General features: G+C 31.8%; 45 protein-coding genes, 1 tRNA gene, 1 pseudogene and 2 other annotated features (2 of these 49 cut by a window edge). Of the genes and pseudogenes, 12 read left to right on the plus strand and 35 right to left on the minus strand.

The window, feature by feature from the left end; all coding sequences use genetic code 11:
* The 4 genes from DYE58_RS01750 to DYE58_RS01765 all read right to left on the minus strand — a co-directional run.
* On the minus strand, positions 1 to 408 hold the beginning of the coding sequence (locus DYE58_RS01750; protein WP_004822090.1) for a hypothetical protein. The gene continues 759 nt to the left of window position 1, outside the view; 408 of the gene's 1,167 nt are visible here — the first part of the coding sequence; it begins with the start codon at positions 406 to 408; the stop codon falls past the left edge of the window.
* A gap of 74 nt (positions 409 to 482) precedes the next feature.
* Positions 483 to 711, minus strand: a binding site (T-box leader).
* Between the two features lie 71 nt (positions 712 to 782).
* Positions 783 to 1,967: a YkvI family membrane protein gene (locus DYE58_RS01755; protein ID WP_115311957.1), complete on the minus strand. Its 1,185-nt coding sequence runs from the start codon at positions 1,965 to 1,967 to the stop codon at positions 783 to 785.
* Between the two features lie 63 nt (positions 1,968 to 2,030).
* Positions 2,031 to 2,261 (minus strand) — a binding site (T-box leader).
* A 337-nt stretch (positions 2,262 to 2,598) separates the two neighbouring features.
* A complete protein-coding gene (gene dusB / locus DYE58_RS01760) occupies positions 2,599 to 3,540 on the minus strand; it encodes a tRNA dihydrouridine synthase DusB (RefSeq protein WP_004822086.1) in 942 nt (313 codons plus the stop codon).
* A complete protein-coding gene (locus DYE58_RS01765) occupies positions 3,530 to 4,321 on the minus strand; it encodes a type III pantothenate kinase (protein ID WP_004822084.1) in 792 nt (263 codons plus the stop codon). The genes dusB and DYE58_RS01765 overlap by 11 nt, the downstream gene beginning before the upstream one ends.
* A gap of 198 nt (positions 4,322 to 4,519) precedes the next feature.
* Between DYE58_RS01765 and DYE58_RS01770 the strand changes: the two genes are divergently transcribed.
* Positions 4,520 to 5,062 carry a biotin transporter BioY gene (locus DYE58_RS01770; protein WP_004822083.1) on the plus strand — a complete coding sequence of 181 codons (543 nt, stop codon included), beginning with the start codon at positions 4,520 to 4,522 and terminating at the stop codon, positions 5,060 to 5,062.
* A gap of 58 nt (positions 5,063 to 5,120) precedes the next feature.
* Here the strand turns inward: DYE58_RS01770 and DYE58_RS01775 are convergent, their stop codons facing one another.
* Positions 5,121 to 6,422 carry a sodium-dependent transporter gene (locus DYE58_RS01775; RefSeq protein ID WP_115311958.1) on the minus strand — a complete coding sequence of 434 codons (1,302 nt, stop codon included), beginning with the start codon at positions 6,420 to 6,422 and terminating at the stop codon, positions 5,121 to 5,123.
* 205 nt (positions 6,423 to 6,627) lie between these two features.
* Here DYE58_RS01775 and DYE58_RS01780 point away from each other — a divergent pair.
* Positions 6,628 to 6,703 (plus strand) — tRNA-Thr (locus tag DYE58_RS01780).
* A 215-nt stretch (positions 6,704 to 6,918) separates the two neighbouring features.
* Here the strand turns inward: DYE58_RS01780 and DYE58_RS01785 are convergent.
* The 6 genes from DYE58_RS01785 to citX form a co-directional block, all read right to left on the minus strand.
* The gene (locus DYE58_RS01785) at positions 6,919 to 8,205 is read right to left on the minus strand and encodes a 2-hydroxycarboxylate transporter family protein (protein ID WP_115311959.1); all 1,287 of its coding nucleotides are present in this window, start codon (positions 8,203 to 8,205) and stop codon (positions 6,919 to 6,921) included.
* Between the two features lie 18 nt (positions 8,206 to 8,223).
* On the minus strand, positions 8,224 to 8,904 hold the full coding sequence (locus tag DYE58_RS01790; protein ID WP_004822075.1) for a GntR family transcriptional regulator: 681 nt from the start codon (positions 8,902 to 8,904) through the stop codon (positions 8,224 to 8,226).
* A 71-nt stretch (positions 8,905 to 8,975) separates the two neighbouring features.
* A complete protein-coding gene (citF, locus tag DYE58_RS01795) occupies positions 8,976 to 10,523 on the minus strand; it encodes a citrate lyase subunit alpha (RefSeq protein WP_004822074.1) in 1,548 nt (515 codons plus the stop codon).
* Positions 10,520 to 11,413 (minus strand): aldolase/citrate lyase family protein, encoded by an 894-nt coding sequence (locus DYE58_RS01800; protein ID WP_004822071.1) that lies wholly within the window; start codon positions 11,411 to 11,413, stop codon positions 10,520 to 10,522. The genes citF and DYE58_RS01800 overlap by 4 nt, the downstream gene beginning before the upstream one ends.
* Positions 11,410 to 11,703 carry a citrate lyase acyl carrier protein gene (citD, locus tag DYE58_RS01805; protein WP_004822070.1) on the minus strand — a complete coding sequence of 98 codons (294 nt, stop codon included), beginning with the start codon at positions 11,701 to 11,703 and terminating at the stop codon, positions 11,410 to 11,412. Before citD ends, DYE58_RS01800 begins: the two co-directional genes overlap by 4 nt.
* 259 nt (positions 11,704 to 11,962) lie before the next feature.
* Positions 11,963 to 12,505, minus strand: a complete 543-nt coding sequence (gene citX / locus DYE58_RS01810; RefSeq protein WP_115311960.1) for a citrate lyase holo-[acyl-carrier protein] synthase — start codon at positions 12,503 to 12,505, stop codon at positions 11,963 to 11,965.
* Between the two features lie 59 nt (positions 12,506 to 12,564).
* Here citX and DYE58_RS01815 point away from each other — a divergent pair, with 59 nt between their 5' ends.
* Positions 12,565 to 13,344, plus strand: coding sequence for a triphosphoribosyl-dephospho-CoA synthase (locus DYE58_RS01815; protein WP_115311961.1), 780 nt, complete (start codon positions 12,565 to 12,567; stop codon positions 13,342 to 13,344).
* Positions 13,325 to 14,383 carry a [citrate (pro-3S)-lyase] ligase gene (citC, locus tag DYE58_RS01820; RefSeq protein ID WP_050794634.1) on the plus strand — a complete coding sequence of 353 codons (1,059 nt, stop codon included), beginning with the start codon at positions 13,325 to 13,327 and terminating at the stop codon, positions 14,381 to 14,383. The genes DYE58_RS01815 and citC overlap by 20 nt, the downstream gene beginning before the upstream one ends.
* Before the next feature lie 49 nt (positions 14,384 to 14,432).
* Here citC and hutH (DYE58_RS01825) read toward each other — a convergent pair whose 3' ends face one another.
* Positions 14,433 to 15,971, minus strand: a complete 1,539-nt coding sequence (gene hutH, locus DYE58_RS01825) for a histidine ammonia-lyase (protein ID WP_004822064.1) — start codon at positions 15,969 to 15,971, stop codon at positions 14,433 to 14,435.
* A gap of 105 nt (positions 15,972 to 16,076) precedes the next feature.
* Complete coding sequence (locus tag DYE58_RS01830; protein ID WP_004822062.1) at positions 16,077 to 17,396, minus strand: Na+/H+ antiporter family protein; 1,320 nt, start codon at positions 17,394 to 17,396, stop codon at positions 16,077 to 16,079.
* Between the two features lie 703 nt (positions 17,397 to 18,099).
* Here DYE58_RS01830 and DYE58_RS01835 point away from each other — a divergent pair.
* A complete protein-coding gene (locus DYE58_RS01835) occupies positions 18,100 to 21,108 on the plus strand; it encodes a BTAD domain-containing putative transcriptional regulator (RefSeq protein ID WP_115311962.1) in 3,009 nt (1,002 codons plus the stop codon).
* Positions 21,109 to 21,227: 119 nt separating this feature from the next.
* Entirely contained in the window at positions 21,228 to 21,410 is a 183-nt protein-coding gene (locus tag DYE58_RS01840; RefSeq protein ID WP_115311963.1) for a hypothetical protein, read from the plus strand.
* 63 nt (positions 21,411 to 21,473) lie between these two features.
* On the opposite strand, the gene glmL (DYE58_RS01845) is transcribed toward DYE58_RS01840, so the two are convergent.
* The 16 genes from glmL (DYE58_RS01845) to hutI (DYE58_RS01920) form a co-directional block, all read right to left on the minus strand.
* Complete coding sequence (glmL, locus tag DYE58_RS01845) at positions 21,474 to 22,820, minus strand: methylaspartate mutase accessory protein GlmL (protein WP_004822054.1); 1,347 nt, start codon at positions 22,818 to 22,820, stop codon at positions 21,474 to 21,476.
* Between the two features lie 62 nt (positions 22,821 to 22,882).
* Entirely contained in the window at positions 22,883 to 23,509 is a 627-nt protein-coding gene (locus tag DYE58_RS01850; protein WP_004822053.1) for a cyclodeaminase/cyclohydrolase family protein, read from the minus strand.
* A gap of 9 nt (positions 23,510 to 23,518) precedes the next feature.
* Positions 23,519 to 25,195 (minus strand): formate--tetrahydrofolate ligase, encoded by a 1,677-nt coding sequence (locus DYE58_RS01855; protein ID WP_004822051.1) that lies wholly within the window; start codon positions 25,193 to 25,195, stop codon positions 23,519 to 23,521.
* 7 nt (positions 25,196 to 25,202) lie between these two features.
* On the minus strand, positions 25,203 to 26,096 hold the full coding sequence (gene ftcD / locus DYE58_RS01860) for a glutamate formimidoyltransferase (RefSeq protein WP_004822050.1): 894 nt from the start codon (positions 26,094 to 26,096) through the stop codon (positions 25,203 to 25,205).
* 100 nt (positions 26,097 to 26,196) lie between these two features.
* Entirely contained in the window at positions 26,197 to 27,078 is an 882-nt protein-coding gene (ftcD, locus tag DYE58_RS01865; protein ID WP_004822048.1) for a glutamate formimidoyltransferase, read from the minus strand.
* Positions 27,079 to 27,089: 11 nt separating this feature from the next.
* Entirely contained in the window at positions 27,090 to 28,625 is a 1,536-nt protein-coding gene (hutH, locus tag DYE58_RS01870; protein WP_004822046.1) for a histidine ammonia-lyase, read from the minus strand.
* A 55-nt stretch (positions 28,626 to 28,680) separates the two neighbouring features.
* Positions 28,681 to 29,235, minus strand: coding sequence for a cyclodeaminase/cyclohydrolase family protein (locus DYE58_RS01875; RefSeq protein WP_004822045.1), 555 nt, complete (start codon positions 29,233 to 29,235; stop codon positions 28,681 to 28,683).
* Positions 29,236 to 29,247: 12 nt separating this feature from the next.
* A complete protein-coding gene (gene hutI, locus DYE58_RS01880; protein WP_004822043.1) occupies positions 29,248 to 30,465 on the minus strand; it encodes an imidazolonepropionase in 1,218 nt (405 codons plus the stop codon).
* A 10-nt stretch (positions 30,466 to 30,475) separates the two neighbouring features.
* Positions 30,476 to 31,777 carry an SLC13 family permease gene (locus tag DYE58_RS01885; protein ID WP_004822041.1) on the minus strand — a complete coding sequence of 434 codons (1,302 nt, stop codon included), beginning with the start codon at positions 31,775 to 31,777 and terminating at the stop codon, positions 30,476 to 30,478.
* Positions 31,778 to 31,918: 141 nt separating this feature from the next.
* Complete coding sequence (locus tag DYE58_RS01890; RefSeq protein ID WP_004822039.1) at positions 31,919 to 33,211, minus strand: YjiH family protein; 1,293 nt, start codon at positions 33,209 to 33,211, stop codon at positions 31,919 to 31,921.
* A 77-nt stretch (positions 33,212 to 33,288) separates the two neighbouring features.
* Positions 33,289 to 35,043 carry a urocanate hydratase gene (locus tag DYE58_RS01895; protein ID WP_040552804.1) on the minus strand — a complete coding sequence of 585 codons (1,755 nt, stop codon included), beginning with the start codon at positions 35,041 to 35,043 and terminating at the stop codon, positions 33,289 to 33,291.
* A 219-nt stretch (positions 35,044 to 35,262) separates the two neighbouring features.
* The gene (glmL, locus tag DYE58_RS01900; RefSeq protein WP_245946032.1) at positions 35,263 to 36,624 is read right to left on the minus strand and encodes a methylaspartate mutase accessory protein GlmL; all 1,362 of its coding nucleotides are present in this window, start codon (positions 36,622 to 36,624) and stop codon (positions 35,263 to 35,265) included.
* A gap of 10 nt (positions 36,625 to 36,634) precedes the next feature.
* Positions 36,635 to 39,676, minus strand: a complete 3,042-nt coding sequence (locus DYE58_RS01905) for an AAA family ATPase (RefSeq protein WP_115311965.1) — start codon at positions 39,674 to 39,676, stop codon at positions 36,635 to 36,637.
* 14 nt (positions 39,677 to 39,690) lie between these two features.
* Positions 39,691 to 40,629: a hypothetical protein gene (locus DYE58_RS01910; protein WP_115311966.1), complete on the minus strand. Its 939-nt coding sequence runs from the start codon at positions 40,627 to 40,629 to the stop codon at positions 39,691 to 39,693.
* A 224-nt stretch (positions 40,630 to 40,853) separates the two neighbouring features.
* Positions 40,854 to 42,077 carry an IS110 family RNA-guided transposase gene (locus DYE58_RS01915; protein ID WP_004823452.1) on the minus strand — a complete coding sequence of 408 codons (1,224 nt, stop codon included), beginning with the start codon at positions 42,075 to 42,077 and terminating at the stop codon, positions 40,854 to 40,856.
* A gap of 287 nt (positions 42,078 to 42,364) precedes the next feature.
* The gene (gene hutI, locus DYE58_RS01920; RefSeq protein ID WP_004822027.1) at positions 42,365 to 43,630 is read right to left on the minus strand and encodes an imidazolonepropionase; all 1,266 of its coding nucleotides are present in this window, start codon (positions 43,628 to 43,630) and stop codon (positions 42,365 to 42,367) included.
* A gap of 205 nt (positions 43,631 to 43,835) precedes the next feature.
* Between hutI (DYE58_RS01920) and DYE58_RS01925 the strand changes: the two genes are divergently transcribed.
* Positions 43,836 to 45,860 (plus strand): urocanate hydratase, encoded by a 2,025-nt coding sequence (locus tag DYE58_RS01925; RefSeq protein WP_004822024.1) that lies wholly within the window; start codon positions 43,836 to 43,838, stop codon positions 45,858 to 45,860.
* A 156-nt stretch (positions 45,861 to 46,016) separates the two neighbouring features.
* On the opposite strand, the gene DYE58_RS01930 is transcribed toward DYE58_RS01925, so the two are convergent.
* The 5 genes and pseudogenes from DYE58_RS01930 to DYE58_RS01950 all read right to left on the minus strand — a co-directional run bounded on the left by DYE58_RS01930 (position 46,017) and on the right by DYE58_RS01950 (position 51,610).
* Positions 46,017 to 46,964: a hypothetical protein gene (locus DYE58_RS01930; protein ID WP_115311967.1), complete on the minus strand. Its 948-nt coding sequence runs from the start codon at positions 46,962 to 46,964 to the stop codon at positions 46,017 to 46,019.
* A 7-nt stretch (positions 46,965 to 46,971) separates the two neighbouring features.
* Positions 46,972 to 47,931, minus strand: a complete 960-nt coding sequence (locus DYE58_RS01935) for a hypothetical protein (RefSeq protein ID WP_004822017.1) — start codon at positions 47,929 to 47,931, stop codon at positions 46,972 to 46,974.
* A 520-nt stretch (positions 47,932 to 48,451) separates the two neighbouring features.
* Positions 48,452 to 48,961 (minus strand): annotated as a pseudogene (locus DYE58_RS01940) (IS30 family transposase); the annotation flags it as partial.
* A 357-nt stretch (positions 48,962 to 49,318) separates the two neighbouring features.
* A complete protein-coding gene (locus DYE58_RS01945; RefSeq protein WP_004822012.1) occupies positions 49,319 to 50,197 on the minus strand; it encodes a DMT family transporter in 879 nt (292 codons plus the stop codon).
* Between the two features lie 3 nt (positions 50,198 to 50,200).
* Positions 50,201 to 51,610 (minus strand): YfcC family protein, encoded by a 1,410-nt coding sequence (locus DYE58_RS01950; protein WP_004822011.1) that lies wholly within the window; start codon positions 51,608 to 51,610, stop codon positions 50,201 to 50,203.
* Between the two features lie 88 nt (positions 51,611 to 51,698).
* Here DYE58_RS01950 and DYE58_RS01955 point away from each other — a divergent pair, with 88 nt between their 5' ends.
* The 4 genes from DYE58_RS01955 to DYE58_RS01970 all read left to right on the plus strand — a co-directional run bounded on the left by DYE58_RS01955 (position 51,699) and on the right by DYE58_RS01970 (position 55,852).
* Positions 51,699 to 52,352 carry a TetR/AcrR family transcriptional regulator gene (locus tag DYE58_RS01955; protein WP_004822009.1) on the plus strand — a complete coding sequence of 218 codons (654 nt, stop codon included), beginning with the start codon at positions 51,699 to 51,701 and terminating at the stop codon, positions 52,350 to 52,352.
* A 2-nt stretch (positions 52,353 to 52,354) separates the two neighbouring features.
* Positions 52,355 to 53,776 carry a beta-Ala-His dipeptidase gene (pepD, locus tag DYE58_RS01960; protein WP_004822008.1) on the plus strand — a complete coding sequence of 474 codons (1,422 nt, stop codon included), beginning with the start codon at positions 52,355 to 52,357 and terminating at the stop codon, positions 53,774 to 53,776.
* A gap of 282 nt (positions 53,777 to 54,058) precedes the next feature.
* A complete protein-coding gene (gene mgtE / locus DYE58_RS01965) occupies positions 54,059 to 55,387 on the plus strand; it encodes a magnesium transporter (protein WP_004822005.1) in 1,329 nt (442 codons plus the stop codon).
* Positions 55,388 to 55,429: 42 nt separating this feature from the next.
* Positions 55,430 to 55,852 carry a hypothetical protein gene (locus DYE58_RS01970; protein WP_004822003.1) on the plus strand — a complete coding sequence of 141 codons (423 nt, stop codon included), beginning with the start codon at positions 55,430 to 55,432 and terminating at the stop codon, positions 55,850 to 55,852.
* Positions 55,853 to 55,899: 47 nt separating this feature from the next.
* On the opposite strand, the gene DYE58_RS01975 is transcribed toward DYE58_RS01970, so the two are convergent.
* A complete protein-coding gene (locus DYE58_RS01975) occupies positions 55,900 to 57,495 on the minus strand; it encodes an ABC-F family ATP-binding cassette domain-containing protein (protein ID WP_004822001.1) in 1,596 nt (531 codons plus the stop codon).
* Positions 57,496 to 57,575: 80 nt separating this feature from the next.
* Between DYE58_RS01975 and DYE58_RS01980 the strand changes: the two genes are divergently transcribed.
* Positions 57,576 to 57,671 carry the 5' portion of a YcdB/YcdC domain-containing protein gene (locus tag DYE58_RS01980; RefSeq protein WP_115311969.1) on the plus strand. It continues 1,857 nt past the right edge of the window, so only the first 96 of its 1,953 coding nucleotides appear in the window; it begins with the start codon at positions 57,576 to 57,578; the stop codon falls past the right edge of the window.

Here is a 57,671-nt window from a genome sequence, read left to right on the forward strand (position 1 = left end):
CATCCCAACTACTACAACATAAAACTGATAATTTATGGCAAAGTACTCTTGAAGAGCACTTGCTGCTCCTGATATTGCTGCTGCGATTGCCATTACTACCATGATGTAGAAAAATATTTCAAAAAATACTGACAATTTATCAAACGGATGAAGCAATGTTTTGAAAAGTTCTTTATATGAGCTAATCCCTCTTTGATTAAACATTATCATCGCTTCTCTCATTGTTGCCGTCAACAAAAATATTGCCAATATTGCGCTTATAATTCCCGGCCAACCCAAACTTATAAAAAATGTATTTGCTTGATTTCCTGTGGCGAAACCGCCACCTGCGTGTGCTGAGAATAAAACCATCCCAACTGAAATTGCTGTAAAAATTGACTTGCTACTTGCTTTCATACTTTTTTCCATTTTCTTTTCCTCCAAAATTTTACTTTTCAGCTATTTTGGCAATAAGAAAGCCTCCCGTCTCCATTGCCTATAACAAAAGAGACGAAAGGCTGAAAGCTTCCGCGGTACCACTCTTCTTCATCTTTATGATGCACTTTGATCCAATAATGAATAGCTCTGTAACGGGAGCTCCCGTCTATCTCTACTTAATTTCAAGACAGCCATTTAATGACTAGTTCAACAGATCTCCCCATGTACTTTGCACCAACCAGTACCTCTCTAAGTAGTTTGATTCCATCTACTGCTTCATTTCGTTACGTTTTATAGAACTATAGCAGAGACAAAATTATTTTTCAAGTACTTTCAGCAATTTTTTTATCAAATTTATTCAGTTTTCAAATTTCATTTACAGGTTCAGCATTTGCAAAATTTTTATATTCTCGCTCGCTTAAATATTTTTTATTCTTATATGCTCCAACAGTTAGTAGTGGAACCACTATTAATACTATTGCCACATATCCACAGTAACCATATCCGTATTTGATTATATTAGTTAAACCAGCCATTGATATAAGCATTGAAACCGCCAATATAAATACTGCTACCAAAAATCTACGAACCTTTACATCGCTTACACGTTTTAAAACAGATGCGCTTTCAAATCTTGCAACAAATCCAAAGGTTATAGAAACTGCAGAAGATACTAAACAAAGTATTAATGATATAGCGTAAAATACCGTCATCCATTCATATCCCATCGCCTTTGTAGCTGTAAGTGTCGGAAGTGTAGTTCCACCATCAACCACTGTGTAATATGATTTCCAAGATAATAACATTGCAACTGATAATCCCAATGCTAAAGCATTTATAACTGCCGATAACTTCATTGAATTTGAAACTTCATTTTTATTTTTTAGAACTCCTCCACAAGCTACCATAGCTGGAATTTGAACACATTGGAATCCTGCGTATATAAACCCATTCATAAAAGCTTTAGGTAAATTATCAAAACCGCTATTTGCAAAGTCAAGTCTCAATACATTTAAAATTCCATCCCCCTTAAAACTTCCCACTGCATATATAACAAGTGATGTCACTAAAATGACCAACCCCATATAACTTTCAACCACTCTTACTACGCTCGCTCCAAATATCACCAACACAAGAGTCAATGCGCTTACTGCAACCACTCCCGACGCATAGCTAAACCCAAAATATTCTTTAATGGCGCTTGCAGCTCCTGATATGGTAGTTGCAACTACCATAACTACCATGATGTAATAAAATACTTCAAAAGCTATCTCCAATTTATCAAATGGATGATACAACGTTTCAAAAAGTTCTTTATACGACTTCAAACCTCTACTGTTATACATTGTCATTGCCTCTTTTAACATTGCCGTTAATAACAGCATTGCCACTACAGCACTCACAATTCCTGTCCAACCAAGTCCTACAAAATAAGTATTAGCTTGATTTCCGGTTGCAAATCCTCCACCTGCATGAGCTGAAAAAAGTACAAGTGCTATTGAAACAACACCATACATCCCACCATCTTTTCCAAACAATCTTTTCAACATCTTATTACCTCCAATATTTTATACAGGCAATAAAAAAAGCCCTTCGCCTCTATTGCCTTTAACAAAAGAGACGAAAGACTATATAATCCTCCGCGGTACCACTCTTCTTCATCTTTATGATGCACTCTGATCCAATAATGAATAGCTCTGTAACGGGAGCTCCCGATAATACTTACTCAATTCAGCATTACAGCTCAGTGGTGATTTTCAATAATTCTTTTCTGATACTTCGCACCAACCAGTATCTCTCTGATAGAAATTTAATCATTTACTTTTCCACTTCAAAACTTAGTAATGATATGTTACTCCCTAAAAAAATTTTTTGCAAGTAAAATTTTCAAAAAATAAAAATTTTTTTGTTCAACCTAAATTGCAATATCAAATTAAACTTTTGACTAATTTAAATTTATTTCTCTTTAATTATTAAAATATCCGGTAAAAATTTTTTACAAATTATAATTTTTAAATTTATAGTTTCACTATTATATTTAATATGCAAATCATTACCATGTATATTACAAAAGCTCAAAGTCAAATAAAATTACTTATTCTAGTCAAATAACTCAAAATAATTTTAAAATATAAAAAGGCAGAGATAAACTCTACCTTTAATAAAAATCTAATTAAATTTTTAAATAAACTTTTCTTCAAACCTAAGTAATTCTTCATCTATAAGTTTGTAAGAATTTAATCTGTTTATATTGTCTCGTGCTTCTTTTGAACCAGGCATACCTTTAAAATAACCCACAAACTGTTTTCTCATTTCAAGCACGCCCAATCTTTCATTTTTGTATTCAACTGCAAGTCTTAAATGCTCTCTCGCCTTTTCAATTCTATCCACAAAGCTTGGCTCAAAATATTCTTCGCCTCTTGATTTAGTAGCTATCTCTTCAAAAATAAACGGATTTCCTATAGCTGCTCTACCTATCGACACACCATTCACTCCATAGCTCATAACTTTTTCCAAAGCATTTTGATAAGAATCTACATCCCCATTACCTATCACAGGAATTTTAACAAGTTTTGCAATCTCTGATATATATTCCCAATCAGAAACTCCCGTGTAGTATTCTTCACGAGTTCTTCCATGAACAGTTATTCTCTTGGCCCCTGCTGCTTCTATCTCCTTCGCCGCTTCCATAGAATTAGTTTCTCTTATTCCCTTTCTAATCTTCACACTGACTGGAAGGTCTGTAGCATTCACAACTGCCCTTGTTACTTCATATACTAAATTGGGTTGATCTAATAGCGCAGAGCCAGAATTATTTTTCACAATTTTAGGCGCAGGACATCCCATATTTATATCTATCCCTATAAAATCAAATTTAGATACAATTTCAGCCGCCTTAGCCATAAAATATGGTTCATCTCCAAAAAGTTGTACCACAACATTTTTTTCATTTGGAGAAGTCTTTAATAAATCATTTGTCTTTCTGTCGCCATACACTATTCCCTTGCAGGACACCATTTCAGTCACAACTTCACTTGCTCCCATTCTCGAGCAAATTTCTCTAAAAGCTATGTCTGTATACCCTGCAAGAGGTGCAAGTGATGCAAATATTTTAGTTTCCAAAAATCTTATCCCTATTCATATCATATATCATTCTGAGCCCATCAAGAGTTAAGTATTTATCAATTATTATGTCATACTTTGACTCATGAGTTAAAAGAGATGAAAATCCACCTGTTGAAATTATTTTTGTACTCTTTTCTTCAAAGCCCACTTCATCTATTATCCTTTCTATTATTCCATCAATCAAAACATTATATCCATGATATAATCCTGATTGCATTGATGAAACAGTATTGGTTTGAACTACTTTATCAATCTTTTTAATTTCTATTCTCGGTAATTTTGAAGTTCTTTCAAAAAGTGCTTCGGCAGCAATTCCAATCCCCGGGAAAATAAGCCCCCCTCTATATGTTCTGTCCTTGTCTACTACGCAAAATGTCATAGCTGTGCCTATGTCTATTATTATGCAAGGTCCTCCATATACTTCGAGTGCAGCTACTGCATTTACAATTCTATCAGCTCCTACAGCACTTGGGTTATCATATTCTACTTTTAAATCGTAATCTAAATCTCCATTGACCACTATCGGCCTTTTACCAAAATACTTTATAATCATTGATGGTAAAGTGTGCATAAGATTCGGAACAACTGAAGATATTATTACATTTTCTATTTCATTCAACCCTATTCCTGCATTTGATAGAGTATTTTGAAATATCATTCCATATTCATCAGAAGACCTCGTCTTCACTGTTGCTATTCTAAAATTTTGTATTAATTCTTCACCTTGATATATACCATAAACTATAGAAGTATTTCCTACATCAATTGCTAATAACATCGTCTCTCCTAACTTGTTTGTATATTTTATGATTTTTTATTTTTACCCCAAATTTACAATCTCATTAAGTATATCTATTAAATTTATCATTTTCAATAAATTTTCTTATTTTATTATATTTAGGTTTACAATCAAATTTAATTTGACATTAGCGTTAACCGGCTTTAAAATATATGTAGTTATTAAAGGAGGTCTATCATGACTAAAAACACAACTCGCATAGTTAGAATTGCATTATTTACAGCACTTATTTGTGTCGGAGCTTTTATTTCTGTTCCAATAGGCCCTGTTCCGATTAGTTTTCAAAACTTTTTTGTAATTATGGCCGCATTATTATTGCCGGCTAAAGATGCTGCACTAAGTGTACTTATATATTTATTAATTGGATTGGCAGGTCTTCCTGTATTTGCTCAATTTACCGGCGGTCTACAAACTGTATTCAAACCTTCATTCGGCTTCTTAATTGGTTTTGTTGTAGGCTCATATGTAATTTCTAAAATAGTTGGAGATTCAAGAGATTATAAAAAAATATTTCTTGCAACTGTTGTAGGTGAAATTATATTTTACATTGTAGGAATCCCATATATGTACTATATATTGGCTGGTATGTCTAAAGCACCCGGTACAATTACAGGCCTTTTGCAACTTGGACTTATTCCATTTATTCCGGGGGATTTACTTAAGATGGCAATCGCTACTGCCATCGCACCTAAGATAAAAAATGCAATACAATATAAATAAACAAAAAAGGCAGATAGAGAAATTTCTCTATCTACCTTTTTTGTTTACTTAATTTATATTATTTAAAGAAATGTGATAAAAATATTATCAATATAGCTACTGGAGTTATATATTTTATACTTATTCTCATCCAACTCTTCACAAATTCATTTTTAATATTGCTAGCTTCAATTACATTTTCAATTCCCCAAACATAGCCAGAGAATATAGCTATCGCAAGACAACTGAAAACTAAAATATAATTACTTTCTACGACATCAAACATTCCAAATAAAGCATCGTTGTTGATTGAAAGATAAGCTACTATAACTATAGGTACTGCACTGATTAAAATAGCTGTAATTCTATTTAAGCTATACTTTTCAGTTAAAAGCCCCACTATCGCTTCATAAACTCCAACTGAAGAAGTAAATGCTGCAATGTAAAATCCTAAATAAAATAGTATGGATAAGAAATATCCCCCGGGTACAAGATTGAATGCATTAGGTAGGGTCAAAAAACTCAAACTAACACCTTCTGTAACTTCTAAATTAGTTCCAAATACCATAGGGAGTATCATAAGTCCTGCAAGAATACCTGCGAAAATTAAAGAAATACAAATTAGAGAAGAGCTCTTAAATATATTTTCATCTTTATCTTTGATGTATGAACCGAAAACCATACTTCCCAACATTCCCAATCCAAGAGCAAAGAAAGCTTGTCCTAAACAAGTTAAAAGTGAATCAAGAGTAAATTTAGATATATCAGGTAAAAATAAAAATTTAACTCCATCAATAGCCCCATCAACTCTAAGAACTGAAATTATTACAACCGCCATAATCAAAAATAATATTGGTAAAAGGATTTTAGAGATTCTCTCAATTCCTTTTTGTACTCCAAAAATTAATACAAAAATATTTAATAGCAAATTTATTATAAAAAATAAAAACACTTGAGTCTTGTCAGCATTGAAGTCATTAAAGAATTCTACTACACCATCAGGAGTAAGCCCCATATAAGAACCTTGGAAACTTACAATTAAGTATTTAAAAATCCACGAATAAATAGGTGCGGTATACCCAAGTATTAGAGCTGCTGCTATTAAGTGTAAATATCCAGCTAAATAAAATTTTGATTTAGGAGCAATAGTCTTATATGCATCAATTGCAGTGCGTTGAGTATGAAAGCCTATAGCAACCTCACAAGTCATTAGAGGAATACCTATAATCAATATTATTGCAATGTATATTAGTATAAAAATAGCGCCTCCATTAGCACCTACTACATAAGGAAATCTCCAAAGAGAACCTATACCTAGTGCAAGACCTATTGCAACTAAAATAAAGCCCCAAATGGAGCTGAAACCTTCATTTTTTTTCAAATTATCACCTCATTGAAGAGTATAGAGTAAATTTTAAAAATAGACAATAAATATAGAGAAGATTATCGAAAATATTTTTATATTAAAGATTATTGACATAATTTTAAATAACAATTATATTATTTACATAGTATTTATTAAGTGTAAAATAAATTGTCAATTTAAATTAGTCCTTACAATCAAATTTATAATTAATTTATAATTTGCTATCGTAGCTCAGTAGGTAGAGCACTACATTGGTAATGTAGAGGTCACGGGTTCAAGTCCCGTCGTTAGCTCCATTTAAGCCCTTGGTAGTCGGTGGAAAACGGCGTGTATTGGTACAAACTGACGACAAGCATAAATAAAAAATAAAGTTGCATCTTATACAGATGCTCTTTTTCATTTAAAGATAATTTTCTACTTTCTGCTTATTTTTTCTTAAATACATATTTTCTAACATTTTAAAAGGTGAACTCAACTATAAGCTCACCCTTTGTTATATCTTTTTTATTTTTTATAATAGTAATCCAAAGACTATACTTCCTATTACTAATACCATACCCCCGCCAAGTCTTGATGACAATTGTGCGTATGATATAAGCCCCATACGGTCTGCTGCTCCAAGAACTGCTATATCTCCGGAACCTCCTCTGTTTGCCATGCAAAGACCTGCTGTTACCGCTGAGTCTATTGGATAGAATCCTACAAAGTATCCGATTATAGCCGAACCTAGTATAGCTCCTATAACTATTAGAAGAGCCATCACTGTATTACTTAAAGTTATTGCTGCTCCTAATTCAAATAGCGATGTATCTGCTCCAACTCCAACCATGATGATTAAAATCATGTTTTTAGTAAAGAATGTTTGCATTTTCTTACACGCCGTTCTAAGTTCTCCCGGAATAATTCCAAGTCCATTAGCTAATGCTACAAAAACTATCATCCAAGCAAATTGGTGAATTGGCACTTGCGTTGATACCATTGGCCATAATGTCTTAGAGAATACTACACCCACTTGATAGAATGTAAGCCCTAATAACATTGCTCCTACATATTCTTTAATTCCAGGTTCATAATTATCTTCTGTGTAAACTATTTCGCTACTATTTCTCATAAGGTTAGTTTTATCACCAGTTAGAGATTTTTTTGAGTTACCGATTTTATTTAAAACCCCACCTGAAATTATTGCGAATATATTAGCTATTGTTAAGATTGCTATTGCGAATGAATAATAATCTCCAGCTGAGTTTCCTGTAACTCTTTCATAGATTTGGCTAAGTGGAACTGCTCCGGCTCCATTTCCCCCACCCATAACTGGTAGTACATATTTAATAAGGGTTTCTGTTGGACTAACTCCAAACACCATGCCACCCAAGATACCTAATAAACTAGCTCCAGCTAAACCGCCTAATATAGCTGGTATATAACCTGCAAATGATTTAAGCATTAATTCTCTATTAAGCCCCAATATTGAACCCGTTATCAATACAATTATAAATAAATTTAGAATTCCCATATCTGATGTTACTTGGTCCATAAGCTCTATATATTGTTCAGGAATCACTTTATAGTCTTTTAATGCCGCTGTACCTAAGAATGCTAATACAAGTCCACCACCTACATAAGTGTTCCAAATAGGGATTCTATCTCCTATCTCATTTAGGATTACCCCTATTACTAACATAAGTGCAACTCCGCCAACTATATCAGTTGTCAAAACTCCAAGATAAGTTGCTGCAAGAACCCCTATCGAGAGTGCCAATAGCATTGGAATACTCATACCGAAATATTTTTTGTTCATATTTTCCCCTTTCTCAAATCAATTGTCTTCAATTTCCATCTCTTTGGCCTTATTATTTTCATAATTTACTATTTCAACTATATACTCATAAGACCTGTTTAAATGCTGTTCTATAATAGCATTTAATTTAGCTTCATCTTTCCCTATCATCGCTTCTAATATTAGGCGATGTTCTTCAACTGCAAGCCTACTTCTATCTCCCTCATCTCCACTGAATGAGATCTGTCTAAATCTTGATAAATAGTTTTGTAACCCTGTTTGTATAATTCTAAGTCTTGGCATCTTAGCCAACTTATAAATTTCTTCGTTGTATTCATTTGAATACTTTATCAAACTTTCACTGTCTTTTTTTGAGGCTGCAAATTCCGAGTATTCTAAAATTTTATTAATATCATCTATACTTTTCTTAGTTAAGTTTTTAGATGCTTCTTTAAATGCCAATTTTTCTAGTGATGTTCTTATCTTATAAATTTCATTTACATCATCTATAGAAATTAGCTTTATATGATAGCCAAAGTTTTTAGTATAATCTAATAAACCTTCTTTACAAATTTCTTGTAATGCTTTTCTAAGAGGAGTTCTGGATACGTGTAAACTCTCTGCCAGCTCTTTTTCATTAATACGTTGTCCGACATCCCACTCTCCAGCAACTACTCTCTTTCTCAAATCTAAATATAAATTTTCAGCTAATGTAATCATAAAACCCCTCCTATGCTAGATTATTTTTACCCATTCTGATAGAATAATTTTATGATTTTACACATATATTTTTATAAATATTTAGGTTTTTTAATTACATCTATTATTGTTCCATCTCTATATTCAACCAAAGCCACAACTTTGTCTTCAAATTCAATTGGGTCAGCTACTCCAACTATTGACTCAGCGATTTCAGCTAACTCATCAATTGTCTTTAGTGGTAAGTCTGTTTTTTCCAGTTGCTCTAATATATCTTTTCTATTAGGGTTTACACATACTCCATAATCTGTTACCAAGACATCAATAGTTTCTCCCGGTGTAGTTATTGAAGTTAGGCTTCTTCTAACTGTAGCAAGTCTACTTCTGATAAGTGGGGCTACTATTATTGTGCAGTTCGCTCCTTGAGCTGTATCAGGGTGTCCACCCGGCGCACCTTGGATTTTACCGTCAGAACCTTGTACTACATTTACATTGAAGTCTGTATCTATTTCAAGACAACCTAAAATTACATAGTCTAAATAGTTTACAAAAGCTCCCTTGTTCATTGGGTTAGCATATTGTGAACAAGATATTTCAAAATGTTTAGGGTCATCATAAGCTGATTTAACTGATGCAACGTCAAATGCCTGGTCATCTATAAGTTTTTTAATATATCCTTCTCTTAATAGATTTACCATTGGTTCGGTTATACCGCCTAAACCCCAGCCCATTTTAATATTCTTTTCATCCATATATTTTTTTAGAAATCTTGTTACTGCAAGAGATGCCCCGCCTGCTCCTGTTTGGAATGTGAAATCTTCTTTAAACCATTCAGTTGAAGCCACTACCTTTGCACAGTATTCAGCCATCTTAAGTTCTCTTACATCATTTGTCATTCTTATTGCCCCGGATGCTATTTTACTGGGGTCACCTATTTCATCTACTTTTACAACATAGTCTACATCAACTGACTCAATTGGTGCGGGGAAGTTTGGAGTTTCTTTTATAGTATCTGTGATTACTATAACTTTATCTGCATATTTTGCATCTACATCTGCATAAGATAAAACTCCACAATCATTCTTTCCACCTTTCCCTGATGCATTTCCTATAACATCAGAGCTTGAAGCTGCAATAAATGCAACATCAATTTTTACTTGTCCGGTTTCAATTGCTCTAACACGTCCGCCATGACTTCTAATCCACGCCGGATTTTTAAGCTTTCCTGCTGAAAGGGCTTCACCTATTTCGTCTCTAACACCACTTGAAGAAATGCCAGTTATTGTTCCATCTTCAATCATAGGAACCATATTTGCATGAGCTTTTCCAAGACTTGATGCACATACGAATAAATCTTTAATTCCCATTTCGTGAATTACTTCCATAACTTCAGCACACACATAATCTCCATTTCTCAAATGGTGGTGGAAAGATATTGTCATTCCATCTTTTAAACCGACTTTTTCAATTGCTTCTTTTATTGTGTCTACTAACTTTGACTCTCCACTTGAAATATTAGCTTTTACAGTTGGAGCTGCTTTTGTATATACATAATCTTTTCTATACTCTGCACCTTGATAAACTTCTATTCCATCTTTTAATAACTCATCAGGTATCTCTCTACCTAAACTATTTTTCATACGAGATCCCCCTTATATAATCCTGCAGCTTTGGCTAATTTCAAGTTTCTTACAGCTCCTTCAACGTGGGCTATATCAACCATCTTGCCATCTACAATCATTACACCTATTCCTTTTTTCTTATTTTCTTCAACAGCAAGCACAATTCTTTGAGCTTCTTCTATTTGTTTTTGTGTTGGATTGAATACATTGTGTATTGTTTCTATTTGTCTAGGGTTGATGACACTCTTTCCATCAAATCCCATGTTTCTTATAAGTTCAGTTTCTTTTATAAGACCTGCTTCATCTTCAAGGTCTGTATAAACAGTATCGAAACACATAACTCCAGCTGCTCTTGCGCTCAATACAATCATAGACCTTGCACTGAAAAGTTCTTCTCCGGTTTTAGTAGTTTGCGCATGCATAGTTCTTCTGAAATCTCCGGCACTAAGTGCAACACCCATCATTCTGTCACTTGCTTTACAGATTTGGTAAGCATTTAAAACGCCAAGTGGAGATTCAAGAGCTGCCATAATCATAGTCTTGCCCTTTTCTATTCCAAACTCTTCTTCAGCCTTTGTAATTTCTTCTACTGTTTTTATTACATCTTCTGCTGTTTCAGTCATTGGTATCCTTATACCATCACATCCACCAGCAACAGAAGCTCTTACATCTTCTTTGAAATATTCTGAGTCTACGGCATTTATTCTAACCCAGACTTCTGTGTCTCCGTAATCTCTACTCTTTAAAGTGTTGTATAGGTGAATTCTCGCAGAATCTTTTTCACTTTCTGCAACTGCATCTTCTAAGTCTAAAATCACACAATCTGCACCATATACGTAAGGGTCTTTTACCAATGATGCTTTTTGAGCATTTAAAAACATCATTGTACGTCTAATATCTCTTCTCATAGTTTTGACCCCCATGGTAAATTTGAAGTCTGGTCCACTGCTCTAAAAACTGCTGTTTCAACTCTTGCCTTTAGAGTACATTCTAAAGCTCCTTTATCTTGAACTTTTACTTTTGCCTTTTCAACTTCTAAATCTTTTAAAACTTCTCTAACTGTTTCATTAATTTGGCGTCCAAATTGAACCATAACTGAACTTTCAATTTCAACTTGTAAATCTTCAGCCGGTTCAACTCTAACCAATGCATCGCTGGACTCCAAAGTTCCGGCAACTGCATCATGTTTTAATTCCATAACTCCCTCCAAAACAATCGTTTTCTAAAACTTCAATTTTAATTACTTTTCATATTATAAATTATAGATGCCCTCTTTTGACTATTTAAACCTTTAAAAACATCTAAAGAACAATTTTTATTTAATATTTAATAGAACTTGTATTTTTGCACTTTATATAAATAAAAAAACAGTCAAAAACTCTATCTCAATAAAATATCTGACCGTTTAAAGTTGTATATTAATTTATATTTAAAAAATATATAAGCTTTACTTGATTTTATTCAATCTCATTCAAAATTAAACCACTTATATAAGCTAACATTTCCTCAACGCTATGCGCTCTTGAGCTGGAACAAATTTTAGAAGGTTTGTCACATATAAAACACTTCCTCTCTTCTTTATTGATGTCTTGCCTTGAAACACTTCCATCAGCTGTCTCAACGTCAATATCATATAGCCTTCCTATCGGAGTTTCTTCTTCTATTTCAACCATATATTCTTTAATAATTTTAGAATCTTCTATAACACTAAAAATATATTCCGGTCCCGTCTTTAAATTTTGAACTGACTTTTTTTCTATGTCTATTCCATTTTCTAAAAGCTTTTTATCTATTTTTTCAACTGCTTTATCAAATACTTTTAATATCCAATCATTGTTTTTAACTTCCCCAGGAATATTCAATTTCAAGCACACAACACAATTCTCAGAATTTAAAAGTTGTCTTATTTGATACACTCTTTCTTCTCTTCTATCCATTACTTCTACAATTGAAGGTCTTGACCCGTCATTAAAAATATTGTCTTTTAAGTTTTCTTCCATAAAAAAATACCTCTCACTCTGTTATAATTTTAATAATACCACAATCGAGGAAAATTAATATGAAATATATAAATTCAAATAAAATAGATATTTTCTGTAACTGTTTTTTAACAGCTGTACATTCTGAATTGTCACGAAAGCGAGGCTATGGTTGTGTAAACTATACTTCAAACGGTTCACACACAGATATGGACCATAACACTTTTTTAAATTCTGCGAGCGCAATAGTGGATCAACTAAAAAAAGTGGAAGGCTCTGATTTAACAGATTTCAAGAATTTAAAAAACTTCGGAGTCAAAGTAGAAGAGGCTATGTTTAAATCAACCAATGGAATAAACACTCACAAGGGATTAATATTTTTAATACTGTTTGTCTACAGAGAATGGCTACTAAATACTGACTATTCTGAAATTTCAAAATCTATTAAGGAATTTTCAAAAGAGTTGACCTGCGACTACACAAATCCTCAAAACAGTGCCAAACTTCATACTTTTGGCATAAATGACATTCGTACATTTCCACTCACCGGTTACGAAACAGTATTTAATTTTATAGATTTAATAAAAGAAAATTATTGGGATGAAGACAAAAAAACTCTTTATCTAATTGCAAATATAGATGATACAACAACCATAAAGAGAAGTGATATAAAGACGCTTAAATTTTTACAGAATAGGGCTCTGGAAATTCTAAATAATTACGATGAAAGGTTAGCTGATGAACTAGACAAATTCTATGTGAAAAATAACATTTCATCCGGAGGCATTGCAGACGTATTGACTACTGCAAATTTAATTTTAAATTTATATGGAGGTAAAAATGCAAAAATTATGGATTGATAAAATAGAATCTGACTACAATAAATGGGCAAATTTATTAAAAGAATCCGGACTAAAGACTGAAAATACTGTGCATGAAACTTATGGAATTTTTGAAAATGATGTTCTCGTTGCGACCGGCTCCACATTTGAAAATATAATTAAATGTATCGCAATTAAAGAAAGTTATCAGGGCGGTTCTGTTTTCAATGAGTTGATTTCTTTTTTAATAAATACTATTTACGAAAAGGGATTTAAAGATATTTATGTTTACACAAAACCGGCATCTGAAAAAGCCTTTTCTTTTCTTGGATTTAAAACTATTGAAAGAGTTGGAAATGATTTAGTTTTTATGGAAAATTCTACAGATGGTTTTGGTAAATATATAAATTCTTTAGTTGCTCCTAAAATTTCAGGAACTGTGGGTTCGATAGTAATGAATGCAAATCCATTTACTAATGGGCACTTGTACTTAGTCGAACAAGCTAAAAAAATGTGTGATGTGCTCCATATTTTTGTGGTTAGTGAAGATAAATCTGTCTTTGATTTTAACACAAGGTTAAATTTGATTAAGCAAGGTACAAGCCATTTAAATAACGTCTTCTATCATCCTACAAAAAATTATTTGGTATCTTCTCAAACTTTCCCATCTTATTTTTTAAAGGAATCAGTGAGTGTAACAGAAGTGCATGCAGAGCTCGACAGCAGAATATTTAAATACCATATAGCTCCTAAGTTAAATATTGGATATAGATTTGTAGGAGAAGAGCCTTTTAGCAAACCAACTGAAATTTACAACGAAACTATGAAAAAAGTATTTAACTATTCTCCAAATCCAAACTATCCTCTGCTTGAGATTATAAAGAGAACTGAAGTTGATGAAAAACCTATATCTGCTTCTACAGTTAGAAACTTAATTGCAAATGGAGAGTTTGAGCAAATTGAAAAGTTAGTTCCTAAAACAACTTATGACTTTTTAAAGTCTGAAAAAGCTAATCATATAATTAAAAAACTACAAAATGACCCTCTAAAAGGATTTAAACAATCTGATACAAAATAATTGAAAAAGGATATGTCAGTTCCCCGGCATATCCTTTTTGTTGTTTTTCTTATTTGATGTCAAGAGTTACTTTTTCTTCTACAGCTTTTACTATAGATTCATTAACAAGAGCTTCTGTAATCTTTTCAAGTTCATCATAGATTTCGATATCTTTATCGTTTTCGATGAAATTTACAGTCTTTCTTACAACGTCATAAGCTGCTTGAGTTCCAACTCCAAGTTTGAATCCTTCTTCTTTTCTGAAGTCGATAGCTTGAACTGCTGCCATGATTTCAGTTGCAACGATACGTCTTGAGTTTGCAACGATATCTCTAGCTTTTCTTGCAGCTATTGTTCCCATTGATACAAAGTCTTCTTGGTTTTCGCAAGATGGGATTGAATCAACACTTGCCGGATGAGCAAGTACTTTGTTTTCTGATGCAAGTGCTGCTGCAGCGTATTGAGTAATCATGAATCCTGAGTTTAGGCCAGGGTATTTTACTAAGAATGAAGGGAAGTCAGATAGTTGTGCATTTACTAATCTCTCAACTCTTCTTTCAGAAACATTACCTATTTCAGAAGCACCAATTCCTAGGAAGTCAAATGGTTGTGCCATTGGTTCTCCATGGAAATTACCGCCTGAAATTACTTCTGTATCAGAAATAATGATTGGGTTATCAGTTGCTGCGTTAATTTCTATTTCAACTTTTTCCTTAACATAAGCTATTGTATCTTTACTTGCTCCATGAATTTGAGGGATACATCTTAATGTATAAGGGTCTTGTACTCTTATATCAGCTGTGTGAGTTAGGTAAGTTGAACCTTCAGTTAATGCTCTCATGTTCTTAGCTGTTGCTAAACATCCATTGTGAGGTCTGATTGTGTGAAGTTTTTCATAGAATGCATCTATAATACCTCTGTGAGCTTCTAGTGAAAGTGCTCCAGCGATGTCTGATAATTTTAAAAGTTGAATTGCATCGTGTGTAGCAAGAGCTCCAATTGCTGTTAGAACTGTTGTTCCATTGATTAATGCAAGACCTTCTTTTGCTTGAAGAGCTATAACTTCAACACCGGCTTTTTCCATAGCTTCCTTACCTGACATAAGTTCGCCTTTGAAATATGCTTTTCCAAGTCCAAGCATTGGAAGTACCATGTGTGCTAAAGGTGCTAAGTCTCCACTTGCTCCTAGTGAGCCTTTTTCCGGAATGTGTGGAACTACTCCATTATTTAGCATGTCAAGAATTGTATGAACTGTTTCAAGTCTTATCCCGGATACACCTTTAACAAGTGAGTTAATTCTGATAAGCATGATAGCTCTAACTTCATCTTCTTTTAGAGGTTCACCAAATCCACTTGAGTGAGTTCTAATTAAGTTTTCTTGAAGTTGAGAAGAATCTTCTTTGGAGATACTTACTTTACAAAGAGAACCGAAACCAGTTGTAACTCCGTAAACAACTCTTTCTTCTTCTACTATACCATCAACGATTGCACGAGATGCTTTTACTGCTTCTTCTTGTTCAGGTGCTATTTCAACTTTTACGCCTTCTCTGGCAACTGCAACTACTTCTTCAAGAGTTAAGTCTTTACCATTTAAAATTACTTTTTCCATTTTTTCCTCCTATTTATCCTTTATCCAAATAAATTGATAAATTTGTTTATAAATTGATTAAGATGCAGTTTAGTTCAAAACTACATCTTAATTGCTACCTATTAATTATCCAAATATCATTGTAGCTACAACCCCACCTATGATTAGGAAGATGTCATAAGCTATGAATGTAGGAACACAAGTGTCCCAAATGTGATTGTGTTGTCCGTCTGCATTAAGTCCTGATGTAGGTCCTAAAGTTGAGTCAGACGCCGGAGAACCTGCATCACCAAGAGCTGCTGCTATACCTATTAAAAGAATAATAGATGGTGTTGAAAGTCCTATTTGAAGTCCCAATGGGACATATATTGCTGTTACAATTGGAATAGTTCCGAATGATGTACCTATACCCATTGTTATTAACAAACCTACAAGTAACATTATGAAAGCTGCTACTGCTTTTGAACCTGACATATATACTGCTGCTGCATCAACAAGTTCTTCAACTGCTCCACTTGTTCTTAATACATTAGCATATCCTGATGCTACTAACATTACAAAAGCTATAAATCCCATCATGCCAATACCGCCGTTAATTACGTCGTCTAAGTTCTTAATTTTTATACATCCTGTTAGAAGCATTACTATAAGTCCGCCTAGCGCTCCAAGTGGAAGTGATTCTGTTATAGCTGAAATTGCCGCTGTGACAATACACCCCGCAAGAGCTCCCCAAGCTTCACGAGACATTACAGCTTCTCCTGTATCTTCTTCAGCCCCTACTATCGGAAGATCTTGATATTCACGTTCTTTTCTATATAGGACAAGAACACAGAAGATAAGACCAACTAACATTGAAAGACCGCCTATCCACATTACTCTCTTAGTATCTGAAACAGATATAGGTAAACCGGCTTGAGTTATATTATCTACCAATATTTGGTGGAAAATTAAACCAAATCCAAGTGGTAATGAAATATAAGGTGCTTTAAGACCAAATGTAAGAGCACATGCTAATGCACGTCTATCAATTTTAAGTTTATTGAATACAGTTAGTAGCGGTGGAATTAATATAGGTATAAAGGCAATGTGTACAGGTACTAAGTTTTGTGAAAAACATGAAATAAATGCCAAAGCAAAAATTAAAAACATCTTTTTACCTGATAAAACCTTTGCAATCTTTTGTGATAAGATTTTTCCTAAACCACTTCTTGCAAGTCCCACTGCAAATGCTCCAAGTAATATGTAACTAAGAGCTGTCGCTGAGTTACCTCCCATACCACCAATTAACAAACTCATTATAGAACCGTCGCCTTCAACTAGTGGCATTCCCGCAGAGAATCCTGCTACCATTGCAGATACTATGATTGCTAAAAGTACGTTAAATTTTAACAAACAAAGTATGCACATTACTAAAACTGATATAACAACCGGATTAAATAATATCATATAATTTCCTCCTTTTTATATTTACTCGGTTTTTATGATCTAATTATAATCAATTTCCATCAATTAGATGTCAACTATTATTAAATTTAATACGATTTATTATATAAAATTTTATTTTACTTCATTATAACTTTACAATAGATCTTGCTTTAATCTATGGAAAGTGAGCTTTTTCTATAAAAAACGTCTAATTATCGTCTTCTAAAACATTTTCACTATTATTCTTTTGTATCTTCACTGTAACTGTTATAAAAAATTTTTTTAAATATTTAATGTTTATTTAAATTTATTTGACTCAAAAAAATATTTTATAACTCTATAATAAATTTCTTTCAATTTTTCAACCCGTTAAATAAAGAAAATTCCTTTTATTTACATTATTGTATTGTTTTTTCTTCTAAATTTTGTCAATTTATTTAGAGAAAATTTAATCTTAAAATAGTAAAATCAAATTTATAAATAATTATCTCTTTACAAATTCATCAAGTTTTTACTGGAAGTATTAGATTTAAATATTCACTGATAATTATTATTAACTAAAATGTTTTCGTCTATTTTATCTAAAATTTATTTTTAAATTTTATTAATATTTAATTTTAAGTTCAAGCTTCCAATTTCAAAACGTCTAAAATTTGTTGCGATTTATAATAATATTTGACTTAAATGTTTTCATATCATAAAATTGTGTTAAGAGGTGAAATAAATGGACAAAATTTACTTACAATTATTTGGTGTTCCCCAATTCTATTTAAATGGAAAACAAATTTTATTTCCTTATAGTAAGATAAATGCTTTGATATATTATCTTGTGTTAAATAAATTTATAACTAGAGATGAAATTGCCAATTTACTTTGGCCTGATGAAAACGAAAAAACAGCTAAAAAGAATCTTAGAAATGCTATTTATCAAGCAAAAAAATGTGTTGGAATAGACTTTATAATTTCTCCTAAAAAATCTGTTTTGGAGATAGATAAAAATTTGGATATTCAATGTGATGCAGACCTCTTTAATCAAAATCCAATAGAACATTTAGACCTTTATAAGGGAGAATTCCTACAAGGTTTTTTTATAAAAGAAGCTGAATCTTATGAATACTGGGTTACTAAAATGCGTAACTACTTTGAAGAAAAATTTATTTCAACTTCTTATGATAAATTAGAAAAAGACATTGCTGAAGAAAATTATGAAAATGTCGAAAAAGAAATTAACAAACTAACTCAAATTGATGAATATGACGAAAGAAATTTCCGTCTACTTATGAAATTTTATCAAAAAACAGGAAGAAACGGAAAAGTTATAGAAACTTATTATAACTTAACTAAGTTATTACAAGATGAACTTGGTGTAAGCCCTGATTTAGAGACAAAAAAAATTTATGAAGAATCAATAAAGCGTATAAATTTAAATAACAAGCGCCCCAAATCTCATGATGAATATTTCTTCGGTAGGTTTGATGAGCTGGCTGCGATTCAAGAAAATTTAAAATTTTTCAAAACCGATAATTTAAAATCAATAGTTCTGTATGGTGAAGCCGGAATTGGTAAAAGCGCCCTCAAGAGAAAGGCCTTTGAACAAATTGATTCCAATACTACTATATTAGAAGCTTTTTGTTATCAAGCAGAAGAAAATTATGCCCTTAGACCTATAGGCGTAATGATAAATAAAATAGGAAAACTTTTAAAAGAACTTAAAATTCCACTTCCTACTTTCTGGGATATAACTATAAAAAAATTGTTCCCAGCTTTTGAAGACTCTGCTAAAGACATAATTTTATTAGAAAACATACAACCATTGAATTTTGATTTACTCACCCAAGTTATAGTTGAAGCTATAAAAAAAATTTCAGCCAAACAAAATTTAATACTGATCTTTGAAGATATTCAATGGATGGATCAAACTTCTATTAAATTACTTACTTCTGTCATATTGAGGCTAAATAAAGAAGCTATGTTTTTTATGACATCAAGAAAACAATTTAATAGAGATTTTGAAGATATGGTCAGCACATTAATTAAATATAACTTACTTGAAAAAATTGAATTAGATAGATTTTCAAGAGACGCCACTGCAGAGTTTGTATCAAAAGCACTGCCTGAAACTCAAATCAAAGATGAACTAATTGATAGAATATATTCCGAAACAGAAGGCAATTCTCTTTTTTTATCTGAATATGTTAATCTCTTAAAATCATCGAATTCTTCTAATCTTATGACTCAAGAGATGATAGATGCAATGAAGTCAAGATTTGCTTATCTTTCAAAACCGGAAAGAGATTTGCTCGATATAGTAAGCTATTTCTACGACGAAGCTCCTCTCTCTCAAATAACTGAAATAAGTGGACAAGGTGAGTTCGATATTATAGGTCTTTTAGAAAACTTAGAAAATGCAAATATATTAACTGAAAGAGAACATAAAAATGATACCAGAATCATGTTCACTCATTCAAAACTCAGAGAATATATATACATGACACAAGCCAATTCAAAGAAAAAAGTTCTTCACAAGAGAATTGGACAACTTTTAGAAGCCGACTTGAAAAATAATAAAAGTCTATATACTTACTCAAAACTTGTTTACCATTATTCAAGTGCCGGAGAAAATTTAAAAAGTATAAAATATAAATTAGAAACTTTAAACTACTATCTAAATTTTTCTCATGAACTATTCCCTATACTTAATGTGTCCGAACTGGACGAAGATGCAAAGATTTATATTTCAAGAGATAAAATTCAAGAAATGTTTGATAAATTAGAAGATAATTTTTCAGATATTAAGAAAAATGAAAATGAAGAAGATGTTAAACAACTCGAAGTTGAATTTTATTATATGAAAGGCAGATACTTAATACGATATGGTTCTTATCAAGAGGGAATTGAAGATATAAAATATGTAATATCTAAAGCTAAAGAAATCGACAATAAAGACTATATCTTAGATGGATATAAGCAAATGATTTTCTATAATATCCAAACTAACAACTCGAAAGATATGCTTGAATATATTGAATCAGCGCTAGATTTAGCCGTAATTTGCAACTATCATAAAGAGATTGGAATACTGCTCAGATTAAAAGGTCTTTACAATATGATGATTGGCAACACATTCCTTGCCGAAAAACTTTTCACCGAGTCAATCAACACATTTACAGTAACAGATGAAGTCGCAAATAGATATGCAATCAATATAGCTGCAGCTTACAACTACATTGGTGAAATTAGATTCCAAGATTTAAAATTCAAAGAAGCTATTGGTAAATTTGAAAAAGCCATTGAGCTTTCAAAAAATAAAAATGCTCTTTCTTCTCTATCTATTTTCTATATAAATAAAGGAAAAGCACACTTTGCAAACAATGAACTTGAACTTGCAAAGGAAGAATTTAACAAAGCATATTCTCTTTATGGACAGTTCGACTCATTTTGGAAACGTCCTGTCTTGGATGCTTATATGGCACTTTGTGAAGTTGAAGATAAAAATTATAAAAATGCTTCAGCACACCTTAGAACAGCATTTAAATTTGCATCTAAAATGGAAGACCCAAGAGCTCTTGGCACTGTTTATTTTGCCGGTTATAAAATATTTAAGTCTCTTGACCACGATATAATAAACGATGAATTTGTCGGTTTATTTACTGAAAAAGAAGATTTCTATAAAGAAAATGCAATTGCAAACTTAGATAAATTCAGAGATAATTTTGAAATAAGCAACTTATAAAAAATTTAGGGAGTTCTATTGAGCTCTCTTTTTATTTTATATAACTTTTTCATATTACTAATTTATTAAAAAAATATAGTATACTATTAAAAACGATACTTTAGCACTTGGAGGTTAATATGAATAATAAGAAAAAATTACTACTATTACTTTTAATATTTTATCCTGTTATAATAGATAAAATATTTATGACCGTAGTTATAAACAATCTTATAGAGCCTGCTTATTCTATTTACTCTGTATGCTTTGAGTTATCATTTTTGGTAGCTGTTGTTTTGTATTTTAAATACTCAAAAGATTAATGAGTGATACATAAATTATATTTTTAAACCCATCTCAATTCAGAAAGATGGGTTTATTTTAATCTATATTTTTTCTATTGTATTCTTCATTATTTCTAATGCCGCTTCTCTATCTTCTGTTGCCAAAAGTCCCATTGCTGAGAGTATATACTCCTTATCCAAATATTTTGTAGGTTCTTTTGGATACAGTGGAGCATTTTTTGTTTCTAAAATAAATTCAGGATTTTCAGAATGAACTAAAACTCCTCCCGTTCCTATTATAGTATTAAAACTTGATAAATCTTTTCCGCTTTGGTAATAAATATATCTTCCGTTTGAATACTCTTTTCTCAAATTTCCAACGTGCCTATCTAAAGAGTGATTTACACAAGCTTTTGCAATTGAAGTATCTATCTTTTTATCTTGTTCAGTATCCGGCACCATCATTATATCTTCGCTTCTTCTCTTACATTCTGTTTTATAATCCGCGTCATAATATTCTTTTAATTCTTCTTCTCCAACAGATTCGTATAAACTAACTGCAGAATATCTCATTCCAAGATCTCCCTCAACAGTTCTCTTATCAAATGGCTCTTTTAATCCTTCAAATCTAATATCATTATTTTCCGGAAGTCCATATCCGATTGAATGAACATCAGTTGTCGCTCCACCTATATCAACTAAAATTAAATTTCCAAGTCCGGATTCATTTTCTGTTCCAACTGAAAGTAACCTTGCCGCTTGCAATACAGAATCCGGAGTAGGCATAAGCACTTCTCCTACATTCTCTCTATATTCAGATAATCCCTTTGCAAAAATTATTCTTCTCATAAAGATGTCCCTGATTATTTTTCTTGTCGGGTCTGCATTTAATTCATTGACTGTAGGCATAACATTTTCTGTAATATAAGTTTCAAAACCATTTAAAATTTCAGCTACTTCATCTGAAACTTGCTCATTTCCTGCAATTACAATTGGCACTTTTATATTTAATTCAGAAAGCATTTTAGCATTATGTAATATATTGAATTTATTCCCGTTATTTGTCCCACCTGACAACAATATAATATCCGGATTTAATTCTTCTATTTCTCTAACTTTTGATAAGTCTAATTCATAAGAAAAAGTTTTAAGCACTCTAGCTCCCGCTCCAAGAGCTGAACGCTTTGCAGCTTCTGCTGTGAGATTTTTCCCAAGTCCTACAGCTACCATCTTAAGACCACCGGCTGCTGATGAACAAGTTATGGCTTTGTCATACTCTACTTTTCCAATTTCACTCTCTATTTTATTCAAAGCATTTCTAAATCCATTCATTACAGAAGTTTTTATTGTAGTTATATCTTTTGATTTTGCTATTATTTTCCTTTTCTCTGCATCTACTAGTGTTAATTTTGTATATGTAGAACCTATGTCAACAAGTAAATATTTCATATTACACCTTCTAAATTTCAAAACAAAAAGAGAGGGATATACCCCCTCTTTTTTTATTTATATTATTCTATTTCAGCTTCAATCTTTTCAAGTAGAGGTGCTGTTACAGCTTCAACTTTTTCAAGTGCTTCTGCCATTTGTTTTTTAGTATCTGCTACAAATGCTTCATCTTTGATTGAACCAAGATTGATTTTTACATTGTAGAAAGCTCCTCTTACTGCAAGTTTTAAGTTTAATAGACCTACTCCTACGTCAGTTATTGCATTAGAGTTTCCTTTTTCAATTAAAACTCCTGCATAATCTAATAACTTAAGAGTTTTTAGACCAACTTGTAGAGGTACATTTGCTGCTTTTTTATATTCTTCTTGAATTGTCTTGGTTCTTATAGCTTTTTCTTCATCAGTTTCTTTTGGTAATTTAAATGCTGCCATAACGCCATTGAATGAATTTGAATCTCTATCAATGTCTTCTACGAAATCTAATTCAAGTTCTTTTAATTCTTCAGCATATTTTTGCATTTCTTCGTGAACTGCTTCATATTTTTTGCTCTTTACTGTTAGGTTTGCAACCATTCCTAAAAGTGCTGCTGCTTGAGCTGCTGCAAGAGCTGAAACTGATCCACCGCCCGGTGCCGGAGAATCAGAAGAAGTTTCTGCTACAAATCCTGCTACTGTTAACTCTTTTAACATATTTCCTCCTTAGAATAGGCCTTCCATTTTTCCGTTTTCATCAACGTCCATCTTGTTAGCTGCCGGAACTTTTGGAAGTCCTGGCATTACCATGATGTCTCCTGTTTCACAAACGATGAATCCTGCCCCTGCAGAAACTCTTACGTTTTGAACTGTTATTTCAAATCCTTCCGGTGCATTTACTGCGTTCTTATCATCAGAGAATGAGAATTGAGTCTTAGCCATACAGATTGGCATTTTATCTAATCCAAGTTCTTCTAATTTCTTAACTTGTTTTTTAGCTGCTGCTGTAAGAACCACTTTAGCTCCTCTGTAAATTTCAGTAACTATAGTGTTAAGTTTTTCAGGAATTGAAGCTTCTACATCATATAGATAGTGGAAGTTGTTTTCTTGTTCACAAGCTCTAACAACTTTTTCAGCTAAGTCTAGAGTTCCTTCTCCACCTTTTGCCCATCCGTCAGAAAGTGAAACTTCTACTCCGTATTCAGCACATTTTTCAATTAATTTATTAACTTCAGCTTCTGTGTCGAATGCAAATTTGTTAACTGCAACAACAACTGGAAGACCAAATTTCTTTACATTTTCAATGTGACGTCCAAGATTTGCAAATCCTGTTTCTAAAGCTTCTACATTTTCTTCTTTTAAGTTCTTCTTATCTACTCCGCCGTGCATCTTAAGAGCTTTGATAGTAGCTACGATTACTACTGCATCCGGTTTGATGTTTCCAAGTCTACATTTGATATCAAAGAATTTTTCTGCTCCAAGGTCAGCACCGAAACCTGCTTCTGTTACAAGGTAATCAGAAAGTTTAAGCCCTAATTTTGTAGCTATTAATGAGTTACATCCGTGAGCGATATTTGCAAATGGTCCACCGTGGATAAGAGCCGGAGTATGTTCAAGAGTTTGAACAATGTTTGGCTTTATTGCATCTTTAAGAAGCATAGCCATAGCTCCTTGAGCTTCTAATTGTCCTGCTGTTACAGGTTCTCCATCAAGGTTGTAAGCTACAATCATCCTAGCAAGTCTTTCTTTAAGGTCAGTTAAACCACTTGCTAAACAAAGAGCTGCCATGATTTCAGAAGCTACAGTTATCATGAAATGGTCTTCTCTTGTAAATCCACAAGCTTTTCCCCCCATTCCGATTACAATATTTCTGATAGCTCTATCATTCATGTCGATAACTCTCTTCCAAGTAATGTTTCTTGAATCAATTCTCAAAGCATTACCTTGGTGAATATGGTTGTCAATAAGAGCTGATAATAAATTGTTAGCAGCTGTCATTGCATGAAGGTCTCCAGTGAAGTGAAGGTTGATATCTTCCATAGGAACTACTTGAGAATATCCGCCACCAGCAGCTCCACCTTTAACTCCGAAAACAGGTCCTAAAGATGGTTCTCTAAGAGCTACAACTGAGTTTTTACCCATTTTATTAAGTCCTTGAGAAAGACCAATTGATACAGTTGATTTCCCTTCTCCTGCCGGAGTTGGAGTAATTGCTGTTACAAGAACTAATTTACCATCTTCTTTTTTATCTAATTCATGAATAGCATCAAGAGATATTTTAGCTTTATATTTTCCATAAAGTTCTAAATCATCTGCATTAAGACCAGCTCTTTCAGCTACTGCAACTATTGGTTCCATTTCAATGGAATTTGCTATCTCTATATCTGTTAAAAATTCTGCCATCTATTTATTACTCCTCAATTAATAATGTTTCTATAACTTGTTCAGCGCTAAATTCTTCAACTTGCATATAGTATGCTGCGGAATCAATTAAAGCTTGTAGTGGAACCATACCGATTATCTCTGTTCCGTATACAGTTACACCATATCTCTTAGCTTCAGATTTTACCATTTCAAGCGCTTGGTAAATTCTTGTCTTTTCAAAGTTTACAAGATTCATAGATACTTGAACTTGTCCTCTTTCTTCAAGTGGAAGTCCTATAGCCTTAGCAAATCTAAGTCCACCACCAATGTGTCTTACTTTCTTAGCGATTGCATCAGCAATTTCTACTTTATCTGTATTTAAGTTTACGTTAAATGCTACAAGGTGGAATCTTGCTCCAACTGCAGTAGCACCACTCTTTGCGTTCATTTCTTGTGGGCCGAAATCCGGTTTCCATTCTTCTTCTTTGATCTTTTCAAAGAATCCTTCATATTGTCCTTTACGAACCTTTGCTAGATTTTGTCTTCCAGGAGTTGTAGCTGCATCTTCGTATAGGTAAACAGGAATTCCTAGTTCTCCTATTGCCTTACCAACTTCTTTTGCATATTCTACGCAATCTTCTGTTGTAACTTCTGTAATAGGCACGAAAGGAACAACGTCAACAGCTCCCATTCTTGGATGAGCCCCTTCATGTTGAGTCATGTCTATAACTTCTTGAGCTACTTTAACAGATTCTATAACGGCTTTGATTACAGCTTCAGGTTCACCAATAACTTCAACAACTGTTCTGTTGTGATCCTTGTCTGCTTGGTAATCTACTAACTTTACATTTTCTTTTGCTCTAAAGCATTCTACGATTTTATCTACTTTTTCTAAATCTCTTCCTTCTGAATAATTAGGAATACACATTACTCTTTTCATAATTTAGTCATACCTCCTAGACTTTTTACAACGCGAGTTTAACATTTTCCTATCTATAAAACGTCAAAAGATATACTATTATGAAAAATTTTTTGACTTTTTATGAATAAATTTGGTCAATGGAAAAATCTTTAGAAATTCTTAGATAAAAATCAAGAATATCTCTTATTGCATAGATAGGTACAGGCCCTACTAACTCTGTATCTACAATATTTACATTATATCTATTAGCTTCAGATTTTATAGTCTCAAAAACTCTGTGTATTGGTGTCTTTTCATAGTTAATCATATTCATAGAAACTTGAACTTGTCTCTTTTCTTCAAGACTTAGAGCTATCGCTCTTACATAAGTGTAACCGCCAGCTGCTGCTCTAACGGATTTAACTATTTCTTTTCCTATATCAATGTCTTCTGTATCTAAATTTATATTGAATGCAACTAATGGGAATCTAGCACCTGTTACAGTCGCTCCGGATTTTGGATTGAATTCTTTAGGCCCTTCATCAGGATACCATTCTTCATCTTTCATTCTCTCTTCTAAAGCTTCATATTGTCCTTTTCTAATCTTTGGCAGAGCTTTTCTATATTCTTTTTCCTGTGCGTCTTCATAGAAATAAACGGGAACTCCAAGACTTCCTAAATATTTTCCAAATTCTTTAGCTATATCTACTGCTTCTTCTGTTGTTATCTCTCTTACCGGAATAAAAGGAACTACATCTACAGCTCCTATTCTTGGATGTGAGCCTTTATGTTTAGTCATATCTATTAATTCAACAGCTTTTGCTGCCAATCTTTTTGTAGCTTCTAGTACATTTTGAGGTTCTCCCTTGTATGTGAAAACTGTTCTGTTGTGGTCTGCATTAGAATCAATATCTATAACTTCTATTCCATCAACTGTTAAAAAAGCTTCTTTAACTTTTTCTACAATACTGAGATCTGTACCTTCACTTATATTTACTTCTGCCATCAATACTTTACTCATAATTTGCTCCTTTATTTTAATTCTCCAACAACTGATTCAACTCTATCTAATAATTCACCTGATTTAATCACTTCAAACGATTTATCCATATCCGGATAGAATATCCTATCATTTTCCATAAAGGTTACATTTTCTCTTAAAACTTTATAGGCTTCTTTTGAGCCAATTCCCAATTTATCAGCTTCCCCAAAATCTGCCGCCTGTGCCGCACACATAAGTTCTATGCTTATTACGTGTTGAGCATGGTCTACTATTTGTCTTGCCTTTCTTGCTCCAATAGTACCCATACTTACATGGTCTTCTTGATTTGCTGAAGTGGGAATTGAATCTACTGAAGCCGGATGTGCCAACACTTTGTTTTCTGAAACTAAAGCTGCGGCTACATATTGAGGAATCATAAATCCATCATTTATTCCTCCATGTTTAACCAAGAAAGCCGGTAACCCATGTGAAAGTGCGGGATTCACCATTTTTTCTATTCTTCTTTCAGATACATTTGCTATTTCAGATACTAATATTCCAAGAGTGTCCATCGCTATTGCTATTGGTTGTCCATGGAAATTTCCACCTGATATACAAGCTCCGTCTTCTCCAGGGAAGATTAATGGATTATCTGTTACTGAATTAATTTCTACTTCTACAGCTTTTTTTACATATTCAAAAGCTATTCTTGATGCCCCGTGAATTTGAGGAATACATCTTAAACTATAAGAGTCTTGCATTCTAACTTCACCTTGTTTGGTTACATTTTTAGATTCTGATAAAAGTCTTCTCATGTTTTCAGCTGTATCTATTTGACCTTGGTGTGGTCTAATTAAATTTATCCTTTCATCAAATGCGTCTATTATTCCACCTAACGCATCAACTGTTAGAGCGCTTACAATATCTGCTTGCTTAAGTAACTTTTCAGCATCATATGTAGCCATAACTGCATTTCCCATAATGGCTTGAGTTCCGTTTATAAGCGCTAAACCTTCTTTAGCTTTTAAAGTAATAGGTTTTAATCCCGCTCTCTTCATGGCTTCTGCTCCACTAAGAACTTCACCTTTATACTCCGCTTCTCCTTCGCCTATCATAGGTAAAACCATATGTGCTAATGGACATAAATCTCCTGAAGACCCTACAGAACCTTTAGACCTAACTATTGGATGTACTCCTTCATTTAACATATTTATAAGGCATTCAACTGTTGTCATCAATACACCTGAGAATCCTTTGCATATTGAATTTGCTCTTAAAACCATCATAGCTCTTACTATTTCTGTATCAAAAGGCTCCCCAACTCCACATGCATCTGAATAGATTAAGTTCTTTTGTAATAAATCTAATTCTTCTTCTGAAATAGAAACAGTTGAAAACTTACCGAATCCTGTATTAATTCCGTAAATAGCCTGTCCACTTGCCAATGCATCTTCAACATAAGCTCTTGACTTAAGTATTTCCTCTTTTTGCTTTTCATCTATTTCTACTTTTGCCCCAAACCTTGCAACTTGAACTACATCTTCTATCGTTAAATCATTTCCATTAATTTTAATTACTTTCTCCATATTGAATCCTCCTTTAAGAATAAAATCACATATAATTTTCTGACAAATTAATATTTTATAGAGTTTCTAAATCTTTTTTAAACTCTTCGATAACCTTCTCATCTTTTATCAGTGGTAAATTTACTTCAACATTTTCTTTTCCAGCTTTTATTCCCATCTTAGCAAATTCAACTCCTGCATTTAAATCAGTTCCGCAAGCCGGATTTGAATTTTTTAAAAGTCCCTCACCTATTTCTAAAAGTCTTTTATTTAATTTTGCATTTGACATAGGAACTTCAGCTGCTCTTATTCCTGCATTTTGTATCGCTGCTTTTCTTGCAATTTTTTCTTCTTCTGTTGACTTAGGTAATTTATAAGCATTTACAATTAACATATATGCTTCATTATCATTAACTGCACCTTGCAAAAATTTGGCTTTTAATTCTTTTAACTCTCTTGAAAGTTCATCATACTTTTCATCAGAATATCCATAATCTTTCCCTTTAGATAAATTTATTACCATTCCCATTAGCCCACATCCAAAAGCACCAGCTATAGCAGATGAAGAACCTCCACCCACGGTAAAGTCATCTTCATCTAAAATCAGTTCAATAATATCTCTATAATCCATTTTTATTTCCTCCTAAGCTTGAAAAACAATTTTTCCTTTTTTTATAATAATATTAACTTCATTTACACCTATTTTATAGATACAGTTTTTATAATTATCAGATTCAAGAATTTGAATATCTGCAAATTTGCCTTCTTCTATAGATCCATAATCTCTATCTATTTTAAGAGCTTTTGCCCCTCCAAGTGTTGCTGCTCTAATTGCCTCTTCCGGAGTCATCCCATGATTTCTACAAGCCATTGCCATAGCTAAAGGCATTGATTCAATCCAATTGCCCGGATTTAAGTTTGTTGCTATTGCAATAGTAAGCCCTTTATCAATCATCGGTCTTGGATTAAATGGTTTATGATGTCTTACTGAAAAATCTGTTCCCGGAATCAACACCCCTACAACTCCATTATCTCTTAAATAATCTATATCTTCATCTTCTAAATAATTTAAATGTCCAACATTAGCTGCTTTTAATTCAGCTCCGACTCTTGCACCACCTATTGCAGAGTAACATTCAGTATGTATTGTAGGAAGCATTCCAAATTTTAAACCGGCAGATAAAATTTTTCTCGAATCCTCAGCAGTGTAGTATCCATCATCACACCATACGTCACAGAACTCTGCTAAGTCCTCGTCTCTTATTATTGGCATAACCTCATCTATCATATATTGAATATATTTTTCTTTGCCCATTTCAACGTCAAAATAATGAGCCCCAAGATATGTACTCAGTATAGTTTGAGGAGTATATTTCCCCATTTGTTTTATAATCCTCAATTGTCTTAGCTCATTTTCTTTATCTATGCCATATCCAGACTTTATTTCAAGTGTAGTTGTGCCTGTCTTAAGCATTCTATTAAGTTTTGTTAATGAAGATTGTAATAATTCTTCATCTGTTACATTTTTTGTAGAATACATCGATGATGCTAACCCAACTAAGCCAACTTTTTTCTTAACTTCTTCAGCCGACATAGTTAAAGATGCTGAGTATTCATCAACTCTGCTCTTTCCAAAAATCAAATGTGTATGACAGTCTACATAACCCGGCATTATTATTTTATCTTTGCAATCTATAACCTCAGTTTCAAAGTCTATGTCAATTTTTGAATAGTCACCTATTTTCTTTATTCTATCTTCTTTTATTAATATTGATTTATTAGAGACGATGCCGATTAAATCATCGGCATCGTCTCTAATTGTCAATATTTCTTTGCAGTCTTTTAAAAGTAATTTTTTCATTTTTCAGTCCTTATATAAATAGTGGCCAAATTATACCAACAATTAACAATGGAATATCATAACAAATAAATTGAGGAACACATGTATCCCAAATGTGGTCATGCTGTCCATCTGCGTTTAATCCTGCTGTAGGTCCTAACGTTGTATCAGATGCCGGAGAACCTGCATCTCCTAGCGCTGCTGCAACTGCTATCATAAAAATTATAGCGGCCGGAGAAAAACCGAGTTTTACTGCTAGAGGAACATATATAGCCGCTATAACAGGTACTGTACCAAAGGAAGTTCCTATTCCCATAGTAATTACCAAACCTAATGCTATCATTGTAAAAGAGCCTGCCAGCTTAGAGCCACCTAATAAAGCAAATGCACTTTCTACCAAACTATCTACTGCTCCACTTTCTCTAATTACAGTTGCATATCCTGATGCTATCAACATTACAAATGCAATGAATCCCATCAATTTAATACCACCGTCTAACATTTCTTGTATATCATTCCATTTTATAACTCTAGTAGCAATTAAAAGTGTTAGTGCTGCTAAAGCTCCCAAAGGTAAAGACTCTGTTACAAGTTGGACAACTAAAGCTACAATGCCTGCAGCCAGTGTAAGCCAATGCTTTACCTCTATTACAATTTCTTTTTCTTCTTTATTTTTATCTTCATCTTTATCTTCATAATTTCTATCTTTAGATAAATAGATAAGTCCAAGTACCAACCCAACAAACATAGCTAACCCAGCCATCCAAGTTGATTTCCAAATATCAGATAATCCAACATTAAGTCCTGCTGAGTTAACTGAATCTTTAATAATTCCATGGAAAATTGCTCCATATGCTATAGGAAGAGTTATGTATGGTGCTTTTAATCCAAATCCAAAGCAAATTGCAAGCATTCTTCTGTCCATTTTCATCTTATTCATCAAAGATAGTAGTGGCGGAATTAATATTGGTATAAAAGCAATATGTATTGGTACAATAGTCCCTGATGCCATAGCTGTTAAAGTTATTATAATAGCCAGGGTAAACTTATTACCTTTTACTACTGAAGCTATCTTTCTCGCCAATATATCAGCTGCTCCAGTTTTATTTATTGTATATGCCAACGCACCTAATAAAATATAGCTAAGAGCTGTGTTAGCGTTCCCACCCATGCCGCCGACAAATATTCCGATAGATTCTGTCAGTCCTATACCTGCTGACAAACCTGCAACTAATGCTGATACTAATAGTGCCAATAAGACCGGCAACTTAAGTAAACACAAAACGGATAATACAATAACCGATATTATTACCGGATTCAACAAAATTTCCATATTTATCTCCCTTCTATTTTAAATATATAAGCTTATTATTTTGTCATTTAATTACTTTAGCAATCAAAATTAATATATTATTATGTGAAATTTATATTAATAAATAATGTAAAGCTACACTTATCCACTAATTTTTTGATATCAAAATATAAACATTGCTAAAGGTGTAGCTATTATTACAGTCAGTATAGCTCTCCAAAACCAAATTTCAAATATTATCTTTATATCTATTGGTATTTCTGTTGACATTACACAAGGTATTGATGCTGACAAAAATAAGATTTCTGATATACATAATACTCCTACTATAAATCTACTTACCAATGGTAAACCCGCACACAATATAGCCGGTACATACATATCTGCAAAAGACACAGCTATGCTTTTCGATACTAGTAAAGTATCTCCTAGTCCCAATAACTTTACTAATGGATAAAAAATATATCCTAAGTAATCAAAAACCGGAGTATAATTAGCTAATATTAGTGAAATTACACCTATGCTCATTATATTAGGTCCTATTTCTAAACCTAATTTTATTCCTTCTTTTAAATTCTTTTTTGTGTTTTTTAATATAGAATCTGATTTAATAAACACTTCCATTCCTGCTAAATATGCTCTTTTAAAATAACTACCTTTTTCATCCTGTTCTAAATTTGGAATTGCAGAATAATAATAACTATTAGATAAATTTTTTAAAGGTCTAATTCTAGAAGTTATTGCTGTAACAGTAAATGTAACAAACAGAGTTATCCAAAAAAATTGTGTCCAATAATCCATTAATCCCAAAGTATTTGCTGTTATTATCATAAATGTTGCAGAAACAGTTGAAAATCCTGTAGCAATAACTGCAGCCTCTCTTGTAGTATACCTGCCGTCTTTATACGCTTGATTCGTTATTAACAAAGCTATAGAATAGCTCCCTACAAATGATGATACCGCATCAACAGCAGCTCTTCCCGGTACCTTAAAAACTTTTGTCATAAATGGTCTTGCAAAAACTCCTATAAACTCCATAAATCCATAATCGACTAAAAACGCTAAAAATATAGACCCTATTGGAACTATTATTATTACAGGAACTACTACAAATTTAAATACATATGGTGCTATTGTTTCTTGAATTATAACTTTTGGTCCAATGTTCAAAATTGTCATTGCTGTAAATATCAGACCTATTATTCCTAAAAAAGACATTACTATTTTAAATTTATTTATATTCCATGTTTTATTTTTAAATGGCAATAAAGCTCCAATAGTAATCATTATACTTCCTACTATTGGTATTACATTTGGAATAGCAGTAATGTTCTTTACTATATGATCTATAGGAATTGTTTTTCTACCCAAAAATTCTATAGGTATAAAAAACATAAAAATACCTATCCCAACATATACGAAAAACTTAATACTATCAATAAATCTTTCTTTCATTATTATCTTTCCTTTTATTAATAGGATTAAAGAGCAGATTGAAAATATCAATCTACTCTATATGTTTTAAATCAAAATTATCTGTACATCCCTTCCGGTCCAAATGTTACTTGGTCAGCCGGTTTCCACCATAGTGGTACTTTAATTGAGTCTGTAGTATATTTGCCTTTTCCATTTGCAACATCTTTAGCTGTTTGATATCCAGCTTGTGCATGACGTATTACTCCTATACCGGAGTCAACTGTAAGAGCTGCTGCAAGTCTTCTATCAGCTTCTTCAGTACCATCTGCTATCATAGTTACACCAGTGTGAACCGCTTCACCCATTGAGTAATTACTTTGAATTGCGATTAAATCACAACCTGCTGCACAGTTTAGTAGACCATTTAGATATGGCCAGTCAGAAATATAATCTCCGCCATCTGGCATATTTTCAGATTCAAATGTCGGATTAACTATTGAACCAGAGTCTAAGTTGTCTCTTGAGAAAGCAACTGTACCTTTAATTCTTCCTTCTCTAATAGCTTGGTTAATTGCAAGTCCAAATCTCTTTCTTTCGCCAAATCCCATATAACAAACTCTTGCCGGCATACCTTCTATTGGTAAATTCTTTCTTGCAAGTGTAATCCATCTTTCAACAAGTTTATCACCTTTACAAATTTCAAGTGCTATATCATCAGTAACTTTTAAATCTTCAGGGTCACGAGATAGGCAAGTCCATCTGAAAGGTCCTCTTCCTTCGCAGAATAGAGGTCTTAAATATGCTGCTACGAATCCTTCAATCTTCATTGCTTCTTCTCTTGGGAATCCTGCATCCATACATTCTTTTCTAATGGATGTACCATATTCAAATACTTCTACTCCATCTGCTTTTAATGCAATCATAGCTGCTAATTGGCGTTTCATAGTTTCTCTTGCTAATTGAAGATATTTTTCTCTGTCATCAATTCTAAGTTGGTCAGCCTCTTCCGGAGTGTATCCTGATGGGATATAAGAAATAGGGTCATGGCACGGACACATTTCTGAACAGATATCAGGTCTGAAATCGCTCTTTAAAACTTCTTCGTATGCATCTGCCGCATTTCCTACAAATCCAATTGAGATTGGTTCTTTTCTTGCCGCATAGTCTTTTGCCATCTTAATAGCTTCTTCCATTGATGGAGCAATTACATCAAGATAATCTTTTTCAATTCTCTTTTCAAGGGTTTTCTTATTAGCATCTACTATTAAACAAACTCCTCCATGCATCTTCATAGCCCATGTTTGATTTGTTCCCATACCACCAACACCAGCTGTCATGTAAATTTTTCCTGATAAGTCATCATTAAAAGCTTTAATAGCTATTGCGGATAGAGTTTCAAATGTTCCTTCAATAACTCCTTGAGTTCCTATGTATTCCCATGGAGCTGCTGTATATTGAGCGAATATAGTTAAGTTCTTATCTTGTAAATCATAGAATCTTTCCCAAGTAGCTTGCATAATATTTGTAGTTGCCATTACTACTGTTGGAGCTTCTTTATGTGTTTTAAATATTGCAACAGGCATACCTGATTGAACAACTAATGTTTCATCGTCTTCTAAGTTCTTTAGTGCATCAACAATTGCCCAATAAGACTCCCAGTTTCTTGCTCCTTTACCATTCCCACCATAGATAACAAGTAGTTCTGGAATTTCAGCATTTTCCATATTAAACTCTAACATTCTAAGAATAGTTTCTTGTCTCCACCCCTTACATCTTAAAGTGTCAGTATCTTTTAATCCGCCACCTTGAGCTGTTACTTTGTAAAGTATTTCAGGGTTTTCTCTGTAATATAATCCGTGTTCTCCGTTCATTTGTATGTCCTCCTTAAATTTAAACAATATTTTTAGCTTTGCTTTAGCTTGTAATCTAATTATATGAACACATCGTTAATACAGCGTTTATAAAGATTTTATTTCAAAATATTTTTTCAACTTTTTCAAAAAAATAAATAACGCTTTTAAAATATAAAAGTAGATAATAGCCTTATTTTTAGCCATTATCTACTCTATGCCTAATATGTTAATTGATTTCTATTGATTAATTTTTTTAATCATTATATTTAACGCAAGTTCACTATCTTCTGTACTAAGTAACCCCATAGCAGATAAGATATATTCTCTATCCAATAATATTTCAGAATTTTTTGGAATTAATCTTTTGCTTTCATTTTTAATACATGATGAAATTATTTTTCTATAGTTCGCAGAATTTATTATAGCTCCTCCCGTCCCAACTATATATTTTATATTTCTCAAATCTTTTCCATTTTGAATATACACATTTTGTCCGTTCAAATATCCTTGTCTAATAGTCCCAGCATGCCTTTTCACAGCTATCTCAACGCACTCAGAAGCAAGTAATTCATCAAATTCTCTCTCTTCTTTATCTTCCGGTATAAATGAAGTCTGCTTAAATCTTTTAATACATTTCTCTTTTGCATTAACTTTTTCTTTTAAAATCTTACTTCCTGATTGGTAAACTCCTATTGAAGAATATCTCATCCCAAGATCCCCTTCAACAGTTCTCTTTTCTACCATTTCTTCAAGGCCCTCTTGTTTATAAGAAATATCTATAACTGGATTTGAAATAGAGTGTACATCTGTAGTTGCACCTCCTACATCCACAATAATTAATTCTCCAAGTCCTTTTGTTTTTTCAGTTCCCTTTGACAAAAGTACTGCAGCATTTAACACAGCAGTTGGAGTGGGCATAAGTATCTCTCCTACATGTTTAGCAACTTCATTCATACCGTTTGCTTTTGTTATCAAATTCATAAATATTTCTCTAATTACTTCTTTGGCAGCATATGGATTTATTTTGTCTGTATCAGGCATTATATTTTCTGTATAAAATGCTTTTATGCCATAGTTTTTAAATATTTTTTTTATTTCATTTCGTGCATTAGAGTTACCGGCTACCACTATCGGTTTTTCTACCATATGCTCTGCTAATTTTTTAGCATTCGCTAAAATATATGATTTATTTCCCCCTTCTGTTCCACCAGATAATAAAATGATATCATAGTCTGTTTTCTTTATAATTTCTAGGTCTTCATCTGTTATATAGTAGCTAAAACTCGCCACTATTCTTCCTCCTGCTCCCATAACAACTCTTTTAGTAGCCTCTACAGTATAACTTGGAGTTATGCCTATTGTTACGATTTTAAGTCCTCCTCCAGCCGATGAACAACAAAGCGTTTTTATAATATTTATATCCTCTTTGCACTTTAAATATTTCAACATTTCAGATTTAGCTTTTTCATAGCCTTCGATTACTGATGTTTCTACCGTTGTATAAGACTTGGATTTAGCGATTATATCTTGCCTATCTTTCGATACTAATGTCAACTTTGTAAACGTACTACCAAAATCCACCAATAAATAACAGTCCATTTTTTTCTCCTCATTCAAATTTAATATTTGTCTTTAAGTATTCTACTTCCGCTGTATCTCTGTATTTATCCAAATATTTTATTGCATTATAATAGTATATATCATATGGTTCTGTTAATATTTTCTTCATATCATCATCGAACCCAACTTCATCTCTTTTTATTATGTATCCTATTATAGTTTGTATAAAATAAACATATCCAATATCTCTTGAGTTATTTATTGTCTTAACTTCCTGTAAAGCACTTTTTAGATGTTCAGAAGATTCTTTAAATTTTTCATCTAAAAAATTTACAAGCGCTAAATAAGCTTCTAGAACCGGTTTCTTCCAATATGAATCAAATCTTTTTATTATGCTTTCTGCCTTATAAAATAACTCTTTCATTGCAAAGACTTCACCTTGTAAAAACAAAGTTTTACCTGCATTTATATAAAAAATTGACAAACAAGATGCTTCTGTTTTCTCACACAGATTAATTGATTTTTGAAAATACTGCATTGCCTCTTCTAATTTGCCTTGGGCACTTCTTATTTCTCCAATGTAATTATAATTCGCAGCTGTGCTAATTGAGTTAGTCCCTTCTAAAATCCCTTCATACTCAAATGTGTCAATTGATTTTAAAAATAATTCTTCAGCCTTTTCAAACTCACCATTATTCATATAATAAACGCCATATAGTCTATAGAATATTCCAAGTTCTAAATTATCACCTACAGCTTTTGAAACCTCGATTCCCGCAACTACATGCTTTAACATCAATTCTTGATTTATTATTTGTATTGAGTATATAGCCATTTGTTTATGACCATTTAAAGCAATCTTATAATTTTTCATAGTCTCAGCGAATTGAATAACCCTATTCATTATTTTCACACCGCTATTATAATTCCCTTCTCTTATAAAATATCTACCTTTACAATATAAGAAAAGTAACTCAAATCCTAAAATGTCTTTTAGTTCTTCTTTACTATTTTCTTTTATTTTCACCTCAGATATATCTATCTCTATTCGCTCCATTAATTCTGTAACTTTAGAGTTATCTATATATAATTTAACCTGTTTACTCAATTCACAATCATTTAAGCTCGGAAATATTTCATGATTGAAATTTAAATAATATGCTAAAATATACACTTCGTACTTTAATTTCTTGATTTGATTTTTGGCTCTTTCAAAATGATATTTAAGTCTCAGATAAGTTTTTATAGTATTATTCCCTGTGACTAAATCTTTTTCTAGCATTTGACCTATTTCATTATGCATAATTTCCCTAGAATAATCATTTATACTGTTGTAGACATAGTCTTTATATGCTGAATAGGCAAAGCTAATTTGAGTTATGCCATTTTCTTCTCTTTGTTCTAAAATATTCAATTTTATTAGAGAATTTATACAGTCTATGACCTCAAAAGCATTTAGATTTAAAGCCTTAAAAATCAATTCTACATTTATATTTTCATATAATACAGACGCTATTTCTAATACTTTCCTCTCTTTTTCTTTAAGCATAGAAAACTTTTCAAAAAGTATAGCTTGTATTTTTGAATCTTCCAAAACTTTCTTTTGTTTATTGCTATATAGTTGAATATACTCACTCAAAAAGAATGCATTCCCTTTAGATTTAAAGTATATATCATCAATTTCAGATTCTTCAATTTTTGAATCTATCATTTTCTTACATATTATTTCAACCTCTTTTCTTGTAAATCTTCCTAACTCTACATACTCCAATTTATTTATATCTTTTAATGTTATAATAATATCTTCTTCGCAAATCGTATATTCATTAGATTTAGTCAACAGTAAAAATATATTCTTGTTCTTCTTTAATAATAAGTTTGTCAAAAGTTTTAAACTTAATCTATCAGCCCAATGAATATCTTCTATTGATATCACAATTTTTCTATCTTCTGATAACTTGTTAATCCCATTTACAATGGCACTATATACTAAATTAGTACTAAATTTTTCTTTACTTTCTAAAATCTTAGCTTTTGGTTGATAACTATTTTTACCTAAGAAAAAAAAGTTATTTATTAAATCTGTCCATAGTAAAGGTCTCTCTATATTATTAATTTTAAACTCATTTTCAATCAATGAAATTATCTTTATCCAAGGAGAATAAGAAAATGTCTGTTCAACCTTCAAGCAATCTGCTTCAAAGAATTTTATATCTTTATTTGAATTAATTATCTCTTTCTTTAAAAAACTCTTTCCTATTCCTGCTTCTCCGCTAAGTAATATAGATTTAAAATCTTCTCCACTTTTAAAAGAATTTAGCTGTTTTTGAATTATTTCTCTATCATAATTTCTTCCAAAAAAAATCTTGTCATTATCTAAATTTTTAGATTTAGCCTTATTTATAAAACTCAAAGCACCTCTATATATTTTTGTTATTTCCTCATTTGGTTGAACACCTAAATCACTTTCTAATAAATCTTGCAATTCATAATAAGTATTTATTATCTTGTCAATTCTCTCGTTCACTTGATAAGATTTAAATAAATACAAATATGCCTCTTCATTGTACTTATCAAGTTTCAATAATTTTCTTGAACTTTGTTCTAACTCTTCATATCTTTCATGCTTAAAGTCTTGCCCCATTTTCTTGAGAATTACATCAATAAATGTTTCACCGTAAAACTCTCTTAGCTCAAACATCCAGTTTTCAAAGTCAATCACATCTTTTAAATAAAACCCTTCTAAAAATTCTCCTCTATATTTATCAATATTATTTATAGGGTCTTTTTCAAATATTTCAGTGTCAATTTTAATATCCAAATCCTCGTTAACTGTAATGATAGATTTATTTTTAGACACTAATATTTCATTCTTAAACAGATGTCTTATTTTATGTAATGCATTTCTAAGACTGGTTCTAGCTTTATGTTCACTGGAATCTGCCCAAAACATCCCACTTAGTTCTTCTCTACTAACTACTTTTTTAATCAATACATAATATAATAATGCACTAACTTTACTCATCGGAAGAATTATTTCTTCTCCATCCTCGTATATAATTGGCAATCCAAAAAAAATACAATCTATCATGTAACCTCCTAATCTTATTGGAGCAATCTCAATGTTTTAGTAACTACGGAATACACATCTTTCGCTTGAAATACTATAGCCAAATCCTGTTCTATAGCCATAGGCGCTACAATCGAATCTATAAAGTAACACTTTCCCTTTGTTGACCTGCCAACTTCTATTGATTTTTGTAAACCTGTTGGATAGTCTTTTACTTCATAATCTGTTAAATAAATTAACGCCAACATTATGCCATCATTAACTAAACCTTCTTTCCCATCATATTTATAATAATCTAAAAAGAAATCATGTATTTTTGTCAACATCTTTAAATAAGCAAGTGATGCCCAATTTATTAAATATTCACCGTAATCTATACCTTTCTTACTAAGTGTTTCTTCGTCTACATAAATTGGTAATATAAATTTTCCATTTTCATTAACTTGAGATTTTCCAAAATATTTAAATGCAACTAAATCAACTTTTAATTTGTCTATAACCTCTTTTAAACTATTTGGTGTGTAATTAAATATGTAATTCAAATCTAAATTTAACACATTTTCACTTTTTCTAGGTACTTCATTAGTATAATCAATCTTTATGTTTCCTTGCAAATAATCTTCTGAATTTATCATACAAGTTATTATATTTCCTAAAATATCTTGAATTTCTATTGAGCCTATTAATCTTATAATCTGTTTCCCTTCTCTCTTAAGTTTTTCTTCAAACAATATTGTACTTGATTCACTATTTATATATGCATCAATTAAATAATTACTTAAGTTATTAAATAAAATAAAATTCCATAAATAAAGATAATTGTCTACATTTACAGTCTTATATTTTTCGTTTAATTCAGTTCGATTTTTTTCTAATTCAAAATTATATTCTTCCAATGAAATTAACTTACTTACTTTTTCTCCTTCTTGTACATAAATATTGTTTTCATTGATATAAACTAACATATTTCCCATATTTCCACCCTCTAACATTCATTGTTTATTACCGTTAATTTTAAAAACTTTATGTTAATTTATCGTTAATTTCAAATTTGATTTTAACTATAAAAACCTGCTAACAAAAGTCAAGCCTACTCCGAAATTAATTTCAGAGTAGGCTTGTAATATTTAGTATTGAATTTAAGCATAGCAAATAAGCCGGTTGATATCGGCTTGTTTTAACTATTCTATTCCTAGCTCTAAGCTACTTTTAACGCCTCCTTTTCTTGTTTTGATGCCATAACTTTTGCATAGTAGATTCTTAAGAACTTATTTAAGCCTGCAAATTTACATACTTTTTTTGCTTTTCCATCTTTTTCTTTTTTTAGCATATATAGATATATTTCATTTTCTGGATTTTTAACACTCATCATACATTTCATAGATTGGTATCCTATTTTTCTAAGTATTGCATTACCTCTTTTGGTTATTTTTCTCTGATCTGCTTTGAAATTCCCCGATTCATATGGAGGTGAGTCTATTCCTACAAAGGATATTAGGCATTTTTTATTTTTAAATTTTGATAAGTCTCCAAATTCTGCTGTTATTTGTACTGCTAATTTGTCTGATATTCCTGAGAATTTTTTGGCTTCTTGATATTCTTCTAGAGGCTCGGCAATTTCTATCATTTGTGATAAAATATTATATAGAATTTGATTTATATGTTTGATCAATTCTATCCCTTCTTGTAGGTTCATCTTTATGTATGAGCTATTGGAAGGTTGAGTTGAGATACTTTCCTCTGCAAGCTTGTAAATGGATTTAGCTTTATCAGCATTAGGATGGTATCTCTTTTCTTTTGCCCAGTTCTTAAAGTCTTCTATGAATTTTTCTTCTGTTTTTTCTAAAACTAGGTCTTTGTGCCACCATGTTTCTAAGAAATCTAATAGTTTGTCTTTTGAGAAGTCTTTAGATCCATGAGATATTAATTTTTTTATTCCTGGAAATGTTTGACTGATTGTTTGGTCTATGAAGTTCATTTGATTGATTCTTAGGTCCATGTAATGCTGATAAGATCTGTTTAATTCTTTTAGAGTTCTAAAATTTTCTGTATCTACTTTGTGTTCTTGTAATTCTTTCCAATACATCAACCCATATTCTGCTATTTGTGTGGCATCTATATTATCATTTTTTGCTTTTCTGAAGTTTAACACTCGGCAGAACTGTTTCATTTTTAATGGATTAATTACTGCTACAAAGTATCCTTGTTTTTTTAATTCATAAAGAATTGGCAAATGATATTTTCCTGTTGCTTCCATGACTATTTTGATTTCTTGATTTAAATCTTTTAGTTTATTTAAGAATCCTTCTACTTCTGGTTTGTTAAGATTTACATCAAAGGGCTTCCAAATAATTTTGCTACCTTGTTCTAAGGCACAGGCTGTAAATTTTTCTTTTGCTATATCTATTCCTATAGATATCATTTTCTTACCTTCTTTCTTTTAAATTTGTAGTTCCTACCTGCACCATTACACTCATTTTAGCTCGTGACACGGACGTTTTGCCCAACCTGCTTAACCGAATATGAATAATGAAGAGGTAGATGACAGTTTTTATTGCGGATGTTTTAACCCTAAAAGACGATCGTCATACTACTTCTTCATTATACAAAAATAGTGCAAGATAGAAATCACTTTCTTTCTTACACTATTTATGGTACTAAAATGGCGAGCAAATTCTGCCCACCATAATAAATCATATTTAAATTTTGTTATTTAACAAGTTGTCTATCTTTTACTACCAACTCACCATTCTTGTATACTTGAGAGACTAAGTTAGTTGCAAAGAAGTACATAGTATAGTCTAAGTTCTTTGCATCAAAAACAGTTATATCAGCTTTCTTACCTTCGTCAAATGAACCTATACTATCCCCTCTTGCCACTGAATATGCTGCGTTGATTGTTACAGCATTAAATACTTCAACAGGTGTTAATCTCATATATAAGCAACCTAATTGCATTGCAAATTGTAGATTTGCCGTTGGACAAGAACCTGGATTAGAGTCTGTAGTAAGAGTTATTGCCATACCCGCATCAAGCATTTTTTTAGCCGGCGCATAAGTGTCTTCTATTAAAGAGAAAGTTGTTGCTGGTAATAAGTTTCCTATTACATTAGCTTCAGCAAGTTTCTTAATATCTTCATCAGTTATCATCATCAAATGTTCTGCACTTACAGTAGGTATATCAGCTGCAACACTTGAGCCACCTATTGATTCTATTTCATCAGCGTGGATTCTTGTTTTAAATCCTTGTTCTTTTGCTGCTAAAAGTAATTTTTTAGATTGTGCTGCATTAAATACTCCCTTTTCACAGAAAATATCTACAAACTCAGCTAAGTTTTCTTCTTTTACTTTAGGTAACATTTCAATTACTTGCTCTATAAACTCATCCGGATTTTCTTTACACTCTTCAGGTATAGCATGTGCCGCCATAAATGTTGAAACAAAATCTACCGGAAGATTTTTATCTAATTTTTTTACAACTTCCATTTGTCTTTTTTCTGTATCCCAATAAAGTCCATATCCACTCTTAGCTTCTATTGTAGTTACTCCATGGTACATCATATGATTTGCCAACTTTTCTGTCTTATCATATAATTCTTCAAAGCTTGCTTCTCTTGTAGCTTTTTGTGTCGAAAGAATTCCTCCACCTTCTGCTAATATATCAAGATAGCTCATTCCATTTAACTTTTTAGAAAATTCGTGTTCACGGCTTCCACCGTATACAAGGTGTGTGTGACAATCAATTAGACCGGGTGTCGCAATTTTACCTTCTAAATTAACCATCTCTGTTGAATCATCTATTAAATCTTCAGGAACTTCCCCTTCTCCAACCTTTAAAATTTTTCCATCTTTTATAGCAATGTATGCATTCTTTAAAATTTTAGCCTCATTCATTTCAGAGCCTCTTAGTGGACGACCTAAATCATTTGGACAAAAAACTTCATTTAAATTATATAAAACTCTATCCGCTGCCATAATTCCTCCTATTTTTCATCTATTAACTGTATCTACTTTAGTCTAATTTAATCTAATTAGTGTCAAATCTTAGACTTTTCAATTTAAAATATACCCATATTTTGAAAAAAAGTAAATTTTATCACGTCTAATTAATTGACTTTTTTAAGACGGATACGATTTATGATATAGAAAAAGTTCAAATAATTAATTATGAGGAGGCAATATGATAAATAATAAACAAATAGCAGAATCAATGAAAATTAAATTAGAATTCGACGAACTTCCAGAAATGCCTAAGTTCGAAGAAGGTATTCGTCGTGCACCGGACAGAGGATTTAGACTTACTCAAGCTCAAACTGAAATAGCTTTAAAAAATGCTCTAAGATATATCCCTGAAAAATTCCATGAAGAACTTGTTCCTGAATTCTTAGAAGAACTTAAGACAAGAGGAAGAATCTACGGATACAGATTCAGACCAAAAGGAAGACTTTACGGAAAGCCAATTGATGAGTGCAAGGGAAATTGCTTAGAAGGTAAAGCAATGCAAGTTATGATTGACAATAACTTAGACTTTGCAGTTGCTCTTTATCCATACGAATTAGTAACTTATGGAGAAACTGGTTCTGTATGCCACGACTGGATGCAATACAGACTTATTATGAAATACTTAGAAGAAATGACTGATGAACAAACATTAGTTATGGAAAGTGGACACCCACTAGGACTTTTCAAATCACGTAAAAATTCTCCAAGAGTTATAATCACTAACGGATTAATGGTTGGACTTTATGACAACCACGAAGATTGGGAAGTTGCTGAACAAATGGGAGTTACAAACTACGGACAAATGACTGCTGGTGGTTGGATGTACATCGGACCTCAAGGTATCGTTCACGGAACTTTCAACACTATTCTCAATGCAGGAAGACTTAAATTAGGTCTTAAGGCAGAAGATGATCTTTCAGGAAAACTATTTGTAACTAGTGGTCTTGGCGGAATGAGTGGTGCTCAAGGTAAAGCCGGAGAAATCGCTAATGCAGTAGCTATCGTAGCTGAAGTTGATATTTCAAGAATTGAAACAAGACTTGAACAAGGATGGATTTCTAAACTTGCTGAAACTCCAGAAGAAGCTTGCGCTATAGCTAAAGAATATTTAGACAAAAAAGAAGCTATGAGTATTGCTTACCACGGAAACATTGTAGACTTACTACACTACATGAACGACAACAATATTCACATTGACCTTCTTTCTGACCAAACTTCTTGCCACAACGTATATGATGGTGGATACTGTCCAGTTGGAATAAGCTTTGAAGAAAGAACAAGAATGCTTGCTGAAGAACACGATAAGTTCAAAGAAATGGTTGATGATACACTAAAAGCTCACTTCGAAGTTATCAAAGCTCTTGTAGCTAAGGGAACTTACTTCTTCGATTATGGTAACTCATTTATGAAATCAATCTTTGACGCCGGTGTTAAAGAAATTTCTAAGAATGGCGTTGATGATAAAGACGGATTTATTTGGCCAAGCTATGTAGAAGATATCATGGGACCTCTTCTATTTGACTATGGATACGGACCTTTCAGATGGGTATGTCTATCAGGTAAACACGAAGACTTAGTTGCTACTGATAAAGCTGCTATGGAAGCTATCGACCCAACAAGAAGATACCAAGATAGAGATAACTACAACTGGATTAAAGATGCTGAAAAGAATCAATTAGTTGTTGGTACTGAAGCAAGAATTCTATACCAAGATGAAGAAGGAAGAGTTAACATCGCTCTTGCATTCAACAAACTTGTAAGAGAAGGAAAAATCGGTCCTGTTATGATGGGTCGTGACCACCACGATGTAAGTGGTACTGACTCTCCATTCAGAGAAACTTCTAATATTAAAGACGGTTCCAACGTATGCTATGACATGGCTGCTCAATGTTTTGCAGGAAACGCAGCTCGTGGTATGAGTTTAATAGCTCTTCACAATGGAGGTGGAGTTGGTATCGGTAAGAGTGTTAACGGTGGATTCGGACTTGTTCTTGACGGTTCAGAAAGAGTTGATGAAATAATCAAACTATCACTTTCTTGGGACGTTATGGGTGGAGTTGCTAGAAGAAACTGGGCAAGAAATGAAAATGCTATGTCAACTTCTATCGAGTTCAACCAAAAACATGAAGATGGACACATCACTATCCCTTATGTAGCTGACGAAGAATTAGTTAAAAACGCAGTAGCAAAATTATTTAACTAATTAATAAAACTATTTAAATTAATTTCACCTTTTTTAGACTCTCCCAAGTTGGAGGGTCTTTTCTATGTTTGCTATATAAATATTTTTAATAACTTATTTTTTACATTCAACAAAAAAGTAAGCCAATAATTATCAGCTTACTTCTTCATCTTAATTCTAATTTTTATATATTTTATTTACCGTATCCTTACCAACTTCATCTTCTCCAATAAAAGCTCCCGTATTTACATTGTATTTTAAAATCACATTACGTACTTTATTTGAATTTAATGTAAGTATTCCGCCATCTGAGCTGACATTGAAATCTGATGCATACCCAAATGGCATATATAAAATATATCCCTTTACATAAGGTTTGGCTTCTACTCTCTTGTCAGGATTTAAAAGATAATATCCTAAAACTCCCGGTGGTTGAAAATTTCTAAAGTTTTTGAAATACTTACTTCTAATATCTTCACCTAAACTAAGTTCTCCGGATTTTGTAGAAATTATAATACTATAAGCCGATAATGGTTTTCCTGCAGTATAAGATACACGTCCCCCATCAAAAACTATTTCTTCCATCCCAGTCGTTGGAAATGACATATGACGTAATGCTGCTTTCATCACAAGTCCATCCTTATGATTAAAACTAACATCATAGTCTAATTCATCGTGAAATATACTCCATGTCATTGGTAGATAAGTAATATCTCTAAATACAAATAGTGGATACTTTTTTAATTCCTTTTTATCAATTTTCTTCCCATTTATCACCACATCAAAAGGAATTATTTTAACCGAATACAATTTTCCATTTTCCTTTTCACTATCAAAAGGCTTTATCGGGATATTCCCAAATCCAGCTCCCCTATCAAGATATAAAGTTCTTTCTGCATTATTCCAATTAATTAAAATACCTAATGCCATTGCATTGTCATAAGTCATAGGAAAATAAGTTATCCCATTATATGAAAGCGGTGGATACTTATTTTTTTCTTTATCCATAACTACACTATTAACAGTTACATTATATTTTGGAACCGTTACGTTGATAACCTTCGCCTCTACATTTGTATTAAAAAATATAACTAAAAACATAACCGAAATAATTTTTTTTAACATAAATCCTCTACCTCAAATTTATATCAACATAATCAGTATTTCCACTGCGTTGATAATTAGTAAAATATCGAGACCCTGGAATTCTAGTATCTCCAAAAACACCATATCTACTATTATTTACCTGTGTTTCAAAAATATAATTTCCTCTTGAATTGTAAAGATATGAATCTACAAATCTTGCATCTCTTATGCTACTTCCTAGTCTTCTAGCTTGTGGAAATGTCATAGTAATTTGTTTATTAAATGAAATCCTATCAACACTACCATTATTTAACCAAATTCTTTTACTGGTTTTAACATCACTAAAATTATTATTGTTTAATATTTTACAAATCATATATCTATCTGAATCTCTATATATATTATAATATAACATATCTCCATCATAAACTCTCGAATTCAAAGGAAACGTCACCATATTTACTCCAATGTTTGGGTGATTATTCTTGTCTAGTAAATAAAACCCCTCCCAATTGTATTGACCTTTTATTAATCCAAAGTCAAATAAATCATTTGAGTTTCCTGGAGATACAAATAAATAATGTATTTCGTTGGAAGATTTTATGTTTGTATATGGTAATTTTACTCTCGTTGTCATTTGACTAAAATTTTGACTAGATAAAGCCTCAAAACCTGCTCCAAAACTATTATTTTCCGTTCTATCAGGGGCCGATCTTAATCCTAGAGACGTATATGAAATAGTTTCTGTTTCATTTTTTAAAAGTCCTTCAACATAACTTTTAATCTGGTCTTGAGTAAAACTATTTACTTCAGCCGCATTCTTTAATGCTTGAACATCAGATTCCAAGTTTCCAATATACTCATTTTCTTCATTAGCGCCGTCAATAAATAAACTTCTATACCTTACATCTTCGTTTTTTGGATAAGATTCAAACTTTAATAAACTTTCATTAAACTTTTCAATATCAACTCCCGAATTTTTAAGAAAAATTAATAGAATCCTCACTTAAATCAGTTTTCGACGATTCAGTATTATTAATGATGCCTGACTCATTAACCATAAATTCTCTTGCATATATAGAAGTTGTAAATCCCAATACAGATACCAACACTATTCCGCTTAATATATAGCAACTATCTTATTTCTTTTCATAACTATCTCCTTTCTAAAAATATTTTAAAGCTAAGAAATATTCTTTCGCCATTAGTATACACTTTATACTTGTATATTAATTACAACTTCAATAAAAAATTATAACACTTCTAAATTTATAGCACTTTTTAACTTATCCCTCATATATATTAATTCTATAATTCTGAAATTTTACCACTATATATTCCATGACCTCTCTTCTAATTATGTTGAAAACAACTATTTTATATCACATTTATTTATATATTGTGTATAATTTTTTTCTAAATTTCATTTTACAATTGTATTTAATACATAACTTCTTATATGTATTACTGAGTCCTTTATATAGTGTCTTATTAAAATGTAATACTATCAATAATTAAAATTTCCCCTAAATTGCAATATCAAATTGAACTATTTTCCCAAAAGTATCCATTAACCCTAATTTATTGAGTTCTTCTACAAAAACTTCTATAGGTGTTTGGTAATTTAGGATTTTTCTTGGTAAATTATTCATCCAGTTCATTATTTTTAGATAGTGATTTTCATCGTAGTTTAATAGGGATTTTCCTTTTGGAAGGAATCTTCTTATTAGGCTATTATGTTTTTCGTTACTTCCTCTTTCTTGTGCGTTATTTGGATGGCAATAATATACATCTCTAACTAAGCTATTTTCTAGTTTTGTTAAGTTAGCAAATTCTAATCCATTATCACTTGTTATGTTTTTGAATATTGCTGTGGAGTTTTCTAGTTTTGATAGTAATTTTTCTAATTTTTCATTAACTGATGATGAATTTTTTGTTGCAATTTTTAGTATTATTTCCATCCTTGTTTTTCTTTCTGTTATAGTAATTAAAGCTGGTTCTTCTTTATTTTTCTTTGGAACAATTGTATCTATTTCCCAATGTCCTCTTTCGAAATCATTTTAATGTTTATTTTTTCTTGAGTTTGTTGCAGTATTATTATATTCCATAGTCATCACCTTTGGGTTTTTTTGTTTTTGGTGAATCAATTATACCAAATGTGATTTACTATGGAATTTTTTTGGTTCAATTTCATTTTACAATTAACCAATTAAAATTTTCAAAAAATAATTAACTATAATTCGTTAAATTTCTTTGTAATATAGTTGATGGCACAGTTTATGTTGATGTGACTTAAAAAAATGATATTTTTCCGATTACTTGTTTCTTTAAAAAAGGTGCTGTTGCATAATAGATGATTCTACTATGCAACAGCACCCTCTTATTTTATATACTTATTTTCGGTTTACAAGTTTTGTCGTTGCAACCAATATTAACACAACGCCTATTATTTGTGCCAATACTATTTCCTCTTTTAATACCACTATACCTACTATTAAACTTGTTATAGGCTCAAGTGTACTCAATATAGATGTCTTATCAGCGCCTATTTTAACTATTGCACTTTGATATAAAAATGCTGCCCCAAATGTTATTACAAAGGAATATATAATTGGAAGAAACCATTCTATTCCTTTAAATCCAAGGTAAATTTCAGTTTTCGTTGCCAAACTATATATAATTACTACCATGACTGAAAATAAATTTAAATAGAACAACAACTTTGTCGAACCTATATTAATTAATTTTTTCATTTCCAAATAAATTGAATAGAATGAATATGTCAACGCAGATAAAACAGCAAAGAAAACACCTTTTAAATTCAATCCATTAGAAGAATCCATATTCATTATTAGAATAATTCCTATTGCAACAAATACAACGCATAGCACTTCTGTTGCCTTAGGTCTGTATTTTTTTATGAAATTTACCGCTATAAAAATAACTATTGGATAAGCAAAGTGAATAGTTGTTGCAGCACCTGAATTTATATATTCATATGATGAAAATAGCGTTATGCTAGTTAACGAAAATCCAAGAGCTGCAAAAAATAAACCTTTAGCTTCATCTTTATTAATTTTTAAATCTTTTTTCTCTTTAAATTTTATAAAGAAATATAACACGATGGTTGCGGGAACCATTCTGTAAAATGCTGAACTTACAGAATTGGCTCCCATTTTATATAGTAACTGAGTAAATAATGGCATAAGTCCAAATATAATAGCCGATAAAATGGCATGGGCTATTCCATTGTTCAATGCTTTATTATTCAAGGTTTATACATATCCTATCATAGTTGCTACAACTAATACTCCACTACAAATTAAGTACCATGCAAGTAACAACTTCCATATCCATTTCATCCATTTTCCGTAGGAAATTCCTCCTATCGCAAGAGCTGCCATTAAGTCCCCTGCTGTAGGTGTTACTAAGTTTGTTATACCATCTCCAAATTGGAATGCCAATACTGCTGTTTGACGTGTAAGACCTATTACGTCTGCAAGTGGAGTCATTATAGGCATACTTACAACTGCTTGCCCTGTTCCTGATGGAATAAATACATTTATAATTGATTGTAGTATAAACATTCCTATTGCACTCAATTGTAGAGGAAGACCTACCACCAATCTTGACATATAGTAAACTATTACATCTAGTATGTTGCCATCTTGCATAATTACTGTTATGGCTCTTGCAAATCCAACGCATAGTGCTGGATACAAAAGATTTTCAGCACCTTTTACAAAATTATCTACCATTTCATTTATAGTAAGTCCACCTGCAAACCCACAGATTACAGTAACTGCCATAAATACTCCGGCTATTTCTGTCAAATAAAATCCATAAGTTATAACACCGTATACTAAGAATACAATTCCAAGTATAAATGTTGCTATTGCAAATTTATGTCTGACTGTAAACTCTACATCTTCACTTAATAAATCAGCTTCTCTATATGGACTGTTCTTGTCACTTTCGTATACCAAACTCTTTGTAGGGTCTTTTAATATCTTTCCAGCATAAATGTATACATAAACTATTGTCGCAAGTATTAATAGAGCAAAAGCTATTACTCTCATATACATACCACTGAACATTTCAACGTTAGCTATTTTTTGTGCAGTTGCAACAGTGAATGGATTTAAAATTGCTCCTATGTATCCTACACCTACACCCAACATTCCAAGTGCCACACCTGTTATTGAGTCAAATCCTAAAGCTAAACAGAGCGTTATTTGCAGAGGCAAAAATGCCAAACATTCTTCGAAGTTTCCAATTATTGCTCCACCTAATCCCCAGAACATTAACACAACCGGAATAACCATTCTTTCTCGACCTTTTAATTTCACTAAGGCAAATTTTAAAAGTGCATCTAAAGCTCCGGTTCCCTTTAATACTCCAAAAGTACCACCTATTATGAATAAAAAATTGATAATTTCTGCGGACTCATTAAGCCCTCTTGGTATAGATTGCAAAACATCAGCAATAGAAACTGGACTTCTTTCAATAGAATGAAAACTATTCGGATCTACTATCTCACTTCCACTTATAGGGTCCTTTATTCTGTCAAATTGACCTGTTGGTAAAATGTAAGTTGAAATTGCTGCTACTATCACTAATATAGCTATTAAAGCTAATGCATCTGGCGCTTTGAATTTGAACTTACGTTGTTTTTTACTTTCCATTTTTTACGCCTCCTTGATTTCTAATCACGATTATAATATAATTATGATTAGAAAATCTTACTTTGTCAAGTATTAATGAGGTGAATTAATGAAAATTTCTATTCGTGAAAAAAGAGTTATGGATGTATTCATAACTTCTGCAAAAGAACTCATCGATGAATATGGATTAGACAATATAACAATTAGGAAAATTGCTGATGTTTCCGGATACAATAGTGCTACAATGTATAACTATTTCCAAAATTTAGATGAACTTTTAATATATGCTTCCATAGATTATTTAAAAGAATACATAATTGAATTAAAGGAACAAACTAAAAACATTAAAGATCCAATAAAAAGGTATATTAAAGTTTATGAGGTATTTAACAAATACTCATTCTCCAAACCTGATGTGTACTTCAATATTTTCTATGGTGTCTATTCAAAAAATCTACATTCAATCCTTTTAAACTATTATGAAATTTATCCTGAATCTTTAGATGGTTTTGATGATATAGATGTCCTAAATATGATTAAAAATGGTTCTATTTTAAACAGAGACTATGAAGTTACAAAAGTATTTTGTGAAAAATACAATCTCAGCAAAGAAAAACTAAACTTTATTATTCACACTGTAGTTAGGATACATTCCAGTTATCTGTATGACATAGTAGTTGATAAAAATATAAACTTAGTAGAACACTCAGAAAAGTTTTTATCATTCTTGAAAACTTTATTGGAACTTACAATTAAGGAGTAATTATGAAATTTTTAGAAGAATTTGACCAAATAACAAAAATACCTCGCCCAAGTCATCACGAAGAAAAAATTGCCGAATATCTAGTGAATTGGGCGAATGAACATCAACTTGATGTCGTGCGTGATGAATTCAACAATGTGGTAATTAAAAAACCGGCTTCAGTCGGCTATGAAAATTATCAACCTATCGCTTTACAATCACATTCAGATATGGTTTGTGAAAAAGCTGAAGATGTCGAACATAATTTTCTAACTGACCCAATTAAATATTTTATTGACGGTGATACGGTTTCAACTCATGGTATGACAACTCTCGGCGCTGATGACGGTCTTGGAATGTCCTTAATACTTTCTGTTCTTTCAGATGATAGTTTAAAACATCCAAAACTTGAAGGTGTTTTTACAACTGCTGAAGAAGAAGATTTCATGGGAGTTGCAAATTTAAATCCTTCCCTATTGGATGCTAAGAAACTTATTAACATAGACCATTGTGATGATTCATCAATTTTATGCGCCTCAGCCGGTGGAATAACTTTTACTGCGACTCACAAATTTAATTTAATTCCAAGTAAAAACTTAAAGTCTTTTGAAATAGTCTTGTCAGGGCTTATGGGCGGGCATTCCGGTGAAGACATAGGAAGTGGCAGAGGTAATGCAAATATTTTGATGTTTAGGCTTTTAAACCACCTTAGAAAATATGATGTAAAATTGAATTACATTTCCGGTGGTGGTTATAGATTGGCTATACCTAGAGCTGCAAAAAGTATAATACTATTTGAGGAAAGTCAACTTGAAAACATTAAACAAAAAATTTCTGAATTTTTAACTGTCATTAGAGATGAATATGTAAGCTTTCCTGAACTTGATATTAAATTTAACGAATGTTCATCTGATGGAAATTACATTGATGATAATTCTTTTGAAGATTTGGTTAAATACTCTCTTACTGTTCCAAACGGTGTATTTGAAATGAGTAGTATATTCAAACACATAGTAGACACTTCTTCAAACCTTGGAGAAATCTATATCAAAGATAACACTCTTGTTGCTATTGTAGATATCCGCTCAAATTACAATTCAAAATTAACTAGAATTACTGACTTATTAGAAATATTAGCTATACAGTTCAATTTTGAATATGATATTTGGGGAAAATACTTTGCTTGGAAATATCAAAAAAATTCTGCTCTAAGAGAACTGGCATACAATACTTATTCTGAATTAAGTGGAAATAGTCCTCGAATAGAAGCTGTTCATGCCGGTCTCGAGTGTGGATTTTTTGCTGAAAAAGGCTTTACTGATATTATTTCAATAGGACCAAATGCTAAAGACTTCCATTCCCCAAGTGAATCTTTTAGTATTTCTTCTGCTGAATATGTATATCAAGCTTTAGTAAAATTACTAGAATCTGCAAAATTTGAATAATTACTAATCTATAAAATTCATAAGTCAAAAATATTTATAACCCACTACTTGAGTTGACAAACATCTATAATTTGTAGTAGGTTATAAATATCATTAATGGAGGTGAAATCATGGATAGTTGTGATAGGTCGGATAAAAATATTTATTGCAGTTACATGATTTCTTTTTTTTATTCACAGTTTTTTACATTAAGTTAAAATCTGATTTCATAAATCTTCAACTGCAAAATATTTTAACGCCTAAAAAGTGATAATTTTACGTTTTTAAATTAAAGGAGGTTTTATGAACAGAGAAAGATATGATATTAATGAAATTAAAGAATTACAAAAATCCATTAATCTAATGGATCCTGTTGATTTAGCTGAAATTTTTGAAATTCTATCGCCGTATGAAATAGCTATAAGAATAAAGCTTCTTAACAAGGATTTATTAGCTGACACTTTTGCTTTGCTAAGTAGATCTAAAAAGGTCGACATTATAAAAACTCTATCAAGGGAAAGTATAATGGAACTCATTAAAGAGTTGGATGAAGATGAATTGGTGGATACTCTTCAAGAATTACCTGCAAATATGGTTGGAAAACTTATGAACCACTTTATTGAAGAAGGCCGTAGACCAATTATAAATGAGCTTTTAGGGTATCCTGATGAAAGTGTCGGCTCTATAATGTCTGTTAACTTCATGTCTGCAAAAATTTCTCGCAGTATTAAAGAGATACTTGATAAAGTTGTCAATTCTGATTTGGATGCAAATAAACTTGAACAAATTTGGATTACTGATAACTCTTTAAAATTAAAGGGGTTTGTTTATTTGGCAGATCTTCTTAGAAATATAGAACAAAATATTGAATCCATTCTACACCCTATTAATAAAACTGTCAGTGCTTATGACGATCAAGAAATTGTTGCAAAATTAGCTTTCAGATATGATTTATCTGAAATACCTGTAGTTGATTCAGAAAATAGATTAATAGGAACAGTTCCTGCCGAATGGGCTATTGATGTCATGGTTGATGAGTACAATGAAGACATTTCAAATATTCACGGTATAACTGATATAGAAGATGATTCTTACATGGAAGTTTCAAATTTAAAAATTGCTAAAAATAGAATAACTTGGCTTATTATTTGCCTCATAACTGCAACTATGACTGGGTTTATAATCAAAAGATATGAAAGTACATTAGCTACCAGCGTAGTATTAGCAGCATATATTCCTATGCTTATGGATAGTGGTGGAAATGCAGGAAGTCAAGCTTCTACAACTGTTATACGTGCTTTATATATTGGAGAAGTTGATTATCATACCATTCTAAAAGTCATGCTAAAAGAATTGAAAATCGGATTTTATGTTGGTATTGCTCTTGTATTCATAAATATTCTAAGAATTTTCTTTATGGATTCTGTTTCAACACAAGTCATGCTTACAGTTTCTATTACCCTTTTAATTACTGTTATGATATCAAAAGTTATTGGTGGCATGCTTCCACTAATAGCTGATAAATTTAAAATAGACCCTACAGTTATGGCGGGTCCCATAATTACTACAATAGTAGATACTGTTGCACTTTTAATCTACTTTGAAGTTGCAAGCAAACTGATCAATCTTTAAAATTAACTATCTTTATATTATTTATTAAAAAAGGAGTTATCTATGGATAATTACAATAGAGAAAAAGAAATAAAAGAAGCTATTGAAGCTTCAGAAAAAGTTTTAACACACTTATACAACGCGAGAGATTTATTTAAAAGTGCAAAAAATTGGGGTTATTTTGATATGTTTGGCGGCGGAATGATAAGTACGTTTATAAAACATAGCAAAATTAATAATGCTGAAGAAGAGCTAAGAAAGACTCGCTATGCTGTTCAAAATTTAAAATCTGAACTCACTGATGTGAATAATACAATGGGCATAAATATAATCCCCGATACATTTCTCACATTTGCAGACTACTTTTTCGACGGTATCCTTGCAGATTATTTGGTTCAAACAAAAATAAATGACTCGTTGTCCCAAGTTGAAAGTGGGATATCTCAAGTTGAAAAAATAATTGAAAATTTAAAATCTGAAATTTAAAAGAAGACTCGCCATTGAGTCTTCTTTCTATTTTTTATTTTCTAATTTTATTTTTCTGATACAACATATTTTTCTATATACTCATCGTAAGTCATTGGAACATCCCTATAAGTTCCGTCATCAAATATTTCAACTATTCTATTTGCAACAGATGAGATAAATTGATGGTCTAATGATGTAAATAATATGTTAGATTTAAAGTTTATAAGTCCATTGTTCACAGCTTCAATACTTTCAAGGTCAAGATGGTTAGTAGGTTGATCGAATATTAATAAGTTAGCAGGTCTTATCATCATTCTTGAGAACATCATTCTAACTTTTTCTCCCCCGGAAAGTACATTTGCTTTTTTAAGCACTTCATCTCCGGAGAATAACATCTTACCTAAAAATCCTCTTAAATATATTTCTGATTGTTCTTCTGAGAACTGTCTCATCCAATCTATAAGATTAAGGTCTGAGTGTTCAAAATATTCTGTATTATCTTTAGGGAAATATGTGTGAGTTATAGTTTGTCCCCACTCAATTTGCCCTTCATAATCAGTTTTTGCCTCTATCGCTTCAAAGAACTTTGTTATTGCAATTTCATTCCCTATAAAACCTATTTTATCGCCCTTATTAACTCTCATACTCATATTGTCAAGAAGTACCTTATCCCCTTCTTTTAAAGTTAAGTTGCCTATATTTAATATTTCATTTCCAACTTCACGAGTTAAATCAAATCCAACAAAAGGATATCTACGGCTTGATGGTTTTATATCGTCCAAAGTTATTTTATCAAGAAGTTTCTTTCTTGAAGTTGCTTGACGAGATTTTGATTTATTAGCTGAGAACCTTGCAATAAATTCTTGAAGTTCTTTAATCTTATCTTCTTTCTTTCTATTTTGTTCCTTAGCCATTTTTTGAGCAAGTTGAGAAGATTCATACCAAAAATCATAGTTCCCAACTGTAACTTGAATTCTACCGAAATCTATATCAACCATGTGCGTACACACGTTGTTTAAGAAGTATCTATCGTGAGAAACTACTATAACAACTCCATTAAAATCAGATAAAAAATCTTCAAGCCACATTATAGCTCTTAAATCAATACCGTTAGTAGGCTCGTCCAAAAGCAAAATATCAGGATTTCCAAAAAGAGCTTGTGCAAGTAAGACTTTAACCTTATCGGCTTCTATAAGTTCGCTCATTTTTAAACTGTGTTTATCTGTTGTAATCCCAAGTCCTTGCAAAAGAGACGCCGCTTCTGATTCTGCTTCATAGCCTCCCATTTCTGCAAATTCTGCTTCAAGTTCTCCCGCTCTTATACCATCTTCATCAGAAAAATCTTCTTTCATATAGATAGCATCTTTTTCTTTTCCTATATCATAAAGTTTTTTATTTCCCATTACCACTGTATCTATAACTACTTCATCTTCAAAAGCGTAGTGGTCTTGGTTTAACTTACTCATTCTGGATTCTTTATCTATTGATACATTTCCAGTTGATGGTTCTTTTTCTCCGGAAAGTATTTTTAAAAATGTTGACTTTCCCGCTCCATTTGCTCCGATTATTCCATAGCAGTTCCCAGGTGTGAAAGATAGGTTCACATCATCAAATAGTTTTTTATCCGGGAAAATTACACTGACGTTATTTACTGAAATCATTCTATTCCTCCAATCGCTTGTCGCGTGTATTATAGCATAGTTCTGAAAAAAATGATATACTCAATTCAAGGAGGGAAAATATGAAAAAAATAATCAGTTCATTATTAATAGTATTCTTATTTACAAATTACATTTATGCAACATCCAACTCAAAAGAAATTCTAAAAATAAAAAAT

This window comes from Peptoniphilus indolicus (assembly GCF_900454665.1).
Lineage (GTDB): Bacteria > Bacillota > Clostridia > Tissierellales > Peptoniphilaceae > Peptoniphilus > Peptoniphilus indolicus.

Bases quoted from the DNA above. Each gene is read 5' to 3' on its own strand.
- DYE58_RS01755 (WP_115311957.1), bottom strand. From the start codon at position 1,967: ATGTTGAAAAGATTGTTTGGAAAAGATGGTGGGATGTATGGTGTTGTT.
- DYE58_RS01765 (WP_004822084.1), bottom strand. From the start codon at position 4,321: ATGTTATTAGCAATTGATGTAGGAAATACTTCTATAGTTTATGGTATA.
- DYE58_RS01770 (WP_004822083.1), top strand. From the start codon at position 4,520: ATGACTAAAAACACAACTCGCATAGTTAGAATTGCATTATTTACAGCA.
- DYE58_RS01785 (WP_115311959.1), bottom strand. From the start codon at position 8,205: ATGAACAAAAAATATTTCGGTATGAGTATTCCAATGCTATTGGCACTC.
- DYE58_RS01790 (WP_004822075.1), bottom strand. From the start codon at position 8,904: ATGATTACATTAGCTGAAAATTTATATTTAGATTTGAGAAAGAGAGTA.
- citF (WP_004822074.1), bottom strand. From the start codon at position 10,523: ATGAAAAATAGTTTAGGTAGAGAGATACCTGATGAGTTATTAAAAGAT.
- DYE58_RS01800 (WP_004822071.1), bottom strand. From the start codon at position 11,413: ATGAGAAGAGATATTAGACGTACAATGATGTTTTTAAATGCTCAAAAA.
- citD (WP_004822070.1), bottom strand. From the start codon at position 11,703: ATGGAATTAAAACATGATGCAGTTGCCGGAACTTTGGAGTCCAGCGAT.
- citX (WP_115311960.1), bottom strand. From the start codon at position 12,505: ATGGAAGAAAACTTAAAAGACAATATTTTTAATGACGGGTCAAGACCT.
- DYE58_RS01815 (WP_115311961.1), top strand. From the start codon at position 12,565: ATGAAATATATAAATTCAAATAAAATAGATATTTTCTGTAACTGTTTT.
- citC (WP_050794634.1), top strand. From the start codon at position 13,325: ATGCAAAAATTATGGATTGATAAAATAGAATCTGACTACAATAAATGG.
- hutH (WP_004822064.1), bottom strand. From the start codon at position 15,971: ATGGAAAAAGTAATTTTAAATGGTAAAGACTTAACTCTTGAAGAAGTA.
- DYE58_RS01830 (WP_004822062.1), bottom strand. From the start codon at position 17,396: ATGATATTATTTAATCCGGTTGTTATATCAGTTTTAGTAATGTGCATA.
- DYE58_RS01835 (WP_115311962.1), top strand. From the start codon at position 18,100: ATGGACAAAATTTACTTACAATTATTTGGTGTTCCCCAATTCTATTTA.
- DYE58_RS01840 (WP_115311963.1), top strand. From the start codon at position 21,228: ATGAATAATAAGAAAAAATTACTACTATTACTTTTAATATTTTATCCT.
- glmL (WP_004822054.1), bottom strand. From the start codon at position 22,820: ATGAAATATTTACTTGTTGACATAGGTTCTACATATACAAAATTAACA.
- DYE58_RS01850 (WP_004822053.1), bottom strand. From the start codon at position 23,509: ATGTTAAAAGAGTTAACAGTAGCAGGATTTGTAGCAGAAACTTCTTCT.
- DYE58_RS01855 (WP_004822051.1), bottom strand. From the start codon at position 25,195: ATGGCAGAATTTTTAACAGATATAGAGATAGCAAATTCCATTGAAATG.
- ftcD (WP_004822050.1), bottom strand. From the start codon at position 26,096: ATGAAAAGAGTAATGTGTATTCCTAATTATTCAGAAGGAAGAGATTTA.
- ftcD (WP_004822048.1), bottom strand. From the start codon at position 27,078: ATGAGTAAAGTATTGATGGCAGAAGTAAATATAAGTGAAGGTACAGAT.
- hutH (WP_004822046.1), bottom strand. From the start codon at position 28,625: ATGGAGAAAGTAATTAAAATTAATGGAAATGATTTAACGATAGAAGAT.
- DYE58_RS01875 (WP_004822045.1), bottom strand. From the start codon at position 29,235: ATGGATTATAGAGATATTATTGAACTGATTTTAGATGAAGATGACTTT.
- hutI (WP_004822043.1), bottom strand. From the start codon at position 30,465: ATGAAAAAATTACTTTTAAAAGACTGCAAAGAAATATTGACAATTAGA.
- DYE58_RS01885 (WP_004822041.1), bottom strand. From the start codon at position 31,777: ATGGAAATTTTGTTGAATCCGGTAATAATATCGGTTATTGTATTATCC.
- DYE58_RS01890 (WP_004822039.1), bottom strand. From the start codon at position 33,211: ATGAAAGAAAGATTTATTGATAGTATTAAGTTTTTCGTATATGTTGGG.
- DYE58_RS01895 (WP_040552804.1), bottom strand. From the start codon at position 35,043: ATGAACGGAGAACACGGATTATATTACAGAGAAAACCCTGAAATACTT.
- glmL (WP_245946032.1), bottom strand. From the start codon at position 36,624: ATGGACTGTTATTTATTGGTGGATTTTGGTAGTACGTTTACAAAGTTG.
- DYE58_RS01905 (WP_115311965.1), bottom strand. From the start codon at position 39,676: ATGATAGATTGTATTTTTTTTGGATTGCCAATTATATACGAGGATGGA.
- DYE58_RS01910 (WP_115311966.1), bottom strand. From the start codon at position 40,629: ATGGGAAATATGTTAGTTTATATCAATGAAAACAATATTTATGTACAA.
- DYE58_RS01915 (WP_004823452.1), bottom strand. From the start codon at position 42,077: ATGATATCTATAGGAATAGATATAGCAAAAGAAAAATTTACAGCCTGT.
- hutI (WP_004822027.1), bottom strand. From the start codon at position 43,630: ATGGCAGCGGATAGAGTTTTATATAATTTAAATGAAGTTTTTTGTCCA.
- DYE58_RS01925 (WP_004822024.1), top strand. From the start codon at position 43,836: ATGATAAATAATAAACAAATAGCAGAATCAATGAAAATTAAATTAGAA.
- DYE58_RS01930 (WP_115311967.1), bottom strand. From the start codon at position 46,964: ATGTTAAAAAAAATTATTTCGGTTATGTTTTTAGTTATATTTTTTAAT.
- DYE58_RS01950 (WP_004822011.1), bottom strand. From the start codon at position 51,610: ATGGAAAGTAAAAAACAACGTAAGTTCAAATTCAAAGCGCCAGATGCA.
- DYE58_RS01955 (WP_004822009.1), top strand. From the start codon at position 51,699: ATGAAAATTTCTATTCGTGAAAAAAGAGTTATGGATGTATTCATAACT.
- pepD (WP_004822008.1), top strand. From the start codon at position 52,355: ATGAAATTTTTAGAAGAATTTGACCAAATAACAAAAATACCTCGCCCA.
- mgtE (WP_004822005.1), top strand. From the start codon at position 54,059: ATGAACAGAGAAAGATATGATATTAATGAAATTAAAGAATTACAAAAA.
- DYE58_RS01970 (WP_004822003.1), top strand. From the start codon at position 55,430: ATGGATAATTACAATAGAGAAAAAGAAATAAAAGAAGCTATTGAAGCT.
- DYE58_RS01975 (WP_004822001.1), bottom strand. From the start codon at position 57,495: ATGATTTCAGTAAATAACGTCAGTGTAATTTTCCCGGATAAAAAACTA.